This is a genomic window from Ectothiorhodospira shaposhnikovii, from assembly GCF_047222355.1.
In the GTDB taxonomy this organism is placed as follows: domain Bacteria; phylum Pseudomonadota; class Gammaproteobacteria; order Ectothiorhodospirales; family Ectothiorhodospiraceae; genus Ectothiorhodospira.
In genome coordinates, this window is sequence record NZ_CP178333.1 from 868,529 (window position 1) to 926,199 (window position 57,671).

At 64.1% G+C, this 57,671-nt stretch carries 48 protein-coding genes and 1 tRNA gene (1 of these 49 cut by a window edge); 40 read left to right on the plus strand and 9 right to left on the minus strand.

The features are described from left to right. Positions 1-478, minus strand: partial view of a class III poly(R)-hydroxyalkanoic acid synthase subunit PhaE gene (gene phaE, locus ACLF6L_RS03975; protein WP_412852411.1) — the start only. Its footprint begins 641 nt before the window's first position; the window shows 478 of its 1,119 coding nt (coding positions 1-478); the start codon lies at positions 476-478; its stop codon lies beyond the left edge, outside the window. Between the two features lie 424 nt (positions 479-902). On the opposite strand from phaE, the gene ACLF6L_RS03980 reads away from it, so the two are divergent. From ACLF6L_RS03980 to panD, 11 genes are all read left to right on the plus strand, one after another. Beyond that, on the plus strand, positions 903-2,087 hold the full coding sequence (locus ACLF6L_RS03980) for an acetyl-CoA C-acetyltransferase (protein ID WP_200176819.1): 1,185 nt from the start codon (positions 903-905) through the stop codon (positions 2,085-2,087). A gap of 88 nt (positions 2,088-2,175) precedes the next feature. Then, positions 2,176-2,739: a polyhydroxyalkanoate synthesis repressor PhaR gene (gene phaR, locus ACLF6L_RS03985; protein ID WP_412852412.1), complete on the plus strand. Its 564-nt coding sequence runs from the start codon at positions 2,176-2,178 to the stop codon at positions 2,737-2,739. Between the two features lie 170 nt (positions 2,740-2,909). Next, entirely contained in the window at positions 2,910-3,272 is a 363-nt protein-coding gene (locus ACLF6L_RS03990) for a phasin family protein (protein WP_242467214.1), read from the plus strand. Positions 3,273-3,323: 51 nt separating this feature from the next. Then, the gene (gene phbB, locus ACLF6L_RS03995; RefSeq protein WP_412852413.1) at positions 3,324-4,070 is read left to right on the plus strand and encodes an acetoacetyl-CoA reductase; all 747 of its coding nucleotides are present in this window, start codon (positions 3,324-3,326) and stop codon (positions 4,068-4,070) included. Between the two features lie 451 nt (positions 4,071-4,521). Then, positions 4,522-5,985 (plus strand): peptidoglycan DD-metalloendopeptidase family protein, encoded by a 1,464-nt coding sequence (locus ACLF6L_RS04000; RefSeq protein WP_412852414.1) that lies wholly within the window; start codon positions 4,522-4,524, stop codon positions 5,983-5,985. Between the two features lie 70 nt (positions 5,986-6,055). Then, positions 6,056-7,456, plus strand: a complete 1,401-nt coding sequence (gene pcnB, locus ACLF6L_RS04005; protein WP_412852415.1) for a polynucleotide adenylyltransferase PcnB — start codon at positions 6,056-6,058, stop codon at positions 7,454-7,456. Between the two features lie 4 nt (positions 7,457-7,460). Further along, on the plus strand, positions 7,461-7,961 hold the full coding sequence (folK, locus tag ACLF6L_RS04010) for a 2-amino-4-hydroxy-6-hydroxymethyldihydropteridine diphosphokinase (RefSeq protein WP_412852416.1): 501 nt from the start codon (positions 7,461-7,463) through the stop codon (positions 7,959-7,961). Beyond that, entirely contained in the window at positions 7,958-8,611 is a 654-nt protein-coding gene (locus ACLF6L_RS04015; protein WP_412852417.1) for a deoxynucleoside kinase, read from the plus strand. Before folK ends, ACLF6L_RS04015 begins: the two co-directional genes overlap by 4 nt. 53 nt (positions 8,612-8,664) lie before the next feature. After that, complete coding sequence (gene panB, locus ACLF6L_RS04020) at positions 8,665-9,480, plus strand: 3-methyl-2-oxobutanoate hydroxymethyltransferase (RefSeq protein WP_412852418.1); 816 nt, start codon at positions 8,665-8,667, stop codon at positions 9,478-9,480. A 2-nt stretch (positions 9,481-9,482) separates the two neighbouring features. Next, entirely contained in the window at positions 9,483-10,346 is an 864-nt protein-coding gene (panC, locus tag ACLF6L_RS04025; RefSeq protein ID WP_412852419.1) for a pantoate--beta-alanine ligase, read from the plus strand. A 116-nt stretch (positions 10,347-10,462) separates the two neighbouring features. Further along, positions 10,463-10,843, plus strand: a complete 381-nt coding sequence (gene panD, locus ACLF6L_RS04030; protein WP_008930669.1) for an aspartate 1-decarboxylase — start codon at positions 10,463-10,465, stop codon at positions 10,841-10,843. Between the two features lie 468 nt (positions 10,844-11,311). Here panD and ppc read toward each other — a convergent pair whose 3' ends face one another. Further along, on the minus strand, positions 11,312-14,158 hold the full coding sequence (gene ppc, locus ACLF6L_RS04035) for a phosphoenolpyruvate carboxylase (protein ID WP_412852745.1): 2,847 nt from the start codon (positions 14,156-14,158) through the stop codon (positions 11,312-11,314). Then, positions 14,158-15,609 (minus strand): glycogen synthase GlgA, encoded by a 1,452-nt coding sequence (gene glgA / locus ACLF6L_RS04040; protein WP_412852420.1) that lies wholly within the window; start codon positions 15,607-15,609, stop codon positions 14,158-14,160. Before glgA ends, ppc begins: the two co-directional genes overlap by 1 nt. 129 nt (positions 15,610-15,738) lie before the next feature. Between glgA and pgi the strand changes: the two genes are divergently transcribed. After that, entirely contained in the window at positions 15,739-17,388 is a 1,650-nt protein-coding gene (pgi, locus tag ACLF6L_RS04045; protein WP_412852421.1) for a glucose-6-phosphate isomerase, read from the plus strand. A 9-nt stretch (positions 17,389-17,397) separates the two neighbouring features. Here pgi and ACLF6L_RS04050 read toward each other — a convergent pair whose 3' ends face one another. Then, positions 17,398-18,894 (minus strand): SLC13 family permease, encoded by a 1,497-nt coding sequence (locus ACLF6L_RS04050; RefSeq protein WP_238617637.1) that lies wholly within the window; start codon positions 18,892-18,894, stop codon positions 17,398-17,400. Positions 18,895-19,105: 211 nt separating this feature from the next. Here ACLF6L_RS04050 and fbp point away from each other — a divergent pair, with 211 nt between their 5' ends. Beyond that, a complete protein-coding gene (gene fbp, locus ACLF6L_RS04055) occupies positions 19,106-20,131 on the plus strand; it encodes a class 1 fructose-bisphosphatase (protein WP_238617636.1) in 1,026 nt (341 codons plus the stop codon). Between the two features lie 11 nt (positions 20,132-20,142). Here the strand turns inward: fbp and queG are convergent, their stop codons facing one another. Continuing rightward, positions 20,143-21,198: a tRNA epoxyqueuosine(34) reductase QueG gene (queG, locus tag ACLF6L_RS04060; protein ID WP_238617635.1), complete on the minus strand. Its 1,056-nt coding sequence runs from the start codon at positions 21,196-21,198 to the stop codon at positions 20,143-20,145. A gap of 52 nt (positions 21,199-21,250) precedes the next feature. On the opposite strand from queG, the gene ACLF6L_RS04065 reads away from it, so the two are divergent. The 14 genes from ACLF6L_RS04065 (at position 21,251) to fabG (ending at position 37,921) form a co-directional block, all read left to right on the plus strand. Then, positions 21,251-22,735, plus strand: a complete 1,485-nt coding sequence (locus tag ACLF6L_RS04065; RefSeq protein WP_412852422.1) for an NAD(P)H-hydrate dehydratase — start codon at positions 21,251-21,253, stop codon at positions 22,733-22,735. Further along, positions 22,732-23,193 (plus strand): tRNA (adenosine(37)-N6)-threonylcarbamoyltransferase complex ATPase subunit type 1 TsaE, encoded by a 462-nt coding sequence (gene tsaE, locus ACLF6L_RS04070; RefSeq protein ID WP_008930678.1) that lies wholly within the window; start codon positions 22,732-22,734, stop codon positions 23,191-23,193. Before ACLF6L_RS04065 ends, tsaE begins: the two co-directional genes overlap by 4 nt. Before the next feature lie 108 nt (positions 23,194-23,301). After that, the gene (locus tag ACLF6L_RS04075; protein WP_008930679.1) at positions 23,302-24,660 is read left to right on the plus strand and encodes an N-acetylmuramoyl-L-alanine amidase; all 1,359 of its coding nucleotides are present in this window, start codon (positions 23,302-23,304) and stop codon (positions 24,658-24,660) included. Between the two features lie 5 nt (positions 24,661-24,665). After that, positions 24,666-26,525, plus strand: a complete 1,860-nt coding sequence (mutL, locus tag ACLF6L_RS04080) for a DNA mismatch repair endonuclease MutL (protein WP_412852423.1) — start codon at positions 24,666-24,668, stop codon at positions 26,523-26,525. A 1-nt stretch (position 26,526) separates the two neighbouring features. Beyond that, positions 26,527-27,474 (plus strand): tRNA (adenosine(37)-N6)-dimethylallyltransferase MiaA, encoded by a 948-nt coding sequence (miaA, locus tag ACLF6L_RS04085; RefSeq protein WP_238617632.1) that lies wholly within the window; start codon positions 26,527-26,529, stop codon positions 27,472-27,474. 156 nt (positions 27,475-27,630) lie between these two features. After that, entirely contained in the window at positions 27,631-27,879 is a 249-nt protein-coding gene (gene hfq, locus ACLF6L_RS04090; RefSeq protein WP_200177219.1) for an RNA chaperone Hfq, read from the plus strand. A gap of 71 nt (positions 27,880-27,950) precedes the next feature. Continuing rightward, positions 27,951-29,234 (plus strand): ribosome rescue GTPase HflX, encoded by a 1,284-nt coding sequence (gene hflX / locus ACLF6L_RS04095; RefSeq protein ID WP_200177218.1) that lies wholly within the window; start codon positions 27,951-27,953, stop codon positions 29,232-29,234. A gap of 81 nt (positions 29,235-29,315) precedes the next feature. Then, positions 29,316-30,488 (plus strand): FtsH protease activity modulator HflK, encoded by a 1,173-nt coding sequence (gene hflK / locus ACLF6L_RS04100; RefSeq protein ID WP_412852424.1) that lies wholly within the window; start codon positions 29,316-29,318, stop codon positions 30,486-30,488. Beyond that, entirely contained in the window at positions 30,488-31,366 is an 879-nt protein-coding gene (gene hflC / locus ACLF6L_RS04105) for a protease modulator HflC (RefSeq protein ID WP_200177216.1), read from the plus strand. Before hflK ends, hflC begins: the two co-directional genes overlap by 1 nt. Positions 31,367-31,487: 121 nt before the next feature. Beyond that, positions 31,488-31,676 (plus strand): DUF2065 domain-containing protein, encoded by a 189-nt coding sequence (locus tag ACLF6L_RS04110; protein WP_200177215.1) that lies wholly within the window; start codon positions 31,488-31,490, stop codon positions 31,674-31,676. 67 nt (positions 31,677-31,743) lie between these two features. Beyond that, on the plus strand, positions 31,744-32,928 hold the full coding sequence (locus ACLF6L_RS04115; protein WP_200177214.1) for an ATP phosphoribosyltransferase regulatory subunit: 1,185 nt from the start codon (positions 31,744-31,746) through the stop codon (positions 32,926-32,928). 2 nt (positions 32,929-32,930) lie between these two features. Next, the gene (locus ACLF6L_RS04120) at positions 32,931-34,223 is read left to right on the plus strand and encodes an adenylosuccinate synthase (RefSeq protein WP_412852425.1); all 1,293 of its coding nucleotides are present in this window, start codon (positions 32,931-32,933) and stop codon (positions 34,221-34,223) included. Positions 34,224-34,351: 128 nt separating this feature from the next. Next, positions 34,352-37,096 (plus strand): cation-transporting P-type ATPase, encoded by a 2,745-nt coding sequence (locus ACLF6L_RS04125; RefSeq protein ID WP_412852426.1) that lies wholly within the window; start codon positions 34,352-34,354, stop codon positions 37,094-37,096. A 51-nt stretch (positions 37,097-37,147) separates the two neighbouring features. Continuing rightward, on the plus strand, positions 37,148-37,921 hold the full coding sequence (gene fabG / locus ACLF6L_RS04130; protein WP_200177211.1) for a 3-oxoacyl-ACP reductase FabG: 774 nt from the start codon (positions 37,148-37,150) through the stop codon (positions 37,919-37,921). Between the two features lie 320 nt (positions 37,922-38,241). On the opposite strand, the gene ACLF6L_RS04135 is transcribed toward fabG, so the two are convergent. Then, positions 38,242-38,328 (minus strand) — tRNA-Leu (locus tag ACLF6L_RS04135). Positions 38,329-38,437: 109 nt separating this feature from the next. On the opposite strand from ACLF6L_RS04135, the gene rnr reads away from it, so the two are divergent. The 12 genes from rnr to ACLF6L_RS04195 all read left to right on the plus strand — a co-directional run bounded on the left by rnr (position 38,438) and on the right by ACLF6L_RS04195 (position 53,642). Next, positions 38,438-41,029 carry a ribonuclease R gene (gene rnr, locus ACLF6L_RS04140; protein ID WP_412852427.1) on the plus strand — a complete coding sequence of 864 codons (2,592 nt, stop codon included), beginning with the start codon at positions 38,438-38,440 and terminating at the stop codon, positions 41,027-41,029. A gap of 3 nt (positions 41,030-41,032) precedes the next feature. Continuing rightward, positions 41,033-41,806: a 23S rRNA (guanosine(2251)-2'-O)-methyltransferase RlmB gene (gene rlmB, locus ACLF6L_RS04145; RefSeq protein WP_412852428.1), complete on the plus strand. Its 774-nt coding sequence runs from the start codon at positions 41,033-41,035 to the stop codon at positions 41,804-41,806. An 86-nt stretch (positions 41,807-41,892) separates the two neighbouring features. Beyond that, positions 41,893-42,306 carry a 30S ribosomal protein S6 gene (gene rpsF / locus ACLF6L_RS04150; protein ID WP_200176182.1) on the plus strand — a complete coding sequence of 138 codons (414 nt, stop codon included), beginning with the start codon at positions 41,893-41,895 and terminating at the stop codon, positions 42,304-42,306. Positions 42,307-42,341: 35 nt separating this feature from the next. Next, positions 42,342-42,566: a 30S ribosomal protein S18 gene (gene rpsR / locus ACLF6L_RS04155; RefSeq protein WP_090208543.1), complete on the plus strand. Its 225-nt coding sequence runs from the start codon at positions 42,342-42,344 to the stop codon at positions 42,564-42,566. A 43-nt stretch (positions 42,567-42,609) separates the two neighbouring features. Then, on the plus strand, positions 42,610-43,518 hold the full coding sequence (locus tag ACLF6L_RS04160; protein WP_412852429.1) for a DUF2232 domain-containing protein: 909 nt from the start codon (positions 42,610-42,612) through the stop codon (positions 43,516-43,518). Between the two features lie 63 nt (positions 43,519-43,581). Further along, positions 43,582-44,034 (plus strand): 50S ribosomal protein L9, encoded by a 453-nt coding sequence (gene rplI / locus ACLF6L_RS04165; RefSeq protein ID WP_008930697.1) that lies wholly within the window; start codon positions 43,582-43,584, stop codon positions 44,032-44,034. Positions 44,035-44,252: 218 nt separating this feature from the next. Next, a complete protein-coding gene (gene dnaB / locus ACLF6L_RS04170) occupies positions 44,253-47,048 on the plus strand; it encodes a replicative DNA helicase (protein WP_412852746.1) in 2,796 nt (931 codons plus the stop codon). 89 nt (positions 47,049-47,137) lie between these two features. Then, positions 47,138-48,127 (plus strand): alanine racemase, encoded by a 990-nt coding sequence (gene alr / locus ACLF6L_RS04175; RefSeq protein ID WP_238617708.1) that lies wholly within the window; start codon positions 47,138-47,140, stop codon positions 48,125-48,127. A gap of 61 nt (positions 48,128-48,188) precedes the next feature. Beyond that, positions 48,189-49,439 (plus strand): EAL and HDOD domain-containing protein, encoded by a 1,251-nt coding sequence (locus tag ACLF6L_RS04180; RefSeq protein WP_412852430.1) that lies wholly within the window; start codon positions 48,189-48,191, stop codon positions 49,437-49,439. Positions 49,440-49,642: 203 nt separating this feature from the next. Continuing rightward, positions 49,643-50,848, plus strand: coding sequence for an O-succinylhomoserine sulfhydrylase (locus ACLF6L_RS04185; RefSeq protein WP_238617617.1), 1,206 nt, complete (start codon positions 49,643-49,645; stop codon positions 50,846-50,848). Positions 50,849-50,871: 23 nt separating this feature from the next. Further along, the gene (locus ACLF6L_RS04190; RefSeq protein ID WP_412852431.1) at positions 50,872-52,101 is read left to right on the plus strand and encodes a glycerate kinase; all 1,230 of its coding nucleotides are present in this window, start codon (positions 50,872-50,874) and stop codon (positions 52,099-52,101) included. Between the two features lie 80 nt (positions 52,102-52,181). Further along, a complete protein-coding gene (locus tag ACLF6L_RS04195; RefSeq protein WP_412852432.1) occupies positions 52,182-53,642 on the plus strand; it encodes an HDOD domain-containing protein in 1,461 nt (486 codons plus the stop codon). Positions 53,643-53,654: 12 nt separating this feature from the next. Here ACLF6L_RS04195 and ACLF6L_RS04200 read toward each other — a convergent pair whose 3' ends face one another. Together ACLF6L_RS04200 and ACLF6L_RS04205 are read right to left on the minus strand one after the other, a co-directional pair. After that, positions 53,655-54,374, minus strand: a complete 720-nt coding sequence (locus ACLF6L_RS04200) for a UDP-2,3-diacylglucosamine diphosphatase (protein ID WP_412852433.1) — start codon at positions 54,372-54,374, stop codon at positions 53,655-53,657. A 10-nt stretch (positions 54,375-54,384) separates the two neighbouring features. Then, complete coding sequence (locus tag ACLF6L_RS04205; RefSeq protein WP_050814174.1) at positions 54,385-54,957, minus strand: peptidylprolyl isomerase; 573 nt, start codon at positions 54,955-54,957, stop codon at positions 54,385-54,387. A gap of 151 nt (positions 54,958-55,108) precedes the next feature. Between ACLF6L_RS04205 and cysS the strand changes: the two genes are divergently transcribed. Next, positions 55,109-56,491 (plus strand): cysteine--tRNA ligase, encoded by a 1,383-nt coding sequence (cysS, locus tag ACLF6L_RS04210; RefSeq protein WP_412852434.1) that lies wholly within the window; start codon positions 55,109-55,111, stop codon positions 56,489-56,491. A gap of 57 nt (positions 56,492-56,548) precedes the next feature. On the opposite strand, the gene folD is transcribed toward cysS, so the two are convergent. Beyond that, the gene (gene folD, locus ACLF6L_RS04215) at positions 56,549-57,424 is read right to left on the minus strand and encodes a bifunctional methylenetetrahydrofolate dehydrogenase/methenyltetrahydrofolate cyclohydrolase FolD (RefSeq protein ID WP_238617612.1); all 876 of its coding nucleotides are present in this window, start codon (positions 57,422-57,424) and stop codon (positions 56,549-56,551) included. Positions 57,425-57,671: the final 247 nt, after the last annotated feature.

Sequence of the window (57,671 nt, forward strand, 5' to 3'; positions counted from 1 at the left end):
CCTGCACGGCATCACCGTAGGGGGCGCGGGCCGGCGGCCGCAGGGCCTGCATGTAGTCGCCCGGCATGGGCATGAAGGAAGATGTGGCGCGCCGCCAGGTGTCCAGGGGCATCTGCCAGAAGGCATTGGCGTCCCTGCTGGCTCCGGGCATGTTGGTGAAACCCTGGAAGGCATTGCTCATCTGGTCCAGCCACTTGTTTACGGCCTCGGCGGCGTTGTTGCCTTCCGCGCCTCGATAGAGGTTTTCCGCCATGGAAAAATAATTGCGCCCGATCTTCATCATCTGATCCATGGCGTCATTGCCGGACAGGGGCATGCCGCTGGAAACGGTCTTCCACCACTGATCCAGTCCGTCCCCCCAGTTGGCGGTACCGTCACTGCCCCCCACGGCCTTGCGGCTCATGTCCATCCAGGCAGACCAGTATTTTCGCTGGGCTTCCATCCAGTCTTCGGGGTTGAAGGGGTTTGAGTCAGCCATCAATCATCTCCTTTGGGTCCATATCTGGGCCAGGTGGTTATCATCCGGGATCGCTGTTGCGGCCGGTCAATCAAAGGCCCGGGCCGGCGGGCATTCCCGGGCCTGGGTGGTCAGCACTTGGAGCGATCCGACAGGGTACAACATCGTAAAGATAAGGTTAGCATAGATTTTGTGCGGTGCAACAATCCTGCCGGGATGGTGCTTCATGGTTGGTCAGGGGCGCAGCGCTTCTGGTATAAACTGCCGGAGCAATGTCTTGATCCTTGAAGCTGTCACTCCTTTTGGATCAAATATGCCAGGAAAGCAAGACCGAGTGCCCTGAAAGTGCGAGCCATCACCCGGTGTCCGATATGAAAGTCCGGTCAAGGTATGGCCCTCAGGCATCCCAATATTCAGAAATACGCACCTGATCAGGAGGATTTATATGGCTGAATCCATTGTCATCGTCGATGCGGCACGCACCCCGGTCGGTACCTTCAACGGCTCTCTGTCACAGATTCCGGCCTCGACCCTGGGGGCCATGGTCATGAAGGCGTTGCTGGCCCGTACCGGCCTGTCTCCCGAGCAGGTGGACGAGATCATCCTGGGGCAGGTGCTGCAGGCGGGGGTGGGCCAGAATGCCGCCCGTCAGGCCGCCGTGGAGGCCGGCATCCCTTATTCTTCTCCGGCCATGACCATCAACAAGGTCTGCGGCAGTGGTCTCAAGGCCGTTCACCTGGCCTGGCAGTCGGTCCTGTGCGGTGATTCCAATGTGGTGATCGCCGGTGGTCAGGAGAACATGAGCGCCTCTCCCCATGTCCTGCCCGGTTCCCGCCAGGGGACCAAGATGGGTGACTGGAAGATGGTGGACACCATGATCAAGGATGGCCTGTGGTGCGCCTTCAACGATTACCACATGGGTACTACCGCCGAGAACATCGCCGGCGAGTTCAGGATCAGCCGGGAAGAGCAGGATGCCTTTGCCGCCCAGTCCCAGCAGCGGGCCGAGGCCGCCCAGAAGGCGGGTCATTTCAAGGATGAGATCGTGCCGGTGGAAGTGTCCCTCAGGAAAGGGGAGGTCAAGGTTTTCGATACGGATGAGTTTCCTCGTCATGGCACCACGGCGGAAGGCCTGGCCAGACTGCGCCCGGCATTCAGCCGGGACGGCACCGTGACCGCGGGCAATGCCTCCGGCATCAATGATGGTGCCGCTGCCGTGGTGGTCATGCGTGAATCCATGGCCAGCGAGCTGGGTCTCAACCCGCTGGCCCGCATCGTCTCTTTCGCCGCCGCCGGCGTGGACCCGGCAATCATGGGTACCGGCCCCATCCCCGCTACCGTCAAGTGCCTGGAAAAGGCCGGCTGGCGGCCCGCCGATCTGGACATGGTGGAGGCCAACGAGGCCTTTGCCGCCCAGGCCATCGCCGTCAACAAGCAGCTGGGTTGGGACCTGTCCAAGGTGAACGTGAGCGGCGGCGCCATCGCCATCGGCCATCCCATCGGTGCCTCGGGCGCACGGGTGCTGGTGACGTTGCTGCACGGCATGAAACGCACCGGTGCCAGACGAGGTCTGGCAACCCTGTGCATCGGTGGCGGTCAGGGTGTGGCCCTGGCGGTCGAGGCTGTCTGAGTGCCGTGATGCCCCGGACCGGATCCGCGGGGGCCTTCCCCGGGATCCGGTTCTTGCCATGCACTTGCAATGATGTAGGGAGAAGCGGGTGAACGAACCGCGGATAGTGAAGAAGTACCCCAATCGGCGACTCTACGATACCGAGGAGAGCCGTTATGTGACACTGGCCGATGTGCAGCAGCTGGTGCGCCGCGGGATCAACGTGAAGGTGGTGGACAGCCAGTCGGGGAAGGACATCACTCGGGGTATCCTGATTCAGATCATCACCGAGCAGGAAACGGCCGGGGAGCCGCTCTTCACCACCGAGATGCTGGTGCGTTTCATCCGCTTCTACGATGAAGCGGTTCACGAGGCCTTTTCCGGCTATCTGGACCAGAGTCTCAGGTTTTTTGCCGATCAGCAGCGGGACTTCAATGACCGCATGCGCGATGTGCTGGGTGGGCGGGCCACCTGGGACATTACGGAGATGACCCGCCGCAACCTGGAGTTCTGGAAGGGCATGCAGGATCAGTTCTTCAAGGCCGCGGTCTTTCCGGGATCAGGCCAGGACGCGAAGAAGGAGTCGGGCGGGGCGGTGGAAGACAGGCCCGATGAAGATTCAGGCGCAGACGTTCTGGAAGGGAAAGGCAAGACGGGTAAAAAGCCGAAATAGGGTGCTTGCGACCCGTGGGCCGAGGGTGGCTGGGCTTTTGTCTCAAACCGGACCGGTTGGCTTGACGATGATTCTGGTTAAGGTTATATGTTGCGCTGCAGCATTCGTGGTGGCAAGTCTGCTGCTGTGCCCATATCAACCTTATCCAGGAGAATGAACCCGTGAATGACATGATCGAACTTTTCAACAAGGCCAATCAGTCCAGTTTCGATACCTTCCGCAAGTTGAGCGATATCAACCAGCAGGTCTTTCAGAAGTTGGTGGAGCAGCAACTGGACTTGACCACGGACCTGGTGAATGTGAGCATGAAACACCTTGAGCAGGTGGGCAAGGCCAAAGGCTATCAGGAACTCGTGACCCTGCAGGCGGACCTGCTGCGTGATTGCGGCCAGAAGATGGTTGCCACTTGCAAGAATGGGAACGAGATCCTTAATGACGCCCGCAATTCCATGACCCGGTTGATGGATGACTCCGTTAAAGTGGCGGAAGAAACCGTCAAGCACGTAAGCGCTGTCGCCAAGAAGGCTGCCTGATTTCCTTTTGGACAGTCTTCAAGGCCAGTCAAGCAACAAGGAGCCCGAATAGTGACCAAGCGAGTAGCGTTAGTGACCGGCGGTACCGGTGGAATCGGCACCGAGATCTGCAAAAAGCTGGCCCGTCAAGGGCATGTGGTCGTGGCCAATTATCTGCCCGCGCTGCAATCCCAGGCCGAGGCCTGGCAGCAGCAGATGAAGGCCGAGGGCCTGGACATGCACATTGCCGCTGGTGATGTGTCCTCGTTCCAGTCCTGTGCCGACATGGTCCAGGAGATCGAATCCCGCGTGGGGCCCATCGACATCCTGGTCAACTGTGCCGGTATCACCAAAGACAAGACGCTGCGCAAGATGACCGAAGATCAGTGGCAGGATGTCATCAACATCAACCTGAACAGCGTGTTCAATGTCACCCGTCACGTGGTGGAAGGTATGACCTCCCGTGGTTTTGGTCGTATCGTCAATATCTCCTCCGTCAACGGTCAGAAAGGTCAGTTCGGCCAGGCCAATTACTCCGCCGCCAAGGCCGGCATGCACGGCTTCACCATGGCGGTGGCCCAGGAGACGGCCGCCAAGGGTGTCACCGTCAACACGGTGTCTCCCGGTTATACCGCCACGGCCATGACCGACGCCATGCCCGAAGATGTGCGCAACGCCATCGTGGCTCAGATTCCGGCCGGTCGCATGGGGACCACGGCGGATATCGCCTTCGCCGTGGCCATGCTCTGCGACGACGGGGCGGGGTATATCACCGGAGCCAACATCCCGGTGAATGGTGGTCTGTTCACCTCCTTCTAAGTCACTTGTCTCCCGAATTTGCAGAGACTTGTACCACGAACGGGCCCTGATACCGGGGCCCGTTCACTGTCTTTGGCTTCTTTTATGAAGCGTGATGGGTGTCACAAAAAAGTGAAAGTGACGTGGTAAATATGCATCCCCAATCCTTGATTTGATGATATTTGTTCGCGTCAGCGCTTATCTGATGCTATTCTCCTTCGTGTTTTGGGGTTGAGCGGAAACGCCGTGAGCGTGGTTTCCGCCCTGTCTGGCGGGCGTCGTGAGATCGCCCGCAAAGGGGAGTCGGCGCCGCCGATGTCTCCAGCGCTTTGACCGTCCGGGATTTTCCGGTGTGACCGGAATTGTCCCTGCGCCCGATACATGCGTGCCGTCAGAAGCCGGCGGGACAAGGGCAAGGCATTGTGAGCAAATTACGGGGGCATCTATGCCGTTTTCAAGACCAAGCTTTTCGATGGTGATGGGAATCTTTGCTGTTTTCCTGATCATCACCGCTTTGTTTCCCAAGATTCTTTCCGGTTTCGGTGGCGATGCCTCCCCATCCGCAGCCCTTTCTCAACCCCTGGATATCCCCGCCAGCCCGTCGGCCGAAGGAGGGGGTGCTTCGCTGACGGTCGCCGAGCCCAAGGAGCGGCGCCGGATTGCGACGGCTTCAGCCGCTGAGGGAGGGCAGGGTGATCTGCAGCGGGTCGCCTTCATGTCTCAGGAACGTCTGGCTCCTGCGTCCGGACCGGATGAAAACCCGACCTCCTATGAGTCTTTCAGCCTGGGTGACGATGAGGAAGTTGCCAAGGCATCCGACTGGTTCGAGTACACCATCGCTCGTGGCGATCGTCTTTCCTCTCTCTGGGTGGGTGACTGGGGACTGCCCCTGGCCACGCTTTATCGTTTGCTGGGAGACGCCGAAAATGCCCGCGTGCTCAATCGTCTCAGCGTGGGGCAGCAGGTGGAGTGGCAGACCGATGATGAGGGTTATCTGACCCGTCTGCGTATCTGGACCGAGCGCGGCAAGGGTGTGGAATGGGAACGTGTCCCGGATGGCTGGGATTTTGAGCGTCGCGAAGTGCAGAACAGCCGTGAAATCACCCATATGGTGATCACGGCCAGGGTCGAGGGCAGTATTTCTTCCGCCCTGGCCGGCAGGGAGGAACTCTCCGGCCGCGCGGCCGCCGCCCTGGCGGTGCTGCTGGACCGCCATCTACCGGTACGCATGCATGCCCGTAGCGGGGATGTCTTCTCCCTGCTGGTGGAGCAGGAAACCCTGGCCGGTGATGATGAGCCCATCGAACTGCGGTTGCTGGCCTTTGACTACCAGGGTGCGCAGTTGAACATCAGTGCCGCCCGATATGTGGACGGGCGTTTCTATACCCCCGAGGGGCACAGCCTGCTGCCGCCCTTTGATCGGCGTCCTTTCGCCGGCACCTACCGCATCAGTTCGCCTTTTGATCTGAGGCGCCGGCATCCGGTGACCGGCACGGTTGCTCCCCATCATGGCACCGATTTCGCCATGCCCATCGGTACGCCCATTGTGGCTCCCGCCAATGGCCGGGTCGTGCGCGTGGACGAGCATCCCTATGCCGGCCGTTTCCTGGTGATCGAGCACGGTCAGGGTTATACCACCCGCTATCTGCACCTGAGTCGTGCCCTGGTGCGCCCGGGGCAGGCGGTGGAGCGGGGGCAGCGCATTGCCCTGTCCGGCAACACCGGCCGCAGTACCGGCCCTCATCTGCACTATGAACTGCATGTGAATGGTCGTCCCGTTGATGCCATGCGGGCTGAACTGCCCCGCAGTGAGCGCCTGACCGGTGAGGATCTCCGCCGGTTCCAGAAGGTGAGCAGCGCCCTGCTGGCAGAGGTGAAGGGGCCGCGTCAGTCCCGTCAGGTGGCGATGCTGCCGTATTCCGAAATGGCCATGTGAATCGTGGCCTGAAGCCGTCGGACGGGCGCAGCCCGTCCAGGGCGTCGGTTTCATCAAGGTCCTCATACCCATGCGAAGCTGCTATGATAGCGCCCACAACAAGCAGCATAAGACATGCGTGTCCAACGAACTCAACCCACTCAAACCTGAATCCGGTGCCGGTGCTCCCCGCATCTATACCCGCGCAGAGCATGGTATTTCCCGCGCCAATATCAGCGAGCACGCCCTCAAGGTCCTCTATCGCCTGAAGGACGCGGGGTTTCGCGCCTGTCTGGTCGGTGGTGGCGTCAGGGATCTGCTGCTGGGGCGTGAGCCCAAGGACTTCGATGTGGCCACGGACGCCCATCCGGAAGAGGTCAGAAGCCTGTTCCGGAATTGCCGGCTGATCGGGCGGCGTTTCCGCCTGGCCCATGTGTTCTTCGGACCCGAAATCATTGAAGTTGCCACCTTCCGCGCCCCCCATGACAGTTTTGTCGATGACGGAGATGCCGACGGTGCCGCCGAGGCACTGATCGAGGACGGCCGCATCATCCGGGACAATGTCTACGGCACCATCGAGCAGGATGCCTGGCGCCGGGATTTTTCCATCAATGCCCTTTATTACGATATCCGGGATTTCTCGGTGGTGGATTACACCGGTGGCATGGACGATCTCAAGCAGGGTGTGTTGCGGTTGATCGGTGATCCCGAAATACGCTATCGGGAAGACCCCGTGCGCATGTTGCGTGCCATCCGTTTCGCCACCAAGCTGGGTTTTCGCCTGGACGAGGCCACGGAGTCCTGTCTGTCCCGTCTGGGCGACCAGTTGCTGGATGTGCCGCCGGCGCGCCTGTTCGACGAGGTAATCAAGCTTTTCCACGCCGGTTGCGGGCTGCAGACCTTCGAGGCATTGCGGCATCACGATCTGTTCGGACGCATGTTCCCGTTGACGGAAGAGGCCCTTTCCCATGAAGAGGAAGGTTTTCCCATCACCTTCGTGGCCAACGCCCTGCGCAATACGGACGAGCGCATTCAGTCCGGCAAGGGTGTGAATCCGTCTTTCCTCTATGCGGTACTGTTATGGGAGCCGGTACGCCATGCCGCGCGCCGCTTCATGGAAGAAGGTGAGGCCGAACTGCCGGCCCTGCAGCATGCAGGCGGGGTGATTCTGTCCCGGCAGGCCCGGCATATCATGATTCCCAAGCGTTTTGCCTTGCCGATGCGGGAGATATGGGAGCTGCAACCCCGTTTCGAGCAACGCCTCGGGGCCCGCGCCCTGCGCCTGCTGACCCACCCACGCTTTCGTGCGGCCTACGATTTTTACTGTCTGCGGGCCCGTTCCGGTGAAGCCCTTGCCGAAGGTTGCGAGTGGTGGACCCGGTTGCAGGAAGTGGACGAAGCCGAGCAACGCCGGATGGTGGAAGTCTCGGGAAAAAAGCCCCGTTCCCGTCGGCGCCGCCGCTCTCGCAGCAAGTCATCCGGCAACGCCTGACATCATGACGCCTGTAATGGCCTATATCGGTATCGGCGCCAATCTTGGGGCGCCGCGGGCTCAGGTTCTTGGAGCCCTGGAGGCCATGGCGGCATTGCCCGAGAGCCGCCTGCTGCGTCAGTCCTCACTTTATGGCAGCCCACCCATGGGGCCGGCGGATCAGCCGGACTACATCAACGCCGTGGCCCAGCTGGAAACCCGGCTTTCCCCGTTGGTCCTGCTGCAATCCTTGCTGGAACTGGAACGTCGATGTGGCCGTGTCCGTCAGGGGGAGCGCTGGGGGCCCCGGACCCTGGATCTGGATATCCTGCTCTACGGCACCCAGGTCATTCAGACAGCGCATTTGACGGTACCCCATCCCGGGATACAGCAGCGGGCCTTTGTCCTGTATCCTCTGGCGGAGATAGCTCCTGATCTCTGGATCCCCGGGCTGGGGGGGGTGGAGGATCTGGTGGCCCAGTGCCCTCGGTCCGGCCTGCAAAGACTGCTGGAAGAGCCTGCATGACTGAAACAGAACCGACTCATATTGCCGTCGAGGGGCCTGTGGGGGTGGGCAAGACCAGCCTGGCCCGGCGTCTGGCCGAGGCCGTCAATGGGGAGCTTGTGCTGGAATCCCCTGAGGATAATCCCTTTCTGGAGCGGTATTATCAGGATCCCCGTGGAACTGCCCTGCCGACCCAGCTCTGTTTTCTCATGCAGCGTCTGGATCTGTTGCGGAGCCTGGCCAGGCAGGAAGTGAGTCACCATCCGGTCCGGGTGGTGGATTTTCTGCTGGCCAAGGATGATCTGTTTGCCCAGGTGACTCTGGATTCGGACGAATACCGCCTCTACCGCCAGATTTGCGACGAACTGGACAGGAATGTGCGCCCTCCGGATCTGGTGATCTATCTGCAGGCCCCGGTCGAGGTCCTGCGGGAGCGCATCGCCCAGCGAGGGCGTGGCTACGAGCGCATGATGGACAGCGTCTATCTGCAGCGCCTGAGTGATACCTATGCCAGTTTCTTCTATCATTATGCGGAGGCTCCGCTGCTGATCGTCAACGCTGGCGAGATCGACTGGGTCAAGCGGGACGAGGATTTTCAGCAGTTGCTGGCGTTCATGCGCACGGTGCGGGCGGGGCGTCACTACTTCAACCCGTTGCCGTCCGCCATCTGAGGGGCGGGCGGTGTGACAGACCATCATTTTCATTCTGATAACCCGGATATAGCGTGAGCGTACACTCCCAGACAAAGCGGCTGACCCTGCGGGACTTGCAGGGTTTGTGCGACAGACAGGAACCCATTGCCAGTCTCACCGCCTATGACGCCACCCAGGCCCGCCTGATGGACGCGGCGGGCGTGGATCTGGTGCTGGTGGGGGATTCCCTGGGCATGGTGGTGCTGGGGCATGAAACCACGCTGCCGGTGACGATGGATGACATGATTTATCACACCCGGGCTGTTGCCCGGGGTCTGCGTCGTGCCTTGCTGATGGCCGACATGCCGTTCATGAGCTACGTGTCGGTGGATCAGGCGCTGCACAATGCTGCCCGTCTGATGCAGGAAGGCGGGGCGCAGATGGTCAAGCTGGAGGGGGATGCCCAGCAGGTGGCGGTGGTCACCGCCATGTCCCATCACGGCATTCCGGTCTGTGCCCACCTGGGGTTGCGTCCGCAGTCGGTGCACAAACTGGGAGGGTATCGGGTTCAGGGGCGGGAGGCTGCGGCGGCACAGCGCATGATCAAGGATGCCATGGCCCTGCAGGAGGCAGGCGCCGACATGTTGCTGCTGGAGTGCGTGCCGTCCACCCTGGCGGCGGAGATCCGCGCCATGGCCCGGATTCCTGTCATCGGCATCGGTGCCGGTGCCCAGTGTGATGGGCAGATCCTGGTGGTGCAGGATATTCTGGGCATGACCGATCATGCCCCCCGCTTTGCGAAAAACTTCCTCACCGGTCAGGCCAGCGTGCAGGCCGCCCTGGCGGCCTATGTGCAGGCAGTCAAGTCAGGCTCGTTCCCTGCAGTGGAACACAGCTTCCTTTCCTGATCATGGATATCGTACATCACGTTGAGGATCTGCGAGGCGCACGCCGGGCCTGGCAGCTGGAGGGCTGCACGGTTGCCCTCGTACCCACCATGGGCAATCTCCATGAAGGCCATCTGAGTCTGGTGCGCCATGCCCGCACGCTGGTGGACAGGGTGGTGGTGAGCATCTTCGTCAATCCCCTGCAGTTTGACCGCGCCGAGGATCTGGCGGCCTATCCCCGCACGCTGGCGGAGGACTGTCGCCGGCTGGCCAACGAGGCCACGGACCTGGTCTTTGCTCCGTCGGAAGGTGAGTTGTATCCGGATGGACGGGAGCAGGTGACCCGGGTGACGGTACCCGTGTTGTCCGATCTGCTGGAAGGGACCCATCGGCCAGGCCATTTTGCCGGCGTGGCCACCGTGGTCTGCAAGCTTTTCAATCTGGTGCAGCCGGATGTGGCCGTGTTCGGCGAGAAGGATTTCCAGCAATTGCTGTTGATCCGGCGCATGGTCGGCGATCTTGATATGCCGGTTCGAATTGAAGGCGTGGCCACCGTCCGGGAGGCGGACGGTCTTGCCATGAGTTCGCGCAATGCCTATCTGAGCGCCGGTGAGCGTATGTTCGCCCCGGCCATTTATCAGACCCTGTCGGAACTGGCCGCGCGGCTGAAGGCCGGTGAGCGTGATTATTCCGCCCTGGAACGGGAGGCGGAGAAAGTACTTGAAAAACGCGGCCTGCGATCTGATTATGTTGCGGTGCGGCGAAGGCAGGATCTGTTGTTGCCGCAGCCGGGTGATGCCCGGCTCGTCATCCTGGCGGCCGCATGGCTTGGCCGGGCAAGGCTCATTGACAATCTATGCCTGGATCTCCCCTCGTCCATGGAATGAACGGGGTCCCTCAGGGTGCAACGGCCGACATCGGTTGGACCACTTCCGCGCAAGGATGATAACGACAGTCCCTCGGGGATTCAAAGGGGCGTAATGCCTGGAGGATGTTTAGAAACATGTTCTTGACTCTGCTCAAATGCAAGCTCCACAGGGCTGCGGTGACCCATGCCGAACTGGATTACGAAGGCTCCTGTGCCATTGACTCGGATCTTCTGGAACTGGCGGGCATTCGCCCCTATGAGCAGATCCAGATCTACAATGTGACCAATGGGGAGCGTTTCACCACGTATGCCATCCGCGCCGAAGCGGGCAGCCGGGTGATTTCCGTCAACGGGGCCGCGGCCCACAAGGCCAGCCCGGGGGATCGGGTGATCATCTGTGCCTACGCCCAGATGACCGCAGCCGAAGCGGATCTGTTCAAGCCCTCCCTGGTCTATCTGAACGAGCACAACCACGTCACCGGCACCGGTGACGAGATCGCAACCCAGGCCGCCTGAGCAGGTTTTGATTTGTCCCTGCAATCACCATAACTCAAGCCCTGGTGGGGCAGGGGAATCAGTTATCCCGGCGTGATGATGCCCTCAGGCAGTCCAACTGCCAGTGGCATTCCATATGTTCGCAGTCCCCTGTTTCGGCGCTGCCGAAGCAGGGCGAATGCCCTTCCGTGATTTGAATCGTGCGTATCAGCTCCCCCTTGGGGAGTGCCCCGGGGTCGATGCCTTTGCTGATGGCGATGTAACGAACCGTAGCCAAGTTCATGGCAGATCACCTCCGCCGTGTCCTGCGGCAAGCAGGGTTCCGGACAAGTCGGGTCAGCCTTCAAGGTACTGACCGCCATGCCTGAAAGTCCGCGAAACGCATGGCGTATGCGGACAAGGCTCAGTGAGTATGGTCGCCCGAGCACGATTTTTCCTGTTTTTTCCCTCCGCCGACACTACCGGTCACGTCGTCAATTCTTCCTTCTGTCAGCCGGTGTTCCGCATGCCTGCGGCAATGGCGTTGATGGAACGCAGCAAGGGCGAGAGCCACGGGTCATCCGGTGAAACGGCGCTTGTACCCTGCAAGGCACGGTGGCGTCGGAGCAGGGTGATCTGGATGTGATTGAGGGGGTCCAGATAAGGATTTCTCCGCATCAGGGACAGGGCCAGCACTGGATTATCATTCAGCAGGGAGTCTTTGCAGGATACCGTCAGCACCTCCTCCACGGTGCGAAGATATTCTTCCCGAATGAGCCCGAACACCCGTTTCGCCAGATCTTTGTCATGGCACAGCCTTGCGTATTCTTCCGCAATGTCCATGTCCGCCTTGGCCAAGGACATCTGGCTGTTGGAGAGCAAGGCGCGGAAGAAGGGCCATTCACGATACATCTGCCGGAGCTGTTCCAGGCGCCCGGGGTCATCTGTTCGCCATTGCCGCAGGGCGGAACCCAGGCCATACCAGGCGGGTACGGTATGGCGCGACTGGGCCCAGCCGAACACCCAGGGGATGGCTCGGATGGAGCTCTTGGAACGATCCGCCTTACGGCGATGGGAGGGCCTGGACCCGATGTTGAGCTGGCCGATTTCTTCCACCGGGGTGGCCTCGTAGAAATAGTCCAGCACCCCCCGGGTGCGGTCCGTCAGATTGCGGTAGGCCTTTTCGCCCTGCTGAGCCAGGGTATCCATGATCTTGAGATGATCCGTCTGATCCTGATTGCCCAGACCGATGAGCCCTGCGCTGGCCTTGATCAGGCCAGTGGCGCCCATGCTCAGCTCGTAGACCGCTGTTTCCGTGTTGCTGTATTTGTAGGAGAGCACTTCCCCCTGTTCGGTGAACCTGATCCGGCCTTGCACCGTGCCAGGCGGTTGGGCCACGATGGACTCATGGGTGGAGCCGCCGCCGCGCCCGATGGTGCCGCCCCGACCGTGGAAGAGCTGGCACTGCACCTCATGGGCTGCGGTGATGGCGATGATCTGCTGCTGGGCCTGGTACAGATTCCAGGCAGAGGCGAGGATGCCGCCGTCCTTGCAGGAGTCCGAGTAGCCCAGCATGACCTCCTGGAGATTACCAGAGGCCCGCAGCAATTCCCGGTAGGTGGCGTTGCTCAGCAGGTGTTGCAGCACCGCCTCCACATGCCGAAGATCCTCGATGGTTTCAAACAGTGGCGAGATCCGGATGTGACAGAAGGGGGCGCCCTGCTCGGTCCAGCCGCACAGACCCGCCAGCCGTGCCAGGAGCATCACCTCCATGACATGGGAGGCCGCGTGGGTCATGGAGATCACATAGGTGCCGATGCCCTCGGGGCCCACCTCCCTGCGCAGGCGCGCCATGACGTGAAACACCTCCAGGGTCTGCCCGGTGGCCTCGGAGAGGGTCATGTGGGAGAGTTCCGGCAGGTTCTCCCGGTCCACCAGTAGCGCCGCCAGCTGTTGCAGGCGGTTGGACTCGTCCTGTCGTTCATAGTCCATGTCGGGCGCCCACTGGGCCAGGATCTCCGTCACTGCCGCAGTATGCACGGTGGACTCCTGACGGATATCCAGGTGATGCAGGTGAAAGCCACAGGTTTCCACCAGGCGGATCAGATCGGTCAGTTCTCCCCGGGCCACATTGCCGTCGCCATGGCTGATGAGGGAGTCGTGGATGAGGGTCAGATCCCGCAGCAGGGCCTGGCTGGAACCGTAGGCCGCATGGGTGGGCATCACCGTCGTTTCCCCGGCAAGCCGGCGACGTACCGTGTCGAGGGTCTCGCGCAGCCGGTAACGGATGATGTAGAGCTTGCGCCGGTAGGGTTCCGATTCCATCTTGTCCGGCAGGTCCTTGAACACCGCCTTGGAGATGTTCTCATCCTCCTTGAGGCTCTGCATGAAGGCCTCGGTGGGGCGGCACATGAGCAGGGAATGGGTCAGGACGAAACGCAGGGTGTGCACCCGGCGCAGGTATTCGGACAGGACCTGTTCCATGGCCAGGCGACAGGCCATTTCGGTGATGGCCGGGGTAACGTAGGGATTGCCGTCCCGATCCCCGCCGATCCAGGAACCAAAACGCAGGAAACTGGGCACCCTGACGGCCGGGTTGCCGTGCTCGTCGCTGCCGTAGCTGCGCCGGATCGCCTTTTCCAGCAGGCGGTAGGTATGGGGCACGGCGTCGAACAGGCTTTCCACGTAATAGAACAGCCCGTACTTGATCTCGTCCTGCACCTGGGGCTTCTTCACCCGCACTTCATTGGTGCGCCACAGTATCTGGATCTGCACCTCAAGCTGGCGGGTCAGTTCTTCCCGTTCCTCCCGGCCCAGGCGCGGCATGTCCAGGCGCTCCGCCGCCAGGAAGATGCGCCGCTGGGCCTCCATCACCGTGCGCCGTCGGGCCTCGGTGGGATGGGCGGTGAACACCGGCATGTATTCCAGCCGGCCGAGCAGCCCTTCCAGGGCCTGCGGGGGGACGCCCCGGCCGTGGAAGACCCGGATGGTGTGATCGAAGGAACCCAGCCACAGGGGGCCGCCTTCCGTGACCTGGCGGCGGCGTTCCCGGTGCAGATACTCCTCTTCGGCCAGGTTGACCAGACTGAAGTAGATGCTGAAGGCCCGGATGATGGTTTCCAGGGTCTTCGGGTCCAGGGCGTCGATGTAACGCATCAGGCGTTCCCGTTTGTCCGGGTTGTCCTTCTTGCGCAGCGCCACGAAACCCTTGCGCAGGGCCTCCACCGCCTGCAGTACCGCTTCCCCTTCCAGGCGACGGATGATGTTGCCCAGCAGGTTGCCGAACAGCTTCACCCGGGCGCGCAGTTCCCTGTCCCTGGGGACCAGGAGGCGGGAGGTGTCCTTGGTGGTGGGCATCATCGGTTCACCAGCCGTTTGTAGAGGTCCTGGTAGGCCTGGGCACTGCGGTCCCAACTGAATTCCTGACGCATGCCGTGCTGCATGAGCCGGGCCCAAGCGGCATGGTCCCGGTACAGGGTGAGGCCACGCTGAATCGCCTCGCCCAGGGCCTCTGTGGTGGGGCCGTCAAAGACCAGGCCGGTGGCGGTTCCCTCGGCCATGTGGTGGGCGTCGGCGTCGATCACCGTGTCCGCCAGGCCGCCGGTGCGCCGGACCACCGGCACGGTGCCGTAGCGCAGGCTGTAGAGCTGGTTCAGGCCGCAGGGCTCAAACCGGGAGGGCATCAGGAACAGATCCGCGCCGGCCTCGATTTGATGGGCCAGGGCCTCGTTGTAACCCACGTGCAGACCCATGGCGCCAGGGTATCGGCTGGCCATGGCCCGCGCTCTGGATTCCAGGGTTCGGTCCCCGCTGCCCAGGATGACCAGCTGGGCCTGACCGGTTGCCAGCAGGGGTTCGCAGGCGGACAGGATCAGATCAACCCCCTTTTGCGCCACCATGCGTCCCACATGGCCCAGGATCGGTATGTCCGGGTTGACCTCCAGGCCGAAGTGGGCCTGCAGGGCGGCCTTGCACTCGACCTTGCCTTCCGGCTGTTCGACACTGTAGCGCCGGGCAATATGGTGGTCTCCGGCCGGGTCCCAGTGCCGGTAGTCGGCACCGTTGAGGATGCCGGTCAGATCATGGGCGCGGGTATTGAGCAGGCCGTCCAGTCCATGGCCGAACTGGGCGGTACGGATCTCCCGGGCGTAGGTGGGGCTGACCGTGGAGAGATGGTCCGCATAGACCAGTCCGCCCTTGATGAACGAAAGCTGGCCATGAAACTCCAGTCCGTACATGCCCCAGAATTCCGGCGGCAGGATCAGGTCCTCATGGGCATGGCGGGGGAACAGGCCCTGGTAGGCCAGGTTGTGGATGGTGAACAGGGTAGCCGGCCGCTCCCCGTGCTGGCTCAGCAGGGCCGGTGCCAGGCCCGTCTGCCAGTCGTTGCAGTGCAGGACCTGGGGCTTCCAGTCCAGGCCCGCCTGGTCCAGGGACAGTTTCACGATGGCCCGGGCGAACACGCCGAAGCGCAGGTGATTGTCCTGCCAGTCGCGCCCGTCGGCCGCCCGGTAGGGATCCCCGGCGCGGTCGAAATGCAGGGGGGAGTCCACCAGATAGAGTCTGACCCGGGTCTTGGGTAGCAAGCCTTCCAGTATCCTGACAGGCTGTTCGCTGCCGGCCAGAGGGAACTCGGCCACCGTTTCCAGCTTGCCCGCCGCGGCGCGGGCGGCCGGATAGGCGGGCAGGATCAGACGGATATCGTGCCGGAGCCGTTTCAGGGCCGGGGGCAGACTGCCGCAGACGTCCGCCAGTCCGCCGGTCTTGATGAGGGGGTGTGCCTCGCTGGTGGCGAAGAGAATTCGCATAGGCCAATGTCATGGTCGCGGCGCCTTGATGACGTCACGGCCATGAAGCGCTCCCTGTTTATGATGGGTGTAGGGCCATCATAATAGATAAATATTCTCGCGTTCGTGAACATAGAAATGGAGTGACCCATGAGCAACGCACTGCCCAAGACCCTCCCCTGGCAAGCCCTGGAAGCCCATCACGAGGCCGTTTGCGATCTTCACATGCGTGAGCTCTTTCGCCAGGATCCCCAGCGTTTTCAGCGCTTCAGCCTGCAGTTCGAGGACATCCTGCTGGACTATTCCAAGAACCGCATCACGGCCGAAACCCGGGATCTGCTGGTGGAACTGGCCCGGGCCGCGCTGGTGCCCCAGTGGCGGGACCGCATGTTCGCCGGTGAGCGCATCAATACCACCGAGGATCGGGCGGTGCTGCATGTGGCCCTGCGCAACCGCGGTGACCGGCCCATGTGGGTGGATGGGGAAGACGTCATGCCCCGGGTGCGCCGGGTGCTGTCCCACATGGGCGACTTCGTGGCGCGGGTGAGATCGGGGCAGTGGACGGGGCATACCGGTCGACCGATCCAGCATGTGGTGAATATCGGCATCGGCGGCTCGGACCTGGGGCCGCTGATGGTCTGCGAGGCCTTGAAACCCTATGCCCATGAGCGCCTGCAGATGCATTTCGTCTCCAACGTGGATGCCACCCACCTGACCCGGACTCTGGCCCAGGTGGACCCGGAGACGGTGCTGTTCGTGATCGCTTCCAAGACCTTCACCACCCAGGAGACCCTCACCAATGCCCATTCGGCCCGGCGCTGGTTCCTGGAACAGGGGGGCAGTGAAGCGGCCATCGCCCGTCATTTCGTGGCCGTGTCCACCCACCGGGAAGCGGTGGCCGCCTTCGGCATCGATCCGGCCAACATGTTCGAGTTCTGGGACTGGGTGGGGGGACGCTATTCCCTGTGGTCCGCCATCGGCCTGTCCATTGCCCTGTCCCTGGGCATGGCCCACTTCGAGGCCCTGCTGGACGGTGCCCACGCCATGGATGAGCATTTTCGTGCCGCGCCGCTGGAGGAGAACATGCCCGTCATCCTGGCCCTGCTGGGCGTGTGGTACGTGAACTTCTTCGGCGCCCGCAGCCATGCCATCCTGCCCTATGACCAGTATCTGCATCGGTTCCCGGCCTACTTCCAGCAGGGGGACATGGAGAGCAACGGCAAGTCGGTGGACCGGCAGGGGCGGCGGGTGAGCTGGCACACGGGGCCGGCCATCTGGGGCGAGCCGGGGACCAATGGCCAGCATGCCTTCTACCAGCTCATCCACCAGGGGACTCAGCTCATCCCCTGTGATTTTCTGGCCCCCTGCCTGAGCCATCACCCCCTGGGGGAGCATCACGCCATCCTGCTGTCCAATTTCTTTGCCCAGACCGAGGCCCTGATGCGGGGCAAGACCCTGGAGGAATGCCGGGAGGAAATGCTGGCCGCCGGGATGTCCGAGGCCCAGGTACAGGCCCTGGCGCCCCATCGGGTGTTCGAGGGCAACCGGCCCACCAATTCCATCCTGTTCAAGCGCCTGACGCCCCGTACCCTGGGTTCACTGATCGCCCTCTACGAGCACAAGATCTTCGTCCAGGGGGTGATCTGGAACGTGAACTCCTTCGATCAGTGGGGGGTGGAACTGGGCAAGCAGCTGGCCCGCACCGTGTTGCGGGAACTGCGGGATCCGGACCCGGTGGCGGGGCATGATGCCTCCACCAACGGGCTGATCAACTACTACAAGCGGCTGGCACGGGAGTAAGCCCGGTCCTCATGCCCCGGCCAGCAGCGGCATCGCCAGGCCGAACACGGCGGCGGTCACCAGGATCAGTGCGATCAGGCTGATGCGCCATCCCGCCCGCACCATGTCCGGCACCGTGATCCGTTCGCTGCTGAAGACGATGGCATTGGGCGGGGTGGCCACGGGCAGCATGAAGGCGCAGGAGGCTGCCAGGGCGACGGGGATCGCCAGTAGCAGGGGGTCGTGACCCAGGCTGACGGCGAGGGCGGCCGCCAGCGGCAGCACCGTGGCGGCCGTGGCCGTGTTGCTGGTGACGTGACTGAGCAGCATGGCGCTCAGGGCCACGATGCCCACCAGGGTCCAGGTGGGCCAGTTGCTCAGTTGCACCAGGGAGGCGGCGATGTGGTCCGACAGGCCGCTGCCGCCGATGGCGGAGCCCAGACTCAGGCCCCCGCCCACCAGGATCAGTACCCCCCAGGGCAGCTGGCGCGTGGACTCCCAGTCCAGCAGGAACTGGTGACGCCGAAAGTCCGCCGGGATCAGGAACAGGGCCAGGGCACCGACGATGGCGATGCCCGGGTCGGTGATGGAGACGCCGGGGAACAGGGATTCCAGCAGCGGACGCAGGATCCAGGCCAGGGCCACGGCGACGAACACCAGCAGCACCCGCAGTTCCGCCCGGGTCATCGGGCCGAGCTGTTCCCGCTGCTGGCGCAGCAGTTCACCGATCCCCTCCAACGGCCGCCGGGACACCGGGAAGGCCCAGCGACACAGCACCCACCAGCAGGCCACCAGCAGGGTCAGGGCCAGCGGCAGACCCACCATCATCCACTGGGCAAAGCCGATCTGATGGTCGTAGTTGTCGTTCATGTAGGCGGCGAGCAGGGCGTTGGGCGGGGTACCGATGAGGGTGGCCATGCCGCCGATGTTGGCGCCGAAGGCGATCCCCAGCAGCAGGGCCAGCCCCACGTTGCGGACCTGCGCCTTGTCCATGCCCCGGTCTTCCAGCAGGATCAGCACCGAGATGCCGATGGGCAGCATCAGGGCGGCGGTGGCGGTATTGCTCACCCACATGCTCAGCCCCGCCGTGGCGCCCATGAAGCCGGCCACCAGGTGATCCAGTCGTTGTCCGGCCAGGCCCAGGATCAACAGGGCGATGCGCCGGTGCAGGTTCCAGCGCTGGATGGCCAGGGCGATCATGAATCCGCCCAGGAACAGGAAGATCAGGGGATTGGCATAGGGTGCCGCCGCTTCGGCGATGGTGCTTGCCCCCAGCAGGGGTAGTACGGCAATGGGCAGCAGGGCGGTGGCCGGGATGGGGATGGCCTCGGTCACCCACCAGATGGCCATGAGCGCGGTGAGGGCGGCCACGGCCCAGGTATGGGCGGCCAGTTCCCCGGGCGGGCCCGCCAGCAGCATGCCGAAAAAGACCAGGGGGCCAAGCACCAGCCCCAGCCTGGGCCGCCAGAGGGAAGGCGAGGCGGGCTTGGGCGCGGTGGATGTGCCGGCTTCCGTGGACGAAGTCATGATGCTCTCCATTGGGATATGACGGCCATGCCCGATATCCGGGTATCAGGTGGCATTGGTGTACCGCAGTATAGCCGCCGGTCATGTCATGCCGCTGACGGGCATGACGGGATGGCGGTGGACAAGAAGCGGCGGCCCTTGGGGCTGGGGGCCATGGGTCGGGACCCATGGTATGCTCTTGCCGAACAAAATGATGGCTGACGGGTAAATCATGACAAGAGCGACCGGCACTTACAACATCACCACCCTCAACGAGTTCATCATCCAGCGTCAGGCGGACTTTCCCTATGCCAAGGGGGAGCTGTCCCGGTTGCTGCACCATGTGGGCGTGGCGGCCAAGGTGGTGAACAAGAAGATCAACAAGGCGGGGCTGGTGGACATTCTGGGCCGGGCCGGCGACGTGAACGTCCAGGGTGAGGATGTCCAGAAGCTGGATCTGTTCGCCAATGAGCACTTCATCGCCGCCCTGCGTTCCACCGGCGAGTGCTGCGCCATCGCCTCCGAGGAAGACCAGGAAATCACCATTTTTGATGACGGCCTGTCCCGTGACGGCAAGTACGTGTTCTGCATGGACCCGTTGGACGGTTCGTCCAACATCGACGTGAATGTCTCCGTCGGCACCATCTTTTCCATCTATCGCCGCCGTACCGAGCGGGGCACCCCGGCGGACCTGTCGGACTTTCTGCAGCCGGGGACGGAGCAGGTGGCGGCCGGTTATGTGATCTACGGCTCATCCACCATGTTGGTGTACACCACCGGCAAGGGGGTGAACGGTTTCACCCTGGACCCGACCATCGGTGAGTTCTGCCTTTCCCACCCGGACATCCGCACCCCCGAGAACGGCACCATCTACAGTATCAACGAAGGCAACTATGCCCACTTCCCGGCGGGGGTGAAGCAGTTCATCAAGCATTGCCAGGTGGTGGACCCGGACACCCGTCGTCCCTATACCTCGCGCTACATCGGTTCCCTGGTCTCGGACGTCCATCGCAATCTCCTCAAGGGCGGGGTGTTCCTGTATCCCTCCACCCAGAAGGCCCCCCAGGGCAAGCTGCGTCTGCTGTACGAGTGCAACCCCATCGCCATGATCGCGGAGCAGGCCGGCGGCAAGGCCAGCGACGGCGCCCGCCGCATTCTGGAGATCCCGCCGGAAGATCTGCACCAGCGGGTACCGTTCTATGTCGGCTCGCGGCGAATGGTGGAGGATGTGGAGCGGTTCCTGGCCGAGGCCCGATAACCGGCATTCTCTCATTGACCGTGCCGGTCCAGGGCCCACCGCACATGTTCCCGCACACAGGCGCTGGGATGTTCCAGTCGCCGCGTCAGGGCTTCCCGGACGGTGGGTGAGGGCCGGGCATTGCCCAGCCCCACGGCCAGATTGCGTAGCCACCGTTCATGGCCGATGCGCCGGATCACCGACCCTTCGGTGAGTCGCAGGAAGGTCGGCTCGTCCCAGTCGAACAGAGTCACCAGGCCGATGTCATCCAGCCCATGCCGGGCACGAAAGTCCGGTTCCACCGCCACCCCGGCCCGGCGATTCCAGGGGCAGACCAGCTGACAGTCGTCGCAGCCGTAGATCCGGTTGCCCATCAGCGGCCGCAGCGGCTCGGGGATGCTGCCGGGGTGCTCGATGGTGAGATAGGAGATGCAGCGCCGGGCATCCAGTTCATAGGGCGCAACGATGGCCGCGGTGGGGCAGACGTCCAGGCAGGCCCGACAGCGACCGCAGTGACTGCGCTCCGGCTCATCCAGGGGCAGGGGCAGGTCGGTGTAGAGTTCACCGAGGAAGTACCAGGAACCGTGGTGCCGGCTGAGCAGGTTGGTGTGCTTGCCGATCCAGCCCAGTCCGGCCTTCTCCGCCAGGGCCTTTTCCAGCACCGGGGCGCTGTCGACAAAGGCCCGGTAGCCGAAGGGTCCGGTGACCGACTCGATGCGCTCGGCCAGGGTCTGCAGACGCTTGCGGATCACCTTGTGGTAGTCCCGTCCGAGGGCATAGCGGGAGATAAAGGCCGCCTCGGGATCGTCGAGCACGGAGCCGGCGTCCCGGGTCCGGGGCGGCCAGTAGGCCATGCGCACGGAGATGATGCGCAGGGTGCCCGGGACCAGTGCTTCAGGACGGGAGCGCCGGGTGCCGTGGCGGGCCATGTAGTCCATTTCGCCATGGCGGCCCTGGTCCAGCCAGCGCAGCAGGTGGGCCTCGTGGACGGCGAGGTCGGTGTCGCAGATGCCGGCCCGGTCAAAGCCCAGTTCCAGCGCCCAGGTCTTGATCCGTTGGGTCAGGGCGAGCAGATCAGTGGTGGTCATCCTGGGCTTATACTACGGCTGACAAGCCCTTTGCCACCGGATCGAGCCTGCCATGTCCGCCGACCTGCCCGAAGCCCTTTACACCGCAGCCCAGGTCCGGGAGCTGGACCGCCGGGCCATCGAGGATCACGGTATTCCCGGTTACACCCTCATGTGCCGGGCCGGCGCGGCCGCCTTGGACCGGCTGAGGCGGCAGTGGCCCGGGGCCCGTACCCTGGCCGTCTGTTGCGGGCCGGGCAACAACGGCGGGGACGGCTATGTGCTGGCTCGCCTGGCCCTGGAGGCGGGTCTGTCGGTGCGGGTGGTGGCGGCCACCGATCCCGCCCGGCTCCGCGGCGAAGCCGAGCGGGCCTGGCGGGACTGGCAGGCCTGCGGTCAGCCCCTGTCGGCGCCGGACGAGGCCCTGGCGGCCGCGGACGTGATCGTGGACGGTTTGCTGGGGACGGGGCTGACGCGGGCGGTGGAAGGCGACATGGCCCGCCTGATCCGCTCCATCAACCGGGCGGCCGGCCCGATACTGGCCCTGGACATCCCCTCGGGGCTGAATGCGGATACCGGCGCCGTCATGGGATGTGTGGTGGAGGCCGATGTCACCCTGAGCTTCATCGGCCTCAAACTGGGGCTCATGACCGGGGCGGGGCCGGCCTGTCGGGGGGAACTGTTCATGGATGGGCTGGGGGTTCCGGCGCCGGTGTTCGACGACCTGCCGCCGGCGGCCCGGCGGGTCCGGCCCGACCTGTCCCGGGCCTTCCCGCCGCGATCCCGGGATGCCCACAAGGGCCATTTTGGTCATGTGCTGGTGATCGGCGGCGGTCAGGGCATGCCGGGGGCTGTTCGGCTGGCGGGAGAGGCGGCGGCCCGGGTGGGGGCGGGACTGGTGACCCTGGCCACCCATCCCGATCATGCCGCCCTGATTCCCCTGGCGCGACCGGAATTGATGTGCCACGGCATCCAGCGCCCCGGTGACCTGGAGGTCCTGTTGGCGCGGGCCGACGTGGTGGCCGTGGGGCCGGGGCTGGGCACCGGAGACTGGGGGCGGCGCCTGTGGGCGCGCCTCGGGGACTGGGATGGGCCGATGGTGGTGGATGCCGATGGCCTGAATCTGCTGGCCGCCGCCCCCCGATGCCGGGAAGACTGGATTCTGACCCCGCATCCCGGTGAGGCGGCGCGCCTGCTGGGGTGTGACACAGCGACGATCCAGGCCGACCGACCCGGCGCGGCCGCCGCCATTGTCCGGCGCCATGGCGGCGTCTGTGTCCTCAAGGGGGTGGGCAGTCTGATCCGGGATGCATCCGGGCTGCATCTGTGTGATACCGGTAATCCCGGCATGGCTTCCGGCGGCATGGGGGATGTGCTGACCGGTATCATTGCCGGGTTGCTGGCCCAGCATCTGCCCGCGGGCGGGAGCCTGGCAGAGTCGGCGGCCCTGGGCTGCTGGGTCCATGGCGCGGCCGCCGATCGGGCGGCCCGGGTCGGTGAGCGGGGGCTGCTGGCCTCCGATCTTCTATGTCATCTGCGCGAGGTCATCAATTCATGATCCTGGAACTGGCGGACGAGGCCGCCACCGAAGCCTTCGGGGCTCGTCTGGCGGCGGCCTGCCCCCACGAGGGGGTGGTGTTTCTGGAAGGGGACCTGGGGGCGGGCAAGACCACCCTGGTCCGGGGTTTCCTGCGGGGGCTGGGGCATGGGGGGGCGGTCAAGAGTCCCACCTATACCCTGGTGGAACCCTATGACATCGCCGGTCGTCGCATCCTGCACTTTGATCTCTACCGACTGGAGGACCCCGAGGAGCTGGAATACCTGGGGGTTCGCGAGGAACTGGGGGGGCAGGCACTGAATCTGGTGGAGTGGCCGCGGCAGGGGCGGGGCTGGTTGCCGGCGCCGGATCTGTGCCTGTCCCTGACGGCCAGCGGCGCGGGACGTCGTGTGGTGGTGTCGGCGCAAAGCCCCGCCGGTGCGGAGTGGGTACGGCAGGTGATGGAGAATTCACCCTAAGACAGCCGCGTATCTGGCTAATATTACAGCCCTTTCAGGCTTGCAATTCCCGTCTCATCAGCCACACTATAGGAGAGAGAGTCTGAATCTTTTCAGGGGGTCGGAACCGTGACCGACGACGGATACCAAGCCAGGCGGCGGCAATTCCTGCGAAGTCTGCTGTTCGCCTCCAGTGCGACGGCGGCCGGTCTGTGGTGGCCGGGGGCCGTATGGGCGTCCGGTCAGACGGCGGTGAGAGGGGTGCGCACCTCCGTGGACGGCGAGGTGACGCGTCTGGTGTTCGAGCTCAGTGGTCCGGTGGATCATGCCGTGTTCACCCTCAGCAATCCGGACCGGGTGGTGCTTGATCTGCGCAAGGCCCGGGCCGCCGTCGATCTGCGTGCCGCCGGTGCCGCCTCGGGGCCTTTGCGCGGCGTGCGCCATGCCCCTCGCAATGAACAGGATCTGCGGGTGGTGATCGATCTCAGGCATCCCGTCAGTCCCCGAACCTTCCTCTTGCGGCCCGCCGACGGGGCCGGTCACCGTCTGGTGATCGACCTCCAGCAGGAAGGTGTTGCCGAGCCGGTCGTCACCCAGTCCGTCCGGGAAGCGGTTCGGTCCCGGGATGTGATCGTCGCCATCGATGCCGGACACGGGGGCAAGGACCCGGGCGCCATCGGACCCGGCGGTACCTATGAAAAAGACGTGGTGCTGGCCATTGCCCGCCGTCTGGAGACCCTGGTGCAGCGGGAGCCGGGCATGACGCCGGTGATGATCCGTACCGGCGACTATTTCCTGCCCCTGCGTGAACGCATCAACCGGGCGCGGCAGCAGCATGCCGACGTCTTCATCTCCATCCATGCCGATGCCGCCCCCAATGCCCAGGTGCAGGGTTCCTCTGTCTACATGCTCTCCGATCGCGGCGCCACCAGTGAGGCGGCACGTTGGCTGGCCCAGCGGGAGAACGAGGCCGACCGGCGCCTGGGGGCGGTGCCTATCAACGACAAGGATGACGTCCTGGCCTCGGTCCTGCTGGACCTGACCCAGAACGGCACCCTGGAGGCCAGCAAGACCCTGGCGGATGCCATGATCGGTGAACTGCACCGGGTGGGGAAGGTCCGCAGTCCCCGGGTGGAGCGGGCCGGCTTTGCCGTACTGCGTTCCCCGGATGTCCCTTCCGTGCTGGTGGAGGCCGCCTTCATCTCCAACCCCGCCGAGGAGCGCAAGTTGCGCACGCCGGCCTTCCAGCAGTCCATGGCCGAGGCCCTGCTCGGCGGCCTGCGGGCCTATTTCGACGGCCATGCCCCGCCGGGCACCCTGCTGGCGGAACGGCGCCGCGGGCGGCATGTGATCCAGCGCGGCGAGACCCTCTCCGGCATCGCCACCCGCTACCAGGTGCCGGTATCCCAGCTCCGTGCGCACAACAATCTCAGTTCCGATGTCATCCGGGTGGGCCAGGTGCTGGAAATTCCCATGCGGGATAGCTGACGCGCGTGCCCATTCAGGAACTCCCCCCCCAGCTGATCAACCAGATTGCCGCCGGCGAGGTGGTGGAACGCCCGTCCTCCGTGGTTAAGGAGTTGCTGGAGAACAGCCTGGACGCCGGTGCCAATCGCATCCACATCGAGGTGGAGCAGGGCGGGGTGCGGCGTATCCGCATCCGGGACGATGGATGCGGGATTCCGCGCCACGAACTGGCCCTGGCCCTGTCCCGCCATGCCACCAGCAAGATCACCAGTCTGGAGGATCTGGAACGGGTGGCCAGCCTGGGGTTTCGCGGCGAAGCCCTGCCCAGCATTGCCTCGGTCTCCCGCCTGACCCTGACCTCGGCGGTGGCCGGGGAGGGCAGCGGCTGGCGCCTGCGGGGCGATGGCGGCGACCGCTTCGACGATCCCGAGCCGGCCCCTCATCCGGTGGGTACCACCATCGACGTCAAGGACCTGTTCTTCAATGTCCCGGCACGGCGCAAGTTCCTGCGCACGGAACGCACCGAGTACGGCCATCTGGAAGAAGTGGTGCGAAGGATCGGGTTGTCCCGCTTCGATGTGACCCTGGACCTGAGTCATAACGGCAAATCCACCCTGCGGCTGCCGGCGGCCTCGTCCCAGGCCGAGCGGGATCATCGGGTGGCTCAGGTCTGTGGCCAGGCTTTCATCGGGCAGTCGGTCTTCATCGAACAGGCCGCCGCCGGTCTCAGGCTGGAGGGTTGGATGGGGTTGCCCACCTTTTCCCGCAGTCAGGCGGATCTGCAGTATTTCTATGTCAACGGTCGCATGGTCCGGGACAAGGTGGTGAGCCATGCGGTGCGTCAGGCCTACCAGGACGTGCTCTATCACGGCCGCCATGCGGCCTTCGTGCTCTACCTGACCCTGGACCCGGTGCTGGTGGATGTGAACGCCCATCCGGCCAAGCATGAAGTACGCTTTCGCGAATCGCGGATGGTGCATGATTTCCTCTTCAGCAGTCTGCACCGGGCCCTGGCCGAATTGCGTCCCGGGGCGAGGCCCGCTGCCGGTGAACCTGCCGCCGGCGAGGAGCCCACCCTGGCGGCCACGATGCCGACGACGGGGCCTGTCGTCCCTGTGCCCGCCGTGTCGCCGTCATCCGCTCCGGCGCATTCCCCGTCGGGTCGGGGAAGCGGGGGAGGGTATGGGCCAGGGCCTGTGCGCCAGGGCAGCCTGCACCTGCCGGTGGCCGAGTCCATGGCCGCCTATGCCCGCCTGCACCCGGAGCCGGATCGGTCCGCCGACTCGGCCGCCGAACCGGTGGACCACCCCTTGGGCCATGCCCTGGCTCAGTTGCAGGGCGTCTATATCCTGTCCCAGACCGTGGACGGACTGGTGCTGGTGGACATGCACGCGGGGCATGAACGGGTGACCTATGAGCGTCTCAAGCGGGCCTACTGGTCGGAGGGACTCAAGTCCCAGCCCCTGCTGGTGCCCGAGACCCTGGCCGTGAGCCGGGCCGAGGCGGACACCGCCGAGACTCATCAGGAGGACTTCCGGCGCCTGGGTTTCGAGGTGGACCGGGCCGGGCCCGAGCAGTTGCGGCTGCGGGCGGTGCCCAGCCTGTTGTCCGGGGGTGATACGGCCACCCTGGTGCGGGACGTGATCGCCGATCTCAAGGCCCATGGCCTGTCCCGTCGGGTGGAGGCGCAGGTCAACGCCCTGCTGGCCACCATGGCCTGCCACGGCTCGGTGCGGGCCAACCGGCGCCTGAGCATTCCTGAAATGAACGCCCTGTTGCGGGACATGGAAGCCACCGAGCGCAGCGGCCAGTGCAACCACGGCCGGCCCACCTGGGTCAGCCTGTCCATGGAACAGCTGGACCGTCTGTTCCTGCGGGGCCGCTGACATGACCTCTGCCCCGACACTCCCGCCGGCGGTCTTCCTGATGGGGCCGACGGCCACCGGCAAGACTGATCTGGCCATCCGCCTGTGCGAGTCCCTGCCCCTGGAGATCATCAGCGTGGACTCCGCGCTGATCTATCGGGGTATGGACGTGGGCACCGCCAAGCCCGGGGCCGATGTGCTGGCCCGGGTCCCCCATCATCTGGTGGATATCCTGGACCCGGCCCAGGCCTATTCCGCCGCCCGGTTCCGGGAGGACGCCCTGGCCCTGATGGGCGACATCACGGCGCGGGGGCGGGTGCCCCTGCTGGTGGGTGGGACCATGCTCTATTTCAGGGCCCTGGATTTTGGTCTGGATACCCTGCCGGAAGCGGATCCCGTCATCCGGGCCGGAATCGACGCCCTGGCGGCCGAGCAGGGCTGGGAGGCGGTGCATCGGGAACTGACCCGGGTGGATCCGGTATCGGCCTCACGCATCCATCCCAACGACCCCCAGCGGCTGCAGCGGGCCCTTGAGGTCTACCGCATCACCGGGTCACCCCTGTCCTCGTTCCATGGGGGTCCCCGTCGTTCGCAACTGCCCTGGCGGGTGTTGCGCCTGGCCCTGATGCCGCCGGATCGTACCCGGTTGAGGGAACGGATTGCCCATCGCTTCCGTCAAATGCTCGGACAGGGTCTGCTGGATGAAGTCAGTGCCCTGCGGGCGCGGGATGACCTGAGTCTGGACCTGCCCGCCATGCGGGCGGTGGGATATCGTCAGGCATGGGAGTATCTGGAGGGTCGGATCGACCATGACGTCATGGTGGCCCAGGCGATCACCGCCACCCGACAGCTGGCCAAGCGACAGATGACCTGGTTGCGTGGCTATCCTGAGGTGGAGGTGTTGGATCCTGAGCGCCTTGACCCCACGGGCGTGCTGGCGCGGGTGCGGGTCCACCTTGGATCGCAATGACTGCCGCGCGCCCGTCCACGTCTGTTCGGGAACGGAATCGGCGTGGGATTTTTGACTCAGGCGGTATGCTAGACTGAAACCATCAGGCCTGGGGCCGGGATCGTCCATCCCCGCCTGCCGAACACAATAATGATGACCATAACCCGGGAGCAGACCATGTCAAAAGGGCAGACGCTACAAGAACCCTTTCTCAATACCCTTCGCAAGGAACGCATTCCGGTCTCCATCTACCTGGTGAACGGCATCAAGCTGCAAGGACAGATCGATTCCTTCGATCAGTTCGTGGTATTGCTCAAGAACAGCGTGAGCCAGATGGTCTACAAGCACGCCATCTCCACCATCGTGCCGTCCCGGCCGGTCAAGCTCTCCACGGGCGATGATGGCGACCAGGACAGCCAGCACTGATGTCTGCGACACGCCTTTCCCTCTCATGGGGAAAGGCGTCCCCCCCATTCACATCGAGGTTGTGACACCACTTGTTCGAAAGACCCCGCAGTGGCGAGCGCGCCATCCTGGTCCATGTGGACCTTCCCGCTCAGGACGGTGATGAGGACTGCACCGAATTCATGGAATTGGCCCGTTCCGCCGGTGCCGATCCGCTGGCCCTGGTAACCGGTACCCGCAAGGCGCCTGACCCCCGTTACTTCATCGGCAGCGGCAAGGCGGAGGAGGTCCGCGATCTGGTGGCGGCCCACGGGGCTGAACTGGTCATCTTCGATCATGCCCTGTCACCCAGCCAGGAGCGCAACCTGGAAAGGCTGTTCCAGTGCCGGGTGCTGGACCGATCCGGTTTGATTCTGGACATCTTTGCCCAGCGTGCCCGCTCCCATGAGGGCAAGCTGCAGGTGGAGCTGGCCCAGTTGCGCCACATGTCCACCCGGCTGGTGCGGGGATGGACCCATCTGGAGCGGCAGAAAGGTGGCATCGGCCTGCGTGGACCGGGTGAAACCCAGCTGGAAACCGACCGGCGGCTCCTGGGCGTGCGCATCAAGCAGATCCAGAAACGGCTGGAGAAGGTGGAGCAGCAGCGGGAGCAGGGTCGTCAGTCGCGGCGGCGGGCGGAGATCCCCACCGTCTCCCTGGTGGGCTACACCAATGCCGGCAAGTCCACCTTGTTCAATCGGCTCACCCAGGCCGGGGTCTATGCCGCCGACCAGCTTTTCGCCACCCTGGATCCGACCCTGCGGCGGGTGGACCTGCCTTCTCAGCAACGCGTCATCCTGGCGGATACGGTAGGCTTCGTGCGTCATCTGCCCCATGACCTGGTGGCGGCCTTTCGCGCGACCCTCACCGAGACCCGGGAAGCGGCGCTGCTGCTGCATGTGGTGGATGCCCATGCCGCCGAGCGGGACATCTATCTGCGGCAGGTGGACGAGGTGCTGGAGGAGATCGGCGCCAGAGACGTGCCCCAAGTGCTGGTCTTCAACAAGATCGATCTCATTCCCGGCGCCGAGCCGCGGATCGAGCCGGGTACCGTGGGCACGCCCACCCGGGCCTGGGTATCGGCCCAAACCGGGGCAGGGGTGGATGACCTGCTGCAGTGGCTGGGGGACTACTTCGCCGAATCCATCGTCCAGGGCTGGCTGGCGTTGCCGCCCCAGGCCGGTCGTGAGCGGGCGGGACTCTATGCCCTGGAGGCAGTGGAGGCCGAGGAGGTGAGTGATACCGGTGAGCTGCGCCTCAAGGTCAGGCTGCCCCGGCGGCGCCTGGAGGAACTTTTTCGGGGGGGTGGGTTCACACCGAAACTGATGGATGACTAAAATGGCCGGTTTGTACGCCTGATCTGCACGTTTTTCCTGTTATCATCAGACGTTTGATCGCGTTTTCAACGGAGTCAGCTCATGCCCTGGAACGAACCAGGAAACAACAGCAAAGACCCCTGGGGTGGCGGCGGTGGCAACCGTGGCGGCAACCAGGGTCCACCGGACCTGGATGAGGTCCTGAAGAAACTGTCCAACAAGCTGGGCGCCGTCTTCGGCGGCGGTGGTGGTGGCGAGGGCGGCAATGGCGGCGGCATGGGCAAGCATGCCTCGGCCGGCATCAGCCTGGCCGCCATCCTGGCCCTGGTGATCTGGCTGGCTTCCGGCTTCTACATCGTCAGTGAAGGTGAGCGGGGCGTGGTGCTTCGCTTCGGCGCCTTCCAGTCCGTGGCCACTCCCGGCCCCAACTGGCATCTGCCCTATCCCATCGAGCGGGTGGAGATCGTCGATATCGACAACATCCGTTCCATCCAGCACCGGGCCCTGATGCTCACGGGTGATGAAAACATCATCGATGTGGACATCGCCGTGCAGTATCGCGTGATGGACCCTGAGCGTTTCCTGTTCAACGTCCGCAACCCCGACGCCACCGCCCGTCAGGTGATGGAATCCGCCATTCGCGAGCGCATCGGCAAGAGTACCCTGGAGTTCATCCTGGGTGCCGGTCGTGGCGATGTGGCCACTTCCGCCCGCGTGGTCATTCAGGAGGCCCTGGATGCCTATGGTGCCGGCATTGCCGTGACCGCAGTGAGCATGCAGCAGGCCCAGCCGCCGGAGCCGGTGCAGGAGGCCTTTGCCGACGCCATCCGTGCCCGAGAGGACGAGGTACGCTTCCGTAACGAGGCCGAGGCCTACGCCAATACCGTGCTCCCCCGGGCGCGGGGTGAGGCGGCTCGCCTGATGGAGGAGGCCATGGCCTACCGGGATCAGGTTCTGGCCCAGGCGGAAGGTGACGCCGCCCGTTTCACCCAGCTGTTGACCGAGTACCAGCGGGCGCCGGAAGTGACCCGCGAGCGCCTGTTCATCGAGACCACGGAGGTGGTGCTGGGCTCCGCCAGCAAGGTGTTCGTGGACGTGAAGGGCGGCAACAACCTGCTGTTCCTGCCCCTGGACAAGATCATGGGCGGCGATGGTCAGGCCCTGCGGGATGCCCGCGCCTCCACCACCGCGCCATCCACTCTCTCCACCCGTCCCATGCCGTTGCAGCCCCTGAATCAGCAGCGGCCTGATCCCCGTTCCCGGGAGGTGCGTTGATGTTTAGGATCGCAGCGATTGCCATAGCCGTTGCGGCCTTGGTCGTGTGGCTGTCCACCTTCACGGTGGACGAGAGAGAACGCGTGATCGTGTTCAGTCTGGGGGAGATCAAGCGCACGGACCTGGATCCGGGGCTGCATTTCAAGTTCCCCATCGTCAACAACGTGCGCAAGTTCGATGCCCGGATCATGACCCTGGACATCCCGCCGGACCGGTTCCTCACCAGCGAGGCCAAGAACGTCATCGTCGACTTCTACGCCAAGTGGCGCATCGACGACGTGGGTCAGTTCTTCCGGGCCACCCGGGGTGACGAACGCAACGCCCAGGACCGCATGGCCCAGATCCTGCGCGACGGCATGCGTAACGAGTTCGCCAAGTACACCCTGGATCAAGTGGTGTCCGGTGATCGCATCACCATCATGGGGGCCGTGCGTCAGCAGGCCCTGGACACCGCCGGTGAGCTGGGTGTGACTCTGGTGGATGTGCGCATCCGCCGGATGGACCTGCCCGACGAGGTGAGCGAATCGGTGTTCAGCCGCATGCGTGCCGAGCGTGAGCGTATCGCCCAGGACTTCCGTGCCCGTGGTCAGGAGCAGTCGGAGCGTATCCGTGCCGACGCCGACCGTCAGCGCACCGTGATCATCGCCAATGCCTATCGTGACGCGGAACAGATCCGAGGCGAAGGGGACGCCACCTCGGCGGCGGTCTACGCCCAGGCCTATGAGCAGGATACGGAGTTCTTCACCTTCTACCGAAGCCTGCTGGCCTATCGCAACACCATGGTGGGTAAGGACAACTTCTATGTCCTGGAGCCGGATTCGCAGTTCTTCCGTTACTTCCAGGATCCCATGGGCATGCGTGGGACCCGGGAGAACTGAGCCCGGTGGTTTGAAGTCCATGACATCGGCGGCCCCCGTGGCCGCCGTTTGTCGTCCGGCAACCCTCACCATCCTTACCTGCCCCTGGCGGGGCTGATCATCGCGAGGTCTTTCCCTCATCATGTGGTCCGATCTGCTGGCGGCACTGGCCCTGCTCATGATCATCGAAGGCGTGTTGCCGTTTCTCAATCCCGCCGGTTTTCGTCGCGGCCTGTTGCAGGTGGCCGAACTGCCCGACAACGTGCTGCGGGGAATCGGTCTGTTCAGCCTGCTGACCGGAGCCCTGGCCCTGTGGTGGATTCGGGCATGACAGCCATTTTTCGTGATGCCGGGCGGCTCGGGTTATAATGCGGCGCCAATCCAAGCGATTTGTTCACATGACTGATTCCAACCGCTGGCTGTTACCGGAAGGTATCGACGAGGCCCTGCCGCCGCTGGCTGAGCGCCTGGAGACCTGCCGCCGCCGCATCCTTGACCTTCATCACAGCTGGGGCTACGAGCTGGTGATGCCGCCTTTCGTGGAATACCTGGAGTCCCTGCTCACGGGCACCGGCCACGGCCTGGACCTGCAGACCTTCAAGCTCACCGATCAGCTCAACGGCCGGCTCATGGGGGTGCGTGCGGACATGACACCGCAGGTGGCCCGGATCGATGCCCATCGCCTCAAGCGTGAGGGGGTCAGCCGCCTGTGCTATGCGGGCACTGTGCTCCATACCCGTCCTGACGGCTTTGCCGGTTCCCGCAGCCTGCTGCAGCTGGGGGCCGAACTGTACGGCCATGCCGGTCTTGCCAGCGATGTGGAGATCCTGCGCCTGATGCTGGAGACCCTGGCGGTCTGCGAGGTGGACACCCCCTGTGTGGACCTGGGACATGTGGGCATTTTCCGCAGCCTGGCCGCCGATGCCGCACTGGACCCGGAACAGGAAACCCGTCTGTTCGACCTGTTGCAGCGCAAGGCCCTGCCGGAAATCCGCGACTGCCTGGCCCAGCTGCCGGTCAGTGCGGATCAGCGCCGTCGCCTGGGCGTCCTGGCGGATCTCAACGGCGATCGGGATACCCTGGACCGGGCCCGTATCGAACTGGCCGGTGCCGACGACGCCGTGATGATCGCCCTGGACGCCCTGGAACACCTGGCGCGGGCGGTGCAGGCCTCCCATCCCGATGTGGTCCTGCATGTGGATCTGGCGGAACTGCGTGGCTATCACTATCACACCGGCCTGGTCTTTGCCGCCTACCTGCCCGGCATTGGCCAGGAAGTGGCCCGTGGCGGTCGCTACGACGACATCGGGCGCGTCTTCGGCCGTGCCCGTCCGGCCACCGGTTTCAGCGCCGACCTCAAGACTCTGGTGCGCCTGTCCCGGTGTCCGGAGTGTGCCGCGCCGGGAGGCATCCTGGCGCCGGCGGACCCGGACCCGGACCTGATCCACGCCGTCGTCGACCTGCGTCGCCGGGGTGAACGGGTGATTCAGGGGCTGGACGGGCAGGATAACGATGCAGTGGCCCTGGGCTGTGACCGGGTGCTGGTCAAGACAAACAATCAGTGGACAGTGGTGGACGCTTGAACATGAGTAAATTCGTGGTAGTCCTGGGCAGTCAGTGGGGCGATGAAGGCAAGGGCAAGGTCGTGGACCTGCTCACCGAAAAGGCAGCCGCCGTGGTGCGATACCAGGGTGGACACAATGCCGGTCATACCCTGGTGATCGAAGGCAGGAAGACGGTATTGCATCTGATCCCCTCCGGCATCCTGCGGGAAGGGGTGGAGTGCATGATCGGCAACGGCGTGGTGCTTTCTCCCGAGGCATTGCTCAAGGAAATGGCCATGCTGGAAGAAAACGGCGTGCCGGTGCGCGAGCGTTTGCGCCTGTCGGAGTCCTGCCAGCTGATCCTGCCGTTCCACGTCATCCTGGATCAGGCCCGGGAGAAGGCCCGGGGCGCCGCCGCCATCGGCACCACCGGTCGCGGTATTGGTCCGGCCTATGAGGACAAGGTCGCCCGCCGCGGTTTGCGCCTGGGGGATCTGTTCCATCGGGATCGCTTCGCCGCCAAGCTGGGCGAGGTGCTCAACTATCACAATTTCGTGCTCAAGCATTACTTCCACACCGATACCATCGATTTTCAGCAGGTGCTGGAACAATCCCTGGCCATGGGCGAGGAGCTCAGACCCCTGGTGATCGACGTGCCGGAACGTCTGCGCACCCTGCGCAATCAAGGGGCGGCGGTGATGTTCGAAGGTGCCCAGGGTACCCTGCTGGACGTGGACCACGGCACCTATCCTTTTGTGACCTCCTCTAACACCACCGCTGGCGGCGTCTGCACCGGCAGCGGCGTGGGTCCGCTGGACCTGGACTACGTGCTGGGGATCACCAAGGCCTACACCACCCGGGTGGGAGCCGGTCCGTTCCCCACCGAGCTGTTCGATACCATGGGCGAGCACCTGGCACGTCGCGGTCATGAGTTCGGTTCCACCACCGGCCGTCCCCGTCGCTGCGGCTGGTTCGACGCCGTGGCCCTCAAGCGGGCCGTGTCCATCAACAGCATCAGCGGCCTTTGCATCACCAAGCTGGACGTGCTGGATGGCCTGGAGACTCTGCAGATCTGCGTGGGCTACCGCTGCGGCGATACCATGGTCACCGAACCCCCTGCCGGCGCCGAATCCTATGCCGAGTGCGAACCGGTGTACGAGGAGATGCCCGGCTGGCAGGAATCCACCCTGGGGATCACCGAATACGACCGCCTGCCCCCCAACGCCCGCGCCTATCTGGAGCGTATCCAGGCGATCGCCGGCATCCCGGTGGACATCATCTCCACCGGTCCCGACCGGGATCAGACCATCCTGATGCGTCATCCCTTCCAGTAAGGGCAGGGGGGAGTGCCGGCGCCACCGCTGTCCGGTTCTCCCCCCCTCATTCCCTTCCTCTCCCCCGCGCCGGGGAGAGGGGCGCCGGGTACGCTCACGCGTGAGTTCACTCACAAGAAGGATGCCCCATGTCCGAGGAAAAAGAGACCGGAGTCACTTCCCGCTGGCATCACCTGGATGCCGGGGATGCCGTCAGGCAGCTGAAGACCTCCGACCGTGAAGGCCTGACCACGGACGAGATCGAGCGCCGCCGCGCCGAATATGGCCCCAACCGCCTTCCGCCCCCCAAGACCCGCGGCCCGCTGGGCCGTTTCCTGGCCCAGTTCAACAACCTGCTCATCTACGTCCTGCTGGGCGCCGCGCTCATCACCGCCCTGCTGGGGCACTGGGTGGACACCGGCGTCATCCTGGCGGTGGTGTTGCTCAATTCCATCATCGGCTTTGTCCAGGAAGGCAAGGCGGAAAAGGCCCTGCAGGCCATCCGGGACATGCTCTCGCCCCATGCCGCGGTGATCCGGGACGGTGAACGCATGACCGTCGAAGCCGAGGCGCTGGTGCCCGGTGACCTGGTACTGCTGGAACCCGGCGACAAGGTGCCCGCTGACCTGCGACTGATCAGGGTCAAGGGGCTGCAGGTGCAGGAGGCCATGCTCACCGGTGAATCCGTCCCCGTGGACAAGTCCGTCGAGGCGGTCTCCGCCGGGGCCGATCTGGGGGACCAGACCTCCATGGCCTTTTCCGGCACTCTGGTCACGGCGGGGCAGGCCACCGGCGTGGTGGTGGAAACCGGCGCCCGCACCCAGATCGGTCGCATCAGCACCCTGCTGTCCGACGTGGAATCCCTCACCACGCCGCTGCTGCGGGCGATGAACGTCTTTGCCCGCTGGCTGACGGTGGCCATCATCGGTCTGGCGGGTCTGGTGTTCGCCTTCGGCATGCTGGTGCGCGACTACACCGTGGTGGAGATGTTCATGGCCTCCGTGGCCCTGGCGGTGGCGGCCATCCCCGAGGGCCTGCCCGCCATCCTCACCGTGACCCTGGCCATCGGTGTCCAGTTCATGGCCTCCCGCAACGCCATCATCCGTCGCCTGCCGGCGGTGGAAACCCTGGGTTCGGTGTCCATCATCTGCTCGGACAAGACCGGCACCCTGACCCGCAACGAGATGACGGTGCGTTCCATTGCCCTGGCCGGGCGGGACTACGAGATCACCGGGGTGGGCTACGATCCCCATGGTGGTTTCACCGTGGATGACAGGGAGGTGGACCCGGCCGGGGAGGCGCTGTTGCTGGAGGCCCTGCGGGCCATGGTGCTGTGCAACGACTCCCGTCTGCGCCAGAAGGATGGGCAGTGGCAGGTGGAGGGGGACCCCATGGAAGGGGCCCTGCTCACCGCCGGCATCAAGGCCGGCATGGACCCGGTCTTCGAACACAAGGATCGCCCCCGCACCGACATCATCCCCTTCGAGTCGGAACACCGCTTCATGGCCACCCTGAACCATGACCATGAAGGGCAGGGCATGATCCATGTGAAGGGTGCGCCCGAGCAGTTGCTGGAGATGTGTCGCCGCGTGCGTACCGCCAATGGCCCGGCGGCACTGGATCGGGATGCCTGGCTGGAACGGGTGGAGGCCCTGGCGGCCCGGGGCGAGCGGGTGCTGGCCGTGGCCTGCATGCCCGCGGATGCGGGGCATCGGGAACTGAAGTTCTCCGACGTGGAGGACGGTCTGGAGCTGATCGGTCTGTTCGGACTCATCGACCCGCCACGGGAGGAGGCCATCCAGGCGGTGGCCGACTGTCAGCAGGCGGGCATCCGGGTGAAGATGATTACCGGCGACCATGCCGGCACGGCGCGGGCCATTGCCGGGCAACTGGGCCTGGCCAATGGGGACAAGGTCCTCACCGGCCGGGATCTGGATGCCATGGACGACGAGACCCTGCGCCGTACCGTGCCGGACGTGGACGTGTTTGCCCGCACCACTCCGGAACACAAGCTGCGCCTGGTGCGTGCCCTGCAATGGCATGGCTATGTGGTGGCCATGACCGGTGACGGCGTCAACGATGCCCCGGCCCTCAAGCAGGCGGACGTGGGCGTGGCCATGGGACGCAACGGCACCGAGACCGCCAAGGAGGCATCGGAGATGGTGCTGGCGGACGACAACTTCGCTTCCATTGCCCACGCGGTGCGGGAAGGGCGCCGGGTCTACGACAACCTGAAGAAGGCCATTACCTTTCTGCTGCCCATCAATGGCGGTGAGTCCGGCTCCATCATCACCGCCATCATGCTGGGCATGGCCCTGCCCATCACCCCCCTGCAGGTGTTGTGGGTGAACATGGTCAGTTCCGTGGGGCTGGCCATGGCCCTGGCCTTCGAGCCGGCGGAGAAGAATGTCATGAAGCGGCCGCCCCGGGCGCCGGGAGAGGCCATCCTGTCCCTGTTCCTGATCTGGCGCATCCTGTTCGTGTCGTTCCTGTTCCTGATCGGGATCTTCGGTATCTACCTGTGGTCGGTGCAGCAGGGCTACAGCGTGGAAATGGCCCGCACCCATGCGGTCAACACCCTGGTGGTGATGGAGATCTTCTATCTGCTGAGCGTACGTTCCATGCAGGTGACGTCGCTCAGCTTCAAGGGCCTCATCGGTACCCGGGCCGTGCTCATCGCCATCCTCATCGTGGTGGGCCTGCAATTGGTGTTCACCTACGCGCCCTTCATGCAGTTCTTCTTCGACAGCGAGCCGGTGGGCCTGCTGGAATGGGGTGTCATCCTCGCCGTGGGCGTGGTGTTGTTCATCATTCTGGAACTGGAGAAGGGGATTCGCAATCGAATCAGTCATAAGAAACACGGGCAGCATCCGCCGGCCTCCAGGGCGGGGTAACGGCCCCTTCCGGGGGCTGCCCATGAGACGCACAACTCAAGAGGTATATCCATGGTCAGCAGGGTTCAGGATCGCAGTACGGTGGTTACCGGGGCAGGGAAGGGGATCGGTCGCACCATTGCGCGGGTCTTTGCCGCCGAGGGGGCGCGTGTACTGGTCTCGGACCTGGATCTGGCCGCTGCCCGGGCCACGGTGGCCCTGATCGAGGAAGACGGCGGTCAGGCCGTGGCCTGTCAAGCGGATGTGAGCAAGCGCGCCGACGCCGAGGCCATGATCGGGGAGGCCATGTCCCATTTCGGCAGCGTGGACATCCTGGTGGCCAACGCGGGGATCTTCCCGTCCGCCACCATCGAGAACATGAGCGAGGCCGAGTGGGACCGGGTCATGTCCGTGAATCTCAAAGGCGTGTTCTTCTGTGTCAAATCCGTCGCCTGGGCCATGCGGCGCCAGCAGAGTGGCCGCATCCTGCTCACCTCGTCCATCACCGGGCCGATGACGGGCTTCCCCGGCTGGGCGCACTACGGTGCCAGCAAGGCGGGGATGCTGGGCTTCATGCGCTCGGCAGCCCTGGAATATGCCCGTGACAACGTCACCATCAATGCGGTGCTGCCCGGCAACATCCGCACCGAGGGTCTCAAGGATGTGGGGCCGGAATACCTGCGCCGGATGGAGGCCTCCATCCCCATGGGGTATCTGGGGGAGCCGGAAGACGTGGCCTGGGCCATGCTGTTCCTGGCCTCGGAGGAGGCGCGCTACATCACCGGTCAGACCCTGGTGGTGGACGGCGGCCAGACCCTGCCGGAATCGGCGCTGGCACTGGACTGACCCAGGCCCGTATGGGGTTGCCGGTCATGGGTGGGTGGCGTCGTGGGCGAAAAATCCCGGTTCGGCAGGGAGCCGGGGGAGGGCGTTCCGGTCAGGTCTGTCGCCTGCCGGGCCCGATGGACGTGTTGATGTGGCGACTCATGGGCGTCATGTCCGCCATCGCCCTGCTCGGTGCCCTCGTCATCCTGTACTTCCTTCTGACGGGTTGAGTCTGCCCGCGTGGGCAAGCCTGGGCTGGGATTTCCGGCGAAAAGGGGGTACAATCCGGCGCTTGAAACGAAAACGGCCCGCAGTGAGCGGGCCGTTCATCGAAATCAAGTTGGTGCCGAGGAGAGGACTTGAACCTCCACGGGGTCTCCCCCACTAATACCTGAAACTAGCGCGTCTACCAATTCCGCCACCTCGGCAATCTCAGTGAGAAGCGTGTTGCTCTTGCGTCTCAGCTGAAGACGCCATATTAGTACCCGCCGGAGGTGTTGTCAACACCTCCGCCAAAAAAAATTTATCGGCCTGTACATGACAAAAAAGAAAAAGAGTTTGCCCCAGGATCCCCACTTCGATCGCGAAGCCCGCAAATACGAACGCCCCATCCCCAGTCGAGAACTCATCCTGCAGGTGGTGGACCAGTCGGATGGCCCCATCGGTTTTGATCCCCTGGCCCGTCGCCTCGGTCTGGAAGAAGAGGTGGATCTGGAGGCCCTGCGTCGTCGCCTGCGGGCCATGGAACGGGACGGTCAGCTGGTCTGCAACCGTGCTGGCGGCTGGCTGCCGGTCAACCAGTCCGATCTGGTGCGCGGCCGGGTCATCGGCCACCCGGATGGTTTCGGCTTTCTGGTCCCCGACGAACCGGGCGAGGATCTGTTCCTGTCTCCCCGCCAGATGCGTGCCCTCATGCACGGCGACCGGGCGGTGGCCAGGGTTATCGGCATCGATCGCCGCGGGCGCCGGGAAGGGGCCATCATCGAGGTGCTGGAACGCAATACCGAGACGGTGGTGGGTCGCCTGGCCATGGAAGGCGGGATCGGTTTCGTGGCCCCCGACAACAAGCGCATGCCCCTGGACATCCTGATCCCGCCGGAATCCATGGGTGAGGCCAGGCCCGGCCAGATCGTCACGGTTCGTATCAAGGAACAGCCGACCAAGCGCACCCGCCCCATCGGCGAGGTCGTCGAGGTGTTGGGAGAGCACATGGCCCCCGGCATGGAGATCGACATTGCCGTGCGCGCTCACGGTTTGCCGTTCGAATGGCCCGAGGCGGTGCTGGAAGCCATCAAGGGCTTTTCCGACAAGGTGCCCAAAAAGGCCCTGGAAGGACGCCTGGACTTGCGGGACATGCCCCTGGTGACCATCGACGGTGAGGATTCCCGGGACTTTGACGATGCCGTGTACTGTGAGTCCCTGGGGCGCCGGGGCTACAAGCTCTGGGTGGCCATTGCCGATGTAGCCCATTACGTGCGACCGGGCGATCCCCTTGACCTGGAGGCCCGCAATCGGGGCACGTCCGTTTATTTCCCCGAACGGGTCATTCCCATGCTGCCGGAGGTGCTGTCCAACGGCCTTTGCTCCCTGAACCCGGAAGTGGACCGCCTCTGCCTGGCCTGCGAGATGACCGTCAATTCCCGCAGCCGCATCAAGGATGCCAGGTTCCACCAGGCGGTGATGCGTTCCCATGCCCGTCTCACCTATACCGAGGTGGCCGAGATCCTGGTGGAGCGCAAGGCCGACACCATCCGTCGCCGCGAATCCCTGGTGCCTCACCTGGAAAATCTCTACGGTCTCTACAAGCTGTTGCGCAAGGCCCGGGATACCCGGGGCACGGTGGATTTCGAGACCACAGAGACCCGTATCATCTTTGGCGCGGATCGCAAGATCGAGCGCATCGTGGCCTATGAGCGCAATGATGCACACAAGATCATCGAAGAGTGCATGATCGCCGCCAACGTGGCCACGGCCGGTTTCCTCAAGCGCAAGCGCATGCCCACCCTGTACCGGGTGCATGAAGGGCCCAAGCCCTCCAAGCTGGAGGACCTGCGTCGTTTCCTGGGCGAGCTTGGCCTGTATCTGCGCGGGGGCGACGAGCCCACGCCGGCGGATTTTTCGGCCCTGCTGGAGCAGGTGAAGGATCGGCCCGATGCCCGACTGGTGCAGACCGCGTTGCTGCGGTCCCTGTCCCAGGCAGTCTATGCCCCGGACAATCTGGGACATTTCGGCCTGGCTCACGAGGAATACCTGCACTTCACCTCGCCCATTCGCCGTTATCCGGACCTGCTGGTGCACCGGGCGATTCACCATGTGCTGGACGGCGGCAAGCCCAAGGATTTCAGCTACGCCCATATCGACATGGTGTCCCTGGGGGAAAGTTGTTCCATGCGGGAACGCCGGGCGGACGAGGCCTCCTGGGACGTGACGGCCTGGCTCAAGTGCGAGTACATGCTGGACAAGGTGGGCGAGGTGTTCGACGGGGTGGTCACCAGCGTGACCTCCTTCGGTCTGTTCATTGAACTCAAGGACATCTACGTGGAAGGCCTGGTGCATGTCACCAGCCTGTCCAATGACTATTACCACTTCGATCCGGCGGGCCATCGCCTGAGCGGTGAACGCAGCGGCCGGGTCTATCGCCTGGGTGATCCGGTGCGGGTGAAGGTGGCCCGGGTGGACCTGGATGAACGCAAGATCGACTTCGTGCCGGATGAGCCCGGTCCGGGGGAGCGGCGTGGCCGGGGCGAAGAGGGTGAAGGCCGCAAGTCGGGTCGCAGCCGTCGGCGCAAGGGTCGTCGGCAGGAATCGGAGACTGCGGTCGCGCCTGTCGCCACGGAGGCGACGGTTCCACCCAATGGGATGGATGAGTCCGGTGAGGCGGCGCCGTCGTCGGGACGCCGTCGTCGCCGGTCGAGCCGGAAGCCCGTGGAGAATGCAGCGGACAAGCCGTCGTTGCAGCCGGTGCCGGAGGAGGTGCCTGCCGCCACCGACAAGCAAGCCGGCAAGAAGGCCCGCGGAAAGACCGCAAAGACCGCCGGACCGGCACCGGGCACCGCCGGGAAGTCCGAGCCGGCAGAGAAATCCAGGTCTTCGTCCTCCCGTCGCCGTCGGCGCAAGCGTTCGGAGTAAGACATGTCAGCCAATGAGAGTGTATTTGGTCTGCATGCGGTGGACGCCCTGCTGCGTCGCAGTCCCTCCCGGGTGCGCGAACTGCGCATCCAGGAAGGGCGGGTGGACGGGCGCGTGCAGGCGCTGTTGGAACTGGCTGCCCAGGCCGGGGTGAGTGTCCGCCGGGTGGCCCGCCGGGAGTTGGAAGCCGTGGCCGGTGAAGCCCGTCACCAGGGGGTCATCGCCACGGTGGAACCGGTGGCGGCCCTGGGCGAGCGGGATCTGCCCGATCTGCTCATGGGGCTGGAGGGGAGCGCCACGGTGCCGCTGTTGCTGGTGCTGGACGGGGTGACCGATCCCCATAATCTGGGAGCCTGTCTGCGCACCGCGGACGGGGCGGGCGTCACGGCCGTAATCGCGCCCCGGGACCGGGCCGCCGGCCTGACCCCGGTGGCGCGCAAGGTGGCTTCGGGTGCCGCCGAAAGCGTACCCTTCATCCAGGTCACCAACCTGGCGCGCACCCTGGATCTGCTCAAGGAGTTCAACATCTGGATCGTGGGAACCAGCGGCGAGGCCACCGGGGATCTGTATGACGCCGATCTTGCCGGCCCCACCGCCCTGGTTCTGGGGGCGGAAGGCAAGGGCATGCGGCGGCTGACCATGGAGCGGTGTGACGCCCTGGTGAAGCTGCCCATGCTGGGACAGGTGGAGAGCCTGAACGTATCGGTGGCGGCCGGAGTCTGTCTGTATGAGGCGGTGAGGCAGCGCCGGATTGCTTCCACCGCCCCGAACGGCTAAGATTCCGCTCTTTTCCGGGGCGTTCCCGGAGATCCACCTTGCCTCACCGCTGGTCGGGAGGCTGTCACCCGCAAGGAAATCTGAAGATGCGTCATTACGAAATCGTATTCATGGTCCATCCGGACCAGAGTGAACAGGTCCCCGCCATGATGGAGCGCTACCGCGGCATCATCGAAGGGGCCGAGGGCGAGATCCATCGCCTGGAAGACTGGGGCCGCCGTCAGCTGGCCTACCCGATCCAGAAGCTGCACAAGGCCCACTACGTGCTGATGAACGTGGAGTGCCCGGAAAGCGCCCTGGAAGAACTGGTCAGTGCCTTCCGCTTCAACGACGCCGTGATCCGTCACCTGGTGATGCGCATGGAGCGTGCCTTCACCGAGGTCTCCCCCCTGGCCAAGAACCGGGACGATGATGACTCCAGCTCATCCTCTTCCTTCTCCGACGACAGCGATGACGACGATTCCGATGACGATGATCGTCCGTCCGCTGCTTCGAACTGAGCCACTGTTCACCTGAATCATCCCGAGGATAGACCATGTCCCGTTTCTTCCGTCGTCGCAAGTATTGCCGTTTCAGTGCCGAAGGGGTCGAGTTCATCGACTACAAGGATCTGAACACCCTGAAGAACTACGTCACCGAGACCGGCAAGATCGTGCCCAGCCGCATCACCGGCACCAGTGCCCGTTATCAGCGTCAGCTGGCCACCGCCATCAAGCGCGCCCGCTTCCTGGCCCTGCTGCCGTACTCCGACAACCACTGAGGACGTCAGACATCCGCGCCCCGGGGCGCGGGTGCGAGAGACCATGAGGCAACTGGCATCATTCATCATGCAAAGCCGGCTGCGGGCCGTAACCGCAACCGTCGGCTTTGGCGTGATCGGCCTGCTGATCCCGCCCCTGGCGCTGGTCAGCAGTGCCGCCGTGGCCCTGGTGACCCTGCGCGTGGGGCCGCAACAGGCCTTGGCGGTAGTGGCTCTGGCCGCGGTGGTGGTGGGTCTGATCGGTTGGATTGCCGGCCTGTCGCCGGTGGTGGGTCTGGTGACCGCCCTGGTGCAATGGGTACCGGCCCTGGCCCTGGCCACCGTGCTGCGAAGCACCGTGTCATGGGCCGCCACACTGGTCACCGGCATTGTCATCGGCTGTGGTGTGGTGCTGATGTTGCACCTGTCCGTGCCCGACATCACGCAGATGTGGTACTCGGTGCTGCAGCAGACCGTCGGTCCCTTGTTCGATCAGTCCGGCATGACGACCTTGGAGCGGGAAGAGGCCTTCAGGCAGGCCGCGGCGGTGATGACGGGCATGCTGGCCGCCGTCTCCCTGCTGGCGCTGTCGCTCTCCCTGGTGCTGGCCCGCTACTGGCAGTCGGTGCTCTACAACCCTGGCGGTTTTGCCCAGGAGTTTCATCAGCTGAGCATGGGCCGGGTTCCGGCCATCCTGCTGCTGGTGCTGCTGGTGCTGGGGCTGTTTGCCGGCATGACTCTGATGTTCGAGTTGTCCCTGGTGTTTCTGGCCGCCTTTTTCCTGCACGGGCTGGCGGTGATTCACGGGATCAATCGCAAGCTGAACCTGAGCCGCCTCTGGTTGGTGATGACCTATGTGGTGATGGCCTTTGCCTTGCCGCAGATGATGGTCGTCCTGGCCACGTTGGGGATGGTGGACAGCTTCTTGGATCTTCGTGGACGGATCGCGCATGCGGGTAATGACGCCCCCTGATGCCTGCGCATCCTGTGCCTCCCGGCAGATAACGTATTTGATCTTTGACTGAGGTATAGACCGATGGAAGTGATTCTTCTCGAAAAGGTGGAAAACCTGGGAAGCCTGGGCGACAAGGTGCGCGTGCGCCCCGGTTACGCCCGTAACTACCTGCTGCCCAAGGGCAAGGCCAAGTTCGCCACCGAGGCGAACATCGCCGAGTTCGAGGCCCGCCGCGCGGAACTGGAAAAGGCCGCCGCTCAGGCCCTGGCCGCTGCTCAGGCCCGTCAGGCCAAGCTGGAAGCCATGACCCTGACCATCAACGCCCGTGCTGGCAGCGAAGGCAAGCTGTTCGGTTCCGTCGGCACCAACGACATTGCGGATGCCGCCAAGGCCGCCGGCGTGGAGCTGGAAAAGCGCGAAGTGCGCCTGCCCGAAGGCCCGTTGCGTCATGCCGGTGAGTTCGAAGTGGCCGTGCACCTGCACACCGATGTCAACGCCACCGTGAAGGTGGTTGTGGTGGGCGTGGAAGAGTAATGCCGCCCCGCCCGCGGGGCTTCATGCCCCGCGGGACCCATGCCGGAACCGGTCCGGGTCCGGGGTGATCAAGACAGCTCCCCATGTCTGTCGTCACGTCCAGTGGTGTCCTGACCATGCCCGAAAAGCCCCGCGCCGCCGCGTCCCGCAATGGGACCGAAGCCCTCAAGATTCCCCCTCATTCGATCGAAGCCGAGCAGGCCGTGCTCGGTGGCCTGATGCTGGAAAACGATGCCTGGGACACGGTCTCCGACCATGTGGCCGAGGTGGATTTCTATCGTCATGATCATCGTCTGATTTTCCGTACCATCGCCGAGCTGGCGAACCGGCAGGCCCCCTTCGACGTGGTGACCATCTCCGAGCGCCTGGAGGCACACGGCGAGCTGGAGGAGGCCGGTGGCCTGGCCTATCTGGGCCTGCTGGCCAAAGACACCCCCAGTGCCGCCAATATCCGGGCCTACGCGGACATCGTGCGCGAGCGTTCGGTACTGCGTCAGCTCATCAGTGTGGGCACGGAGATCGCCGACAGCGGTTTCAATGCCCAGGGGCGGGAGAGCCGGGAACTGCTGGACGAGGCGGAGCGGCGGGTATTCGAGATTGCCGAGCAGGGCGCGCGCAATCGTCAGGGTTTTCGCGGCATGCGTACCCTGCTCAAGTCTACCGTGGAGCACATCGAACTGCTTTTCGAGCGGGACAATCCCATCACCGGCCTGTCCACGGGCTATGACGATTTCGACGAGATGACCTCCGGTCTGCAGGCTGGGGATCTGGTGATCGTGGCGGGACGCCCGTCAATGGGCAAGTGCATCATGGCAGGGTCCAGGCTGGTCGATCCGCAGACCGGTGCCCTGGTCACCATCGACGAGCGGGTGGCTCGCCGTCAGGCGGAATTGCTGACCCTGGGGGAAGATTTTCGCCTGCGCAAGGGGCAGGCCACGGCTTTCGTGGATGACGGCATCAAGCCTGTCTACCGGGTCCGGACCGCCAGTGGGCGCGAGATTTCCACAACCCTGACCCATCCCTTCCTCACCGGATCGGGTTGGCGGCCGTTGGGGGAGATTCAAGTGGGGGAGAAGGTCGCGGTGCCCCGCTGTATTCCAGTGTTCGGGAAGACATGGATGCCGAGTCATGAAGTGAAGACACTGGCGTATTTTATCGGTGATGGGGGTACCACCCAGACATGCCCGATTTTTACCAACACGAGCCCTCGCCTGCGTGAAGATTTTACTGATGCAGTGAGTGGTTTTGCCGGTATGACTTGCAAACTCATCGCCGATATGACCCGTGCTCCCTCCATGCGTGTCAGTCGTGATCGGGATTATCTGATTCAGGCTCGGGCACGTTTTGCTTCTGCCCTGAGACGTGTGCAGTCCGATTTTGAAATCACCGGGGATTACCTGGCCCGAGTTTTGGGGGTTAGCAAGGCCACGGTCAGTTATTGGCGATCCGGGCAGTCCATGCCCGTGGGTACCCACTTCGAACGCTTGTGTGATGTGTTGTCCTTGTCACCCGCGGATCTTGGTGTGGATGCTCATGAACATGTCTCGAAAAACAGCCCTAATCCGGTGCGCCGCTTTCTTGAAAGACATGGTGTATGGGGGTGCTCGGCGCTGGAAAAGGATATCCCTAGCGTCATTTATACCCTGGAACGAGATTCCTTGGCCCTGTTCATCAATCGTCTGTTTGCCTGCGATGGCAGCGCCTTTGTTCAGGCCAATGGGCAGGGGCGTATCAGCTATGCTTCTTCCAGTCCTCTTCTGGTCCGGGGGCTACAGCACTTGCTGCTTCGGTTCGGTATTCTGAGCAAGGTGCGGATCAAGAAAAACGCCTATCCGAGGTTACGGTGTTCACCCATGGAACTGGAGATCCTGGATCAGGAAAGCCTGCGTCGTTTCATTCGTGAGATCGGCATCTTCGGCAAGGAAGTTGCCTTGGCGAAGTTGGATGCGCTGTTGGCGAACAAGCGTCCGCACACCAATCTGGATACATTGCCTCTGAGTGTGAATACCTATGTGCTGGCTAGAAAGGGTGAAAAGAGCTGGCGTGAATGGCATCAGCAGGCAGGGCTGGAATGCCCGCCCGGTTTCAACCCTCACCTGGCGGGCAGGGGGAGCAGAGGAATTTCCCGTGTCCGCGCCGGGCGGTTGGCGAGGATTCTTGATGATGGCTATTTGGCCAGTTTGTCAACTTCAGATATTTACTGGGATGAAGTCGTCTCCATCGACTATCAGGGTGAACATCAGGTCTATGACCTGACGGTAGAGGGTACGCACAACTTCATTGCCGAGGATTTTTGTGTCCATAACACCACCTTCGCGATGAATATCGCCGAATATGCGGCGCTGAAGCAGAAGTCGCCGGTGGCGGTGTTCAGTATGGAAATGCCCGGCGAGCAACTGTCCATGCGTCTGCTCTCCTCGCTGGGAAGAATCAATCAGCAGCGTCTGCGTACCGGGCGTCTGGAAGATGATGACTGGCCGCGTTTTTCCAGTGCCGTGTCCATGCTGTCCGAGGCACAGCTGTATATCGACGACAGTCCGGCGCTGTCTCCTTCCGACCTGCGTTCCCGCTGCCGCCGGCTGATGCGAGAGCACAAGCAGCTCAGCCTCATTGTGGTGGACTACCTGCAGCTGATGCAGGTACCCGGCAGTTCGGAGAACCGAACCAACGAGATTTCCGAGATCTCCCGCGGCCTCAAGGCCCTGGCCAAGGAAATGGGGGTCCCCGTGATCGCCCTTTCCCAGCTCAATCGAGGTCTGGAGCAGCGTCCCAACAAACGCCCGGTGATGTCGGATCTGCGTGAATCCGGCGCCATCGAACAGGATGCGGACCTCATCGTCTTCATCTACCGGGATGAGGTCTACCACGATGACAGTCCGGACAAGGGCACGGCGGAGATCATCATCGCCAAGCAGCGTAATGGCCCCATCGGCACCGTGCGACTGACCTTCCTGGGGCAGTACACCCGCTTCGAAAATTATGTGCCCGAAATCTACTCCAATGAGGGTTTCTAGTGAGAAGAACCGCCTCGGCGCGCCTGTGTCTTGGCCACCTGTCGGCCAATCTGGCCCGGGTCCGGGAAGCGGCTCCCGATAGCCGCGTCATGGCCGTGATCAAGGCCGAGGCCTATGGCCACGGCATGCTCAGGGTGGCCGAATCTCTGGCCCCCCGGGTGGATGCCCTGGCGGTCTCCTGCCTTGACGAGGCCGCCGCCCTGCGCGAGGCCGGTCACCATCAACCCATTCTCGCCCTGCAGGGCTTCAAGGACGAACGGGATCTGCGCGCCGCCTCCCAACTCGACGTGGCCGTGACCGTGCACGAGGACAGTCAGCTGCGCCTGCTGGCGGCCACCCGCCTGCATCGTCCGGTACGGGTCTGGCTGAAACTGGATACCGGCATGGGACGCCTGGGGTTCGCCCCGTCGCGGGCCGCCGAGCTGGTGGCCGCGCTGACTTCGGACCCCAATGTGACGGCGGTGCCCGGGCTGATGACCCACCTGGCCTGTGCCGACGCGCCGGAGCGCCCGGAAAACGCCGCCCAGCTGGCCCGATTCGAGGCCGCCACCCGGCATCTGCCCGGCGAGCGCAGCCTGGCCAACTCCGCCGCCATCCTGGCCTTGCCCGATGCCCATGCCGACTGGGTTCGTCCCGGCATCATGCTCTACGGGGGCTCGCCGCTGGCGGACCAATCCGCCGCCGGCCTGGGTCTGCGTCCGGTGATGACCTTGAGTACCCGGCTGATTGCCATTCATGCCCTGGCCCCGGGAGAGGCCGTGGGTTACGGCGCCACCTGGCGCAGCGAGCGGCCCACCCGAGTGGGGGTGGCGGCCATCGGTTATGCCGACGGCTATCCCCGTCACGCCCCCAACGGCACGCCGGTACTGGTGCGCGGACAGCGGGTACCCCTCATCGGTCGTGTTTCCATGGACATGATCACCCTGGATCTGACCGATCTGGAGACGGTCCAGGTGGGGGACGTGGTCACGCTATGGGGCGAGGGGCTGCCGGTGGATGAAGTGGCGGCGGCGGCACGGACCATCAGCTATGATCTGCTCTGTCGCGTGCATGATCGGGTACAGGTGGTGACCGGGTAGGGGGATACCGTATCTGTCGTATCCGCCCGGTGAGGATCAGCAGCGGAAGTCTTGGGAGTCAATGGAAGAGACGATGGAACAGGCGGCTTCACACAACGACAGTACCTATATCGCCCGGCAGCCCATCTATAACCGTCAACTGGGCGTGTATGCCTACGAGTTGTTGTTCCGCTCCGCCTCCAGCCTGCGGTCGGCCACCGGCAGTGATGCGGCGACGTCCCATGTCATTCTGAGCGTCTTTGGCGAGATTGGCCTCGATACCCTCGTCGGTTCCCGCTTGGCCGCCATCAACATGACGCCGCGCCTGTTGCGGGAACTGGAATCCCTGAACGTGCCCGCCGGGCGTCTGATCGTGGATCTTCCCCCTGATCTGCCGGGGGATGAGGCAACCCTGGAAACCCTCAAAAGACTGGCCGGCAGGGGCTACATCCTGGCTCTGGACGATTATGCGCCCGGCGGGCTCCATGACCGCCTCCTGTCCATGGTGCATCAAGTGAAGGTGGATACGGCCCGGCTCAAGCCGGACGACCTGAGGTCCGTTCACAGGCGGCTGGCCCGCCATGACGTGAGTATCGTCGCTGAAAAGGTGGAATCGCTGGAAGACTACGAATTTCTTCGTGATCTGGGGTTCCACTATTTCCAGGGCTATTTTCTCAGTCGTCCGCGGCTGTTCAGGGCGGTCGGGCTGGAGGCAGGCAAGCTGACGGTACTGCGCCTGCTGGCCGGCCTGCAGGACCCGACCCTGGATGTCCATCAGCTGCAGCATCTCATTGCCCAGGATGCCGGACTGGCGGTCAAGCTGCTGCGGTTGATCAACTCACCGTTCTTCGGCCTGAGCCGGGAAGTGGACTCTCTGGCCCGGGCCATCCTGATTCTGGGACGTCGCAAACTGGCCACCTGGGCCTGCATGCTGGTGATCCGTGGCCTGGAGGATCGGCCTGCGGGACTGGTACAACTGGCTCTGGAGCGGGCCGCCCTGTGCGAGCGCCTGGCCGGGCGCGCCGGTAGGGGGCCGGTGGAAAATTATTTCACCTGTGGACTGTTCTCTGCCCTGGACCTGATCATGGAGCGACCGCTGGAGCAGATCATTCCGCCGCTGCCCCTGGGGGATGCGGTCAAGGCGGCGCTGCTTCGGGGGGAGGGCGAGATGGCCGAGGTGCTGGCCTGTGCCGGGGCCTGCGAGCGGGGCGATATCGAGGCGGCGGGTTTTGCCGGACTGTCCGCCCGGGACATCAGTGAAGTGACGCTGGAAGCAGGCCGATGGGCGGATGAGGTGCTGTCCGTCTCCCTGACGGGAAAGCCCAGGCATTGACACTTCGCAACCGTTTTTTCAGAATCGAAATGATCCCTTGCCCCGGGGCCGGCACCTGCCGAGTCCCGATGTTTTCGGGCAAGCGGACAGCGCCGATTTGATTCCAGCTTGCGGGCGCTCAAGAAATACGGCTAAAGCGGGTGACGACCTGCTTTGGCGGGTCTTTTTCTTTGCCCGACGGGGCGGGTGTTACAGGAGTGCCCATGTCCCATCCTCTGGATACCTCCGGTTCCCGTGATCCCGGTTTCGATACCCTGGCCATTCGCGCCGGTCAGACCCGCACGGCGGAACAGGAACATTCCGATCCCATCTTCGCCACCTCCAGCTTCGTCTTTGCCAGTGCCGCCGAGGCGGCGGCCCGGTTTGCCGGCGAAACGCCCGGCAACATCTATGCACGGTTCACCAATCCCACGGTGCGCGCCTTCCAGGACCGGCTGGCCGCGCTGGAAGGCGGAGAGGCCTGCGTGGCCACGGCCTCCGGCATGTCGGCGATCCTGTCCACCTGCCTGTCCCTGCTCCGGGCGGGGGACCACATCATCTCGTCCCGGTCCGTGTTCGGTTCCACCACCAACCTGTTCAGCAATTACCTCACCCGCTTCGGCATCGAGGTGAGCTATGTGCCCCTGTCGGATCTGGAGGCCTGGGCGCGAGCCTTGCGCCCCAATACCCGGATGCTGTTCGCCGAGACTCCCTCCAATCCGCTCACCGAACTGGTAGACATCCGTGCCCTGGCGGAACTGGCCCATACCCACGACTGCTTGCTGGCGGTGGACAACTGTTTCTGTACCCCGGTGCTGCAACGCCCGCTGAGCCTGGGGGCGGACCTGGTGATTCACTCCGCCACCAAATACCTGGATGGCCAGGGACGCTGCGTGGGCGGCGCCGTGGTTGGGGATGGCGAACGGGTGGGCAAGGAGATCTTCGGTTTCCTGCGTACCGCCGGGCCCACCATGAGTCCCTTCAACGCCTGGGTTTTTCACAAGGGGCTGGAAACCCTGCCCCTGCGCATGCGGGCTCATAGCGCATCCGCCCTGACCCTGGCCCACTGGCTGGAGAAGCATCCGGCGGTGGAGATGGTGCACTATCCCGGTCTGGCCTCCCATCCCCAGCATGCCCTGGCCGCCCGCCAGCAGGCCGCTTTCGGCGGTATCGTCGCCTTCGAGGTGAAGGGGGGCAGGGAGGCGGCCTGGCGGGTGATCGACAGTACCCGGATGCTGTCCATCACCGCCAACCTGGGGGATGCCAAGACCACGATCACGCATCCGGCCACCACCACCCACGGGCGCATCACGCCGGAGCAACGGGTGGAGCAGGGCATTCGCGAAGGATTGGTGCGGATGGCGGTGGGCCTGGAAGACCCGGCGGATATCCAGGCAGATCTGTCCCGGGGCCTGGACAGCCTGTGCTGAGATGAGACCGCCACTGTTCGCCGATGCGTGATCGAGACTGCCTGCTGCACTGTTTCCATGCCGCCCTGGAGGCGGTCCACGGCGGCACGGTGGTCCGTCGGGCACTGGGGCGTCTGAAGGGACGGGACCCCATCCATCTGGTGGCCATCGGCAAGGCCGCTGCCGCCATGGCGGAAGGTGCGCGAACGATCCTGGGAGAACGTCTGGTCCGCGCGCTGGTCATCACGCGGCATGGTCATGCCGATCCCCGGCTGTCGCGGGATCAGCGTTTCATCTGCCTGCAGGCCGATCATCCCCTGCCGGGGGCCGATAGTCTGCTGGCGGGCGGCCGGCTGCTGGATTTCATCCGGTTGACCCCCGAGCAGGGGCATATGGTCTTTCTCATCAGTGGCGGGACCTCCTCTCTGGTGGAGGTGCTGCCGCCGGGGGCTGGGCTGGGAGAATTGCAACGGGTCAACGGTTGGTTGCTGGGCTCCGGTCTGGACATCCTGGCCATGAACCGGGTGCGCGCCGCCATCTCCTGCATCAAGGGCGGGCGCCTGCGAAGCCATTTGGGGCAGCGCCGCACCGAGGCCTATCTGATTTCGGATGTGCCCGGGGATGATCCGGCGGTGATCGGCTCCGGTTTGCTGGTGCCGCCTTCGGTGGTCCGCCCTCTGCCCGAGCTGCCGCCGGGCATCCGTGAGTGGGTGACCGCGATGGCGGCCCGGGTGCCGGATTGCACCGATACATCGGGAGTGGCCGTCCCGGTCCATGTGGTCGCCACGTTGCGGGATGCCTGTCGGGCTGCCGCGGCCGCGGCCGAACGCTGCGGCATGAATGTGACACTGCATGGGGAATTTCTCCGCGGAGAGGCTGTGCCTTGCGGCGAGCGCCTGGCCCGGGAACTGCTGGCCGGCCCGCCGGGCATCCATATCTGGGGCGGCGAAACCACGGTCACCCTGCCGGCCGATCCGGGGCTGGGCGGACGCAACCAGCACCTGGCGCTGGCGGCGGCCCGGGTGCTGGCGGGGCATCCCGGCACGGCCCTGCTGGCCGCCGGCACCGATGGTTCCGACGGCAATACCCGGGCGGCCGGTGCCCTGGTGGATGCCGGCACGGTGGCCCGCGCCGGTGCGCTGGGGCTGGACGTGGAACAGGCCCTGGCCGGTGCCGATGCCCATGTGCTGCTCAAGACCTGCGGTGATCTGGTGACCACAGGGCCGACGGGCACCAATGTGATGGACCTGGTGATCGGTATCAGGCAATCTTGACGGATTATTGACGATGTCATGCAGCGGCCGCATCTGCCGTGCCTTGGCGCTTCCCGTTCCCGTCCCCAGACCTGACAGGCATGAACAAGACTCCCACCGTTCCGACCGTTGCGGATCCCTCCACGCTGGAAGACTGGACACACATGCTGCGGGAACAGGAGATGCCGATCTTCTCCAGTACCGTTCAGACCATCCACGATATCATCGGGGATGAGAGAAAGGGCGCCATGGATCTGGCGACCGCCATTCTTCAGGACCCCAACCTGACCGCCAAGCTGCTCAAACTGAGCAACAGTCTCTATTACAACCCTTATCGCAAGAAGATCGTGACGGTCAGTCGCGCCATCGTCATCCTGGGCATCGACGTGATCCGCGAACTGGTGCTGGCCTGTTCGTTTTTTGAGGCCATCCTCTCCCCCCGTAACAAACGCCGGGCCCATGAGGAGATCGCCCAGGCCATTCATGCCGCCGTACATGCCAAGGCGATCGCCGTCGCCACGGGCGATGATTATCCCGAGGAGGTGTTCATCGCGGCCCTGTTGCAGAATATCGGGCGTATCGCCTTCTGGTGTTTCTGCCGGGAGCAGGGAGAACGTCTGGAAGCGTTGTTGGCCGACGGCCATATTCCCCAGGATGTGGCGGAGCGTCAGGTGCTGGGTTTCAAGCTATCGGAACTGGATGTGTCCCTGTGCAGGAGCTGGAATCTGAAGGGCTTGATCGAAGAGGCCATTCGCAAGCATCCGCAGGTCATGGATCCCCGGATGCGTATCGTCAATCTGGGCTGCGAGGTGGTCGGTGTCCTGAAGGAGAAAGCCGATCCGAAGTCCTATGATGCCTGTCTGGAACGAATCACCGCGATCACCGGACAGACACGGGATGAGGTCAAACAAAGTCTGCGGACCCATACCGATGCGGCCGCCCATATTGCCCGTCAGTTCGGGGCCGTGGAGGCCGCGGAGCTGATCCAGCGCAAGGCGCGCCGGTTTGCGGAGGAAGCGTCCACGGCCATCGCGGCGGTGCCGGACCGCAAGGAACTGCAGTTTCAGATCCTGCAGGAGATTTCGGGGATTCTCAGTGGCGGCACGCTGGATATCAGTTTTCTGCTGGAGATGGTTCTGGAGGGTATACAGCGCGGCATCGGGATGGATCGAACCATGTTTGCGGTGCTCTCCCCCGACCGCGCGACGTTGCGGGAGAAAGTGGCGTTGGGCTGGCGCAGGGACAGCCCGTTGCAGACCATTGCCTTCCCTCTGATTCAGTCACCACCCAATCTGTTTCAGCAGGCCCTCGACAGCCGCGAGGGTGACTGGATCTCCTCGGATCATGACGGCCGATTGCGTACCGCCCATGATGTGGCGGTGGTGGGCAGGCATCCCTGTTTTCTCATGTCGATGTATTCCGAGGACAAACCCATCGGGCTGATCTACTGTGATCGCGCCTATACGGGCCAGCCGCTGACCGAGGAGGATTTCCGTGCCTTTCGGCATTTCGTGCAGCAGGCCAATATCGGTCTTGCCCTGTACCGTCTGCAGGGGCGATAGCGGTCGCAATCCTCAAAGGGTACCCAGCGACATCCCGTCCGGGCGGCACACCAGCAGTCCCCCTGTGTCGTACCAGTCGTGCAGCACAATGCGGCGGGCAGGGTGGCCGTCCAAATCGAGATCATGGATGGCGGGGCGGTGGGTGTGGCCGTGGATCAGGGTGTGGACACCATGGCGGCGCAGGGCATCTTCCACGGCACGGCTGTTCACGTCGGTGATCTCCGCGGACTTGCCGCGGGTGGATGAGCGGCTACGGGCCCTGGCTTCTTCCGCCTCGGCATGGCGCTGGGGCAGGGGACGGGCCAGGAACGCGGCCTGCCACTTCGGATCCCGAACCATGGCGCGAAAGGCCATATAGTCCACGTCGTCGGTGCACAGGCTGTCGCCGTGCATGATCAGGGTGGGGGTACCATAGAGGTCTACCACCGTCTCCGTGTCCAGCAGCCGGCAGCCGCAGCGCCGGGCAAAGGCCTCGCCCACCAGGAAATCCCGGTTGCCGTGAACGAAGTACAGGGGCATGCCCCGGTCGCTCAGTGACTTGAGCAGGTCGAAGGCCTGTTTCAGATGTTCCGCCGGGTCATCGTCGCCCACCCAGTACTCGAACAGGTCGCCCAGGATGTAAAGGGCGTCCGCACCGGGTACGCGGGTTTGCAGAAAACCTTCGAAGAGCCGCAGGCTGTGTGGACGATCCTTGTCCAGATGCAGATCCGAGATGAATAACGTCTCGCTCACAGCCGTGGGGTCACTCGGCGCTGACGCGGGTCATGATGACGGGTTCCCGGGGGACATCCTGATGCATGCCATGGTTGCCGGTGGGCACGGCAACGATGCTTTCCACCACGTCCATGCCTTCCACCACCTTGCCGAATACGGCATAGCCCCAGCCCTGGGGCGTCTCGGCGGTGAAGTCCAGGAAACGGTTGTGCTGGACATTGATGAAGAACTGGGCTGTGGCGGAATGGGGATTGGGGGTACGGGCCATGGCCACGGTGCCCACTTCATTGCTCAGGCCGTTGTTGGCCTCGTTGCGGATCGGGTCCTTGGTGGGCTTTTGCTGCATGTCCTGGGTGAAGCCGCCACCCTGGACCATGAAGCCGGGGATCACCCGGTGGAAGATGGTGCCGTCATAGAAGCCGTCATTGGCATAGGCCAGGAAGTTGGCGACGGTCTCGGGGGCCTTGTCGGCGTAGAGTTCAAGGACGATGGTGCCCTTGGTGGTCTCGATGGTGACCCTGGGGGCAGTGTTTTCGGCCATGACTTGAGTTCCCATGGTTGCAGACAGCAGGGTGAGGCTAAGGGCAAGCTGTCGAATCATTGATTTCATTGGTGGATGTCCATCGGTGATACCGGTTGACGATCTGCGATGATAGCCGCTACCACGCGGACGGGCAAAGCCCGGGGTGATGGCCCCGTATCCATCGGCTTGGTAAGATCAATCCCCTGACGAACCAGAGACAGAATCCTCGATGCTCCATATCTACAACACCCTCACCCGTCGCAAGGACCCGTTCCAGTCCATGGAACCCGGCAAGGTGCGCATGTATGTCTGCGGCATGACGGTGTATGACTACTGTCACCTGGGCCATGCCCGGGTGCTGGTGGTGTTCGATGTGGTCTACCGCTACCTCAAGGCGCTGGGCTATGAGGTGACCTATGTGCGCAACATCACGGACATCGATGACAAGATCATCCGCCGAGCGGCGGAAAACGGTGAATCCATCGAGGCCCTGACCGACCGTTTCATCCAGGCCATGCACGAGGACGCCGATGCCCTGGGGGTGGCGCGTCCCAGCTTCGAGCCCCGGGCCACGGCCCACATCCACGACATCCTGCACATGATCGGCACCCTGCTCAGGCGGGGCTTTGCCTATGTGGGGGATAACGGGGACGTGTATTACAGCGTCTCCCTGTTCGATGGGTACGGCAAGCTGTCGGGCAAGCGGATCGAGGATCTGCGGGCGGGCGAGCGGGTGGCGCCGGACGAGTCCAAGCGGGATCCGCTGGATTTCGTGCTCTGGAAGGCGGCCAAGCCCGGCGAGCCGGCCTGGGACTCGCCCTGGGGACCGGGGCGGCCCGGCTGGCATATCGAATGCTCGGCCATGTCCACCCATTATCTGGGACATCATTTCGACATCCATGGGGGCGGGCAGGATCTGCAGTTCCCCCACCATGAGAACGAGATCGCCCAGAGCGAGGCGGCCTCCTGCGAACACTATGTGAATTACTGGATGCACAACGGTTTCGTGCGGGTGAACGAGGAGAAGATGTCCAAGTCCCTGGGCAATTTCTTCACCGTGCGCCAAGTGCTGGCGCATTACCGGCCCGAGGAGGTGCGGTATTTCATCCTGGGCAGTCACTATCGTAGCCCGCTCAACTACAGTGACGAGCCCCTCAACAATGCCCGTGCCGCCCTGAACCGTCTGTACACCGCCTTGCGGGGGGTGGCGCCGCTGCCGCCGGAAGGGGAGGGGGCGCCGTTCCGGAGCCGGTTCGATGCCGCCATGCAGGATGACTTCAACACGCCGGTGGCGTTGTCGGTGCTGTTCGACATCGCCCATGAGGTGAACCGTCTGCGGGACAGTCAGCCGGAAGCGGCGGGGCGTCTGGCCGGATTGCTTCGGGAAATGGGCGGGGTGCTGGGGATTCTGGGGTCGGACCCGGATGCCTATCTGCAGGGAGGGGCTGGCGAGGGACCGGACGAGGCCGAGATCCAGGCCCAGATCGAGGCCCGTCTGGAGGCCCGTCGGCGCAAGGATTTTGCCGAGGCGGACCGGATTCGGGATTTCCTCAAGGAACAGGGCGTGGTACTGGAGGATGGCCCGGGCGGCACCACCTGGCGCCGCGGCTGAGAGAACAGCAAAGCCCCTCTCCCCTTGTGGGAGAGGGGTTGGGGTGAGGGGATAGGTTCAGGGCAAGAAACAGCTGGCCACCCGTTCCGCGTCCTCACAGGCCTGCAGGGTGTTCTTCATCAGCATCGCCACGGTCATCGGCCCCACGCCGCCGGGGACCGGGGTGATCCAGGCGGCCCGTTCCGCCGCCGCATCAAATTCCACGTCTCCCGCCAGGCTGCCGTCCTCCAGCCGGTTGATGCCCACGTCGATCACGGTGGCCCCCGGCTTGATCCAGTCCCCGCGCACCAGCCCCGGCTTGCCCGCCGCGGCCACCACGATGTCCGCGCGTCCCACATGCTCCGGGGTGTCGACGCTGAAGCGATGGCAGACGGTGACCGTGGCCCCCGCCAGCATTAGTTCCAGGGCCATGGGACGGCCGACGATGTTGGAGGCGCCCACGATCACCGCATGACGGCCCTTGTAGGTTTCCCCCGTGGCTTCCAGCAGTCGCAGCACGCCATAGGGGGTACAGGGACGCAGGCGTGGCAGGCGCAGGGCCAGTCGGCCCATGTTATAGGGATGAAAGCCATCCACGTCCTTGGCCGGGTCCATGCGCTCCACCACCTGCTCGGTGTCGATGTGTCCGGGCAAGGGTTGTTGGACCAGGATACCGTCCACGGTGGGGTCGGCATTGAGCTCATCGATCACGTCCAGCAGGTCTCCCAGGGAGACATTGTCCGGCAGGTCGACGGAGCGGGATTCCATGCCGATGGCTTCGCAGGTGCGGCGTTTGTTGCGGACATAGACATGGGAAGCCGGGTCGTCTCCCACCAGCACCACGGCCAGTCCGGGGGCCCGTTTGCCCGCGGCAAGACGGGCCTCCACCGCCTGGCGGACTTCCTGTTGAACGGTCTGGGCAATGGCGCGGCCATCGATGAGTCGGGCGGGCATGGGCGAGGTCCTGACTGAGGGGGGAACGGATGTCTCTGGAACGGGAGGTATTTTCCCACCGAATGTCCTGATCGTCCAATCCCGGGGGGCATCGCTAATGGTTGATGGTTGCGGTAGGCTTTGCATCCTTGTGGAGCCTCTGGTAGAGTCGAGACCAAGTCCAGAAATCATGCCCCCATGACCGATCCGCGCGCACAACATGGTGTGATCCAGGCGCCGCCCTCCAGGAGCGGCGCCTGGATGCGTG

Coding starts and splice junctions, on each gene's coding strand:
- ACLF6L_RS03980 (WP_200176819.1), top strand. CDS start 903: ATGGCTGAATCCATTGTCATCGTCGATGCGGCACGCACCCCGGTCGGT.
- ACLF6L_RS03990 (WP_242467214.1), top strand. CDS start 2,910: ATGATCGAACTTTTCAACAAGGCCAATCAGTCCAGTTTCGATACCTTC.
- ACLF6L_RS04000 (WP_412852414.1), top strand. CDS start 4,522: ATGGTGATGGGAATCTTTGCTGTTTTCCTGATCATCACCGCTTTGTTT.
- pcnB (WP_412852415.1), top strand. CDS start 6,056: ATGCGAAGCTGCTATGATAGCGCCCACAACAAGCAGCATAAGACATGC.
- folK (WP_412852416.1), top strand. CDS start 7,461: ATGACGCCTGTAATGGCCTATATCGGTATCGGCGCCAATCTTGGGGCG.
- ACLF6L_RS04015 (WP_412852417.1), top strand. CDS start 7,958: ATGACTGAAACAGAACCGACTCATATTGCCGTCGAGGGGCCTGTGGGG.
- panC (WP_412852419.1), top strand. CDS start 9,483: ATGGATATCGTACATCACGTTGAGGATCTGCGAGGCGCACGCCGGGCC.
- panD (WP_008930669.1), top strand. CDS start 10,463: ATGTTCTTGACTCTGCTCAAATGCAAGCTCCACAGGGCTGCGGTGACC.
- ppc (WP_412852745.1), bottom strand. CDS start 14,158: ATGCCCACCACCAAGGACACCTCCCGCCTCCTGGTCCCCAGGGACAGG.
- glgA (WP_412852420.1), bottom strand. CDS start 15,609: ATGCGAATTCTCTTCGCCACCAGCGAGGCACACCCCCTCATCAAGACC.
- pgi (WP_412852421.1), top strand. CDS start 15,739: ATGAGCAACGCACTGCCCAAGACCCTCCCCTGGCAAGCCCTGGAAGCC.
- ACLF6L_RS04050 (WP_238617637.1), bottom strand. CDS start 18,894: ATGACTTCGTCCACGGAAGCCGGCACATCCACCGCGCCCAAGCCCGCC.
- fbp (WP_238617636.1), top strand. CDS start 19,106: ATGACAAGAGCGACCGGCACTTACAACATCACCACCCTCAACGAGTTC.
- queG (WP_238617635.1), bottom strand. CDS start 21,198: ATGACCACCACTGATCTGCTCGCCCTGACCCAACGGATCAAGACCTGG.
- ACLF6L_RS04065 (WP_412852422.1), top strand. CDS start 21,251: ATGTCCGCCGACCTGCCCGAAGCCCTTTACACCGCAGCCCAGGTCCGG.
- tsaE (WP_008930678.1), top strand. CDS start 22,732: ATGATCCTGGAACTGGCGGACGAGGCCGCCACCGAAGCCTTCGGGGCT.
- miaA (WP_238617632.1), top strand. CDS start 26,527: ATGACCTCTGCCCCGACACTCCCGCCGGCGGTCTTCCTGATGGGGCCG.
- hfq (WP_200177219.1), top strand. CDS start 27,631: ATGTCAAAAGGGCAGACGCTACAAGAACCCTTTCTCAATACCCTTCGC.
- hflK (WP_412852424.1), top strand. CDS start 29,316: ATGCCCTGGAACGAACCAGGAAACAACAGCAAAGACCCCTGGGGTGGC.
- hflC (WP_200177216.1), top strand. CDS start 30,488: ATGTTTAGGATCGCAGCGATTGCCATAGCCGTTGCGGCCTTGGTCGTG.
- ACLF6L_RS04110 (WP_200177215.1), top strand. CDS start 31,488: ATGTGGTCCGATCTGCTGGCGGCACTGGCCCTGCTCATGATCATCGAA.
- ACLF6L_RS04115 (WP_200177214.1), top strand. CDS start 31,744: ATGACTGATTCCAACCGCTGGCTGTTACCGGAAGGTATCGACGAGGCC.
- ACLF6L_RS04120 (WP_412852425.1), top strand. CDS start 32,931: ATGAGTAAATTCGTGGTAGTCCTGGGCAGTCAGTGGGGCGATGAAGGC.
- ACLF6L_RS04125 (WP_412852426.1), top strand. CDS start 34,352: ATGTCCGAGGAAAAAGAGACCGGAGTCACTTCCCGCTGGCATCACCTG.
- fabG (WP_200177211.1), top strand. CDS start 37,148: ATGGTCAGCAGGGTTCAGGATCGCAGTACGGTGGTTACCGGGGCAGGG.
- rnr (WP_412852427.1), top strand. CDS start 38,438: ATGACAAAAAAGAAAAAGAGTTTGCCCCAGGATCCCCACTTCGATCGC.
- rlmB (WP_412852428.1), top strand. CDS start 41,033: ATGTCAGCCAATGAGAGTGTATTTGGTCTGCATGCGGTGGACGCCCTG.
- rpsF (WP_200176182.1), top strand. CDS start 41,893: ATGCGTCATTACGAAATCGTATTCATGGTCCATCCGGACCAGAGTGAA.
- rpsR (WP_090208543.1), top strand. CDS start 42,342: ATGTCCCGTTTCTTCCGTCGTCGCAAGTATTGCCGTTTCAGTGCCGAA.
- ACLF6L_RS04160 (WP_412852429.1), top strand. CDS start 42,610: ATGAGGCAACTGGCATCATTCATCATGCAAAGCCGGCTGCGGGCCGTA.
- rplI (WP_008930697.1), top strand. CDS start 43,582: ATGGAAGTGATTCTTCTCGAAAAGGTGGAAAACCTGGGAAGCCTGGGC.
- dnaB (WP_412852746.1), top strand. CDS start 44,253: ATGCTGGAAAACGATGCCTGGGACACGGTCTCCGACCATGTGGCCGAG.
- alr (WP_238617708.1), top strand. CDS start 47,138: ATGGCCGTGATCAAGGCCGAGGCCTATGGCCACGGCATGCTCAGGGTG.
- ACLF6L_RS04180 (WP_412852430.1), top strand. CDS start 48,189: ATGGAAGAGACGATGGAACAGGCGGCTTCACACAACGACAGTACCTAT.
- ACLF6L_RS04185 (WP_238617617.1), top strand. CDS start 49,643: ATGTCCCATCCTCTGGATACCTCCGGTTCCCGTGATCCCGGTTTCGAT.
- ACLF6L_RS04190 (WP_412852431.1), top strand. CDS start 50,872: ATGCGTGATCGAGACTGCCTGCTGCACTGTTTCCATGCCGCCCTGGAG.
- ACLF6L_RS04195 (WP_412852432.1), top strand. CDS start 52,182: ATGAACAAGACTCCCACCGTTCCGACCGTTGCGGATCCCTCCACGCTG.
- ACLF6L_RS04205 (WP_050814174.1), bottom strand. CDS start 54,957: ATGATTCGACAGCTTGCCCTTAGCCTCACCCTGCTGTCTGCAACCATG.
- cysS (WP_412852434.1), top strand. CDS start 55,109: ATGCTCCATATCTACAACACCCTCACCCGTCGCAAGGACCCGTTCCAG.
- folD (WP_238617612.1), bottom strand. CDS start 57,424: ATGCCCGCCCGACTCATCGATGGCCGCGCCATTGCCCAGACCGTTCAA.